The organism is Streptomyces sp. NPDC002935, from assembly GCF_040611295.1.
Taxonomy (GTDB): Bacteria; Actinomycetota; Actinomycetes; order Streptomycetales; family Streptomycetaceae; genus Streptomyces.
In genome coordinates, this window is the sequence record NZ_JBEXNW010000025.1 from 57672 (window position 1) to 115342 (window position 57671).

Sequence of the window (57671 nt, forward strand, 5' to 3'; positions counted from 1 at the left end):
GGGGTGGCGCGTTCCTACCTGACACCCGTCGTCCACTGGCACACCATCTGGCGCACCCTGGCGAACCCTGGCGAATAGTCGCTCAGCAACTGACAGGCGGTTACTGTCGAATCAGCCGAGAACCTGGGGGCTTGACGTGAACGGACAACCCAACTCCCGCCTTTCGGACCTGTTCGGCCTGGCCGGCTGGTCCAAGGGCGAACTCGCGAGAATGGTCAACCGGCAGGCGGCGGCCATGGGCCATCCCCAGCTGGCGACCGACACCTCGCGGGTGCGGCGGTGGATCGACATGGGAGAGATCCCGCGCGATCCGGTGCCGCGGGTGCTGGCGGCTCTGTTCACCGAGCGTCTCGGCCGTGTCGTGACCATCGAGGACCTCGGTCTGGTCAGGCACGGGCGCACGGGGAAACGGCAAGGCGGCGGGAGTGTGGAACATCCCGACGGAGTGCCGTGGGCGCCCGAGCGGACTGCCTTGGTCCTCACCGAATTCACGGGAATGGACCTCATGCTCAACCGACGCGGCTTGGTGGGCGCGGGTGCCGCGCTCGCCGCGGGATCCGCACTCAGCACTGCCATGCACGACTGGCTGCACACCGATCCGGCCCTGACGGCCGACGCTCCACAGTTCGAAGACCCCCTGCACGCCGACTCCGCCGGGTTCGACCGCTATGAGGCCGCCCCCATCGGGTCGCAGGAGATCGAGGAACTGGAGCGCTCCGTCGAGGTGTTCCGGGCCTGGGACGCGGCCCGCGGCGGCGGGCTGCAACGCAAGGCCGTGGTGGGCCAGCTCAACGAAGTGGGAGGCATGCTCTCCTACCGGCACCCCGACCATCTCCAGCGACGCCTGTGGGGCGTCGCCGCCAACCTCGCCGTCCTCGCGGGCTGGATGTCGCACGACGTCGGCCTGGAGCCCACGGCTCAGAAGTACTTCGTCATCGCCGCCCACGCGGCCCGAGAGGGCGGCGACCGGCCCCGTGCGGGGGAGGCGCTCTCCCGGGCGGCTCGCCAGATGGTGCACCTGGGCCGGCCCGACGACGCACTCGACCTGATGAAACTCGCCAAGTCCGGTTCCGGCGAGGAGGTGTTGCCCCGCACCCAGGCCATGCTCCACACCATCGAGGCCTGGGCGCAGGCGTCCATGGGCAAGGGCCAGGCCATGCGGCGCACCCTCGGTGTGGCGGAGGACCTGTTCGTCTCCGACCGCGGTGACGTACCTCCGCCCAGTTGGATGCAGTTGTTCGACGAGGCCGACATGCACGGAATGCAGGCTCTCGCCTACCGCACCCTCGCCGAGCACGAGCCGGCCGCGGCGGCCACCGCGCAGCGTCATGCCAAGGAGGCGCTGAAGCTACGGGAGTCGGGCCGGGACAGGTCGAAGATCTTCGACCACATCTCCCTCGCGTCGGCCTGCTTCATCGCCGACGACCCCGAGCAGGCCGACCGGTACGCGCGACTGGCCCTGACGTCGATGGGTACCAACTCCTCCCATCGCACCTGGGACCGGTTGCGCGAGATGTACCGGCTCACCGGGCAGTACTCCAGCTATCCGAAGATCAGCGATCTGCGTGAGGAGATCAAACTCGCGCTGCCGAAGGGTTCGTTGAAGCCCAGGGGCAGCAGCGCGCGGGCCTAGGAAGCCTGCGTCCTCTGCGCCGGTCGGTGTTCGGGTCGGAGCGGGTCGCGCCGCGACGTGCCGGCGCCGTTGGGCTGACAAAGGGGTCAGCCGTCATGGACCGATGCCGATCCTGATCGACTCGCCGATCCCTGGCCAACTCTCGGTACCGTCCGCCTCCGGCGTCATCGGCCTCCGACATCATGACCCGATCCGGGCGATGAGCACGCAGGCGTCGTCCTCGCGCTCGGTCTCGCCGAATTCCTCGACAACCATCCGTACACAGTCCTGGGCCGTTCGGGCCTCGCCGAAGCGCGGGGCCAGGTCGAGCAGACTCTGGACGGCCGCCGTTCCTCCCCGGCTCCCGGCTTCGCCCGGGTGGGGGGCTGACCCTGATCGCCGGGGCACCAGTCCCTCGGTGTGCAGGAGCAGCAGGTCGCCGACGTGGAGGGTCTCTTCGGCCTGCCCGTAGACGGCACCGGAAGTGGCTCCGAGCAGTACGCCGTCCGGTGCGGCCAGCGCACGCCCCGTCCCGCCTCGGAAGAGCAGCGGGGCGGGGTGTCCTGCCTGTGCCCAGCTCAGGGTGCGGGTCGCGGGACGGTAGCGGCAGCAGACGGCGCTGCCCAGGGCGGGCTGGACGGTGGCATCGAGCAATTGATTGAGCCAGGAAAGGAGCTGACCCGGCTGGGTGCCGGCCACGGCCATGCCACGCAGGGCGCCCAGCAGCATCGCCATCCCCGAGGTCACGGTGACCCCGTGGCCGGTGAGGTCGCCGACGCTCAACAGGGTTTCCCTGTCGGGTAGTTCGAGGGCGTCGTACCAGTTGCCGCCGATCAGCGCGCTGCTCGAGGACGGCAGATAGTGGGCGGCCACGTCCAGTGCGCGGGGTCCTTGGCGCGGGAACCGCAGGGAGCCACGCCAGGGCGGCAGTACGGCCTCCTGGAGTTCGACCGCGAGCCGGTGCTCGGTCTGTGCGACATGCTGCTGACGCCGGAGCGATTCACGGGTCTCGCCCACCGTCCGCTGGGTGCGGCGCAGTTCGCTGACATCACGGAGCACGGCCCACATCGAGGCGGTGCTGCCGTTGGTGTCGAGCACGGGCTCACCCATCATGTGCACGGTCCGCACTCCGCCGTCGGGGCGCACGATACGGAACTCCCCGTCGATGGGCTTGGCGTCGATGAGGCAGTCGGTGACCATCGCCGTCAGCATCGGCCGGTCCTCGTCGAGCACCAGCGAGGGCAGTTCGTCGAGCGTGAGCGGGGGAGCGGCGGCGTCACGGCCCAGGATCTGATAGAGCTCACCGGACCAACTGGCCGCGTCCGTCAGCAGGTTCCACTCGGCGCTGCCGACCCGGCTGAGCAGTGAGCCGTGCCGGGGTGCGGCCGGCACGGTCCGGGCCGCGGGGGCGGCGGTGGGCTGGACGGGCACGGCCTGCGGCCCGTCCCGCAACTGGGCCAAGTGCTCGTCCAGATCGTTCAGTTGATGCAGCGCCAGATTGCACAGCGCGCGCTGCCAGCGTCCCTGCGCGTCCTCGTCGTCGGCGGGTGCCTCACGCCGTACGGCGTCCACCTCACCGCGCAGACGGCGCGTCTGCGAGATGAGCGCGTCGACCGAGCCGCGCCGGGGCGGCTGAGCGGCGGGGCGGTCCGCAGAGAGATGGGAGGGCATGACGTACTCCGATGCGGGGACGGTTCGACCTAGGCTGACGGAAGGACCGTTACGACTGTCGCACAGCCCGCGAAGCCCTGTAAGGGATTTGGCAACACCCGATACGGTCGTGCTTCTGGTATATGCCGCAGTCCTCCCGGAGCGGGCGAGTGGTCCCGATGCGGTAGTCGTACCGCAGGAGCAAGTCGTAGGCGCGGTACGTGACTTGATGGTCCGTCGGCGGACTCGTCGAGGCTTTCATTCTCCTGTTCGAGGGGTGTTTGTGCGAGCCCTCGCGGCACCGAATCAGGAGCCGTCTCGGAGCGAGCGCACGAAGTCCGTCACCTCTGCCTCGTAGAGAAAGGGCGGATCGATGCCCATCGAGGTGAAGTTGCCCTCGATCTCCAGGCCGACCATGCCGTGCAGATGGGCCCACAACATCGTGGAGCGTACGGCGACCGCCTCCGACACGTCCTCGAAGCCGTGGCGCTCACTCCACTCCCGGAACTGCGCCGCCGCCTCCTCCGGGATCTGCCCCTTCGGCTCGGCCACGGCCCGCACCGCGTCCAGGAGTACGGTCATGGCGGGCTGCGAGGCCTCGACCAGGCTCGTGGACTGGGCGTCGTAGCCCTGAAGCGGGGCCCGGAAGAGCAGGCGGTAGCGGTGCGGCTCGGCCAGCGCCCAGGCCCGGTAGGCCCGGACCAGGTCGGTCAGCCGGGCGACCGCGTCCCCGGGCCAGGCCTCGGCGGTGCGGGAGAGGGTGGACGCGAGATCCCCGTAGGCGTCGATGACGAGCTCGGTGAGCAGGCTGTCGCGGCCGGCGAAGTAGCGGTAGAGCGCGGGTCCCGTCATGCCCAGCTGCTTGGCGATCGCGTTGAGCGACAGCGCTTCCGGGCCGCCCTCGGCCAGCTGGCGCAGTGCGGCGGTCTTCGCCTCCTGCCGTACCTGCGCGCGGAACCGGTCGCGCGGGCCCGTCCCGGTCGGACTGTCTGCGGCCACGTCATCGCCTCTTCGTCTCGGGGTGGGGGTTTTCGGGCGGGCTGCCCGGCTCCTCTGCTTCTCGCTGGACGGAGCACGGAGAAGTGCACTTCGTTAGATAGTATCACGGTCGCGATAAGGAGTAACGAAGCAACGGTGCGCAAGCGGTACCGAGCGGCCGCGGGCGAGCGCCAAGGGGCGGCCGCGGGATCCGGAAGGGCAGGTTCGACCGCTGTTCACCCGCCCTCACCGCACCGGTACGACCCCTGACGGTCGCCCCGGGCACGCTTTCCTGCGGCGTGCCGCAGGGGCACTCCAGTTGACCAGGGCGGGCGAATGACACCGATCAGCCGAAGAGGCTTCGTGGGGTTCGGCGCATCCGTGGCGGCGGGAGCCGCGCTGGGCGTCGGCTTGCGTCCAGCGGCTGCCGCGGCCACCGCGGCAACGGCGACCGGCACGATCTCGGACGTACAGCACGTCGTCATCCTCATGCAGGAGAACCGCAGTTTCGACCACTACTTCGGCCGCCTCAAGGGCGTCCGTGGCTTCGACGACCGCAGCGGTATCACGCTGTCCGGCGGGTACTCGGTCTTCAACCAGCCGAACGGCCTGGGCAGGCAGTACCCGTGGAAGCTCAGCTCCACGCCCGCGGCGGGCGGCAAGGACGGCGAGACCCTCGCGCAGTGCAGCGGCGACCTTCCGCACTCCTGGTCCTCGCAGCACTCCGCCTGGAACAAGGGGCGGCTCGACAACTGGGTCTCGGGCGTCGGCAACGCCCGGTCGCTCGGCTACCTCGACCGTTCCGACATCCCGTTCCACTACGCGCTCGCCGACAACTACACCATCTGCGACGCCTACTTCTGCTCCACACTCAGCGCAACCGGACCCAACCGCACCTTCCTGTGGAGCGGCAAGGTCGACGGCTCCAGCTACGACGGCGGCGACGAGTCCGGACTGACCTGGCAGAACTACGCCGAGGCGCTCCAGGCGGCCGGTGTGAGCTGGAAGGTCTACCAGAACGCCCAGGACAACTACGGCGACAACGGCTGCGCCTACTTCAAGAAGTTCGCCGCCGCCAAGGCCGGCGACCCGCTGTACGACCGCGGCATGGCCTCCGTCCCCAAGGTCACAGGCTCCACGCCCGACGACATCGCGGCTGCCATCAAGGCCGACGTCGTCGCCGGCACCCTGCCCCAGGTGTCCTGGGTGGTCGCCAACCAGGCCTTCTCGGAGCACCCGTACGCCCCACCCGGCGACGGCGCCCATTTCGTCGACCTGGTGTACAAGGCGCTCGCCGCCGACGCGAACGTCTTCGACTCCACCGTCCTGTTCCTCAACTACGACGAGAACGACGGCTTCTTCGACCACGTCCCGCCGCCCGCGCCGCCCGCCGGCACCGCGGGCGAGTACCTGAACGGCGTCCCGTACGGCTTCGGCTTCCGGGTTCCCATGCTGGTCGTCTCGCCCTGGACACGCGGCGGCTGGGTCTCCTCGGAGGTCTTCGACCACACCTCGGTCCTGCGCTTCCTGGAGACCTGGACCAACGCCCTCGGCAAGCCCGCGGCCTGCCCCAACATCAGTGCCTGGCGGCGCAGGGTCACCGGCGACCTGACCGGCGTCTTCGACTTCGCGCACCCCGTCCACGGCACCGCCGCGCTGCCCGCCACGAGCGTCATCGGGTACGCCATCTGCGGCCCGCTGCCCAACCCGGTGCCCACCACCAACGCGCTGCCCGTCCAGGAACCCGGCACCCGGCCCGCCCGCGCGCTGCCGTACCAGCCCAACGGCTACCTGGACCACCTGGAGTTCGGCGCGAGCGGCAAGATCCTCGCCTGGTTCACCGTGGCCAACCAGGGCGCCCCCGCCAAGAGCGCCGCGCACTTCTCCATCCACCCGAACGCCTACCGGGACACCGCGCCCTGGCAGTACACCGTCGACGCGGGCGGCACCGCCTCCGATTCCTTCAACATCGGCTCGGGCTACGGCGACGGAAAGTACGACTTCTCGATGACCGGCCCCAACCGCTTCCTGCGCCGCTTCAAGGGCGACGCGACGAAGGCGGGCAAGTCGGCCGAGGTCGGCGTGCGGTACGCGACCGAGCCCGGTACCGGAAAGACGGCCGTCTACTTCAGGATGACCAACTCCTCCGCCTCCGCGGTGACGTTCACCGTCACCTCGAACCACTACCGGACCGACGGCCCCTGGACGTACACCGTCGCCGCGGGCGGCGCGACGGAGGACTACTTCAACGCGGTGGCGTACCAGAACGGGTGGTACGACTTCACGATCACGGTCGGCTCCGACGCGAGCTGGTCGCGCCGCTTCACCGGGCACATCGAGACGGGCGCCGCGAGCGTCAGTGGCTGATCAGGCGTAGAGGTCCGGGCGCGGGGCGAGTTCGACGGTCACCCGGCCGCCGCTCTCCAGCGCCCGGACTCCCGCCTCGGCGACGGCGGACGCCGCGTACCCGTCCCAGACGCCGGGCCCGGTGACCCGGCCGGCCCGGGTGGCGTCCGCCCACGCCTGCACCTCACGGTCGTAGGCGTCGGCGAACCGTACGAGATAGTCCTGCGCCACCTCCTCGTGCGTGCCGCCCGCCGTCGTCACGACCATGGAGTGCCCGTCCCCGATCCGCGCGCTCCCCGACTCGCAGACCGCCTCGCACGCCACCTGGTATCCGAAGCCGGAGTTCACGAACACCTCGACGTCGACCAGGGCGCCGCCGGCCGTCTCGAACAGGACGAACTGGGGATCGATCAGCCCCTCGGGCGCGTTCGTGGAAGGCTCGGGGCGCAGCACGGTCACCGCCGTGAGCTCCTGGCCCAGCAGCCAGCGCGCCGCGTCGATCTCGTGCGAGACGGAGCTGTTCACCAGCATCGCCGAGGTGAAGCCGGGCGGCGAGGCGACATTGCGGTGCGTGCAGTGCAGCATCAGCGGCCGGCCCAGCCGGCCGCTGTCCAGCAGGGCCTTGAGCCGCTGGTACTCGGCGTCGTACCGGCGCATGAACCCGACCTGCGCCAGCCGCCGCCCGAGCCGCACCTCAGCCTCCATCACACGTAGCGCCCCGCCCGACTCCGGCACCAGCGGCTTCTCGCACAGCACCGGCAGACCGCGCGCGAAGGCCGCGAGCAGGGCCTCCTCGTGCGCGGGGCCCGGGGAGGCGATCAGTACGGCCCGTACGCCGGGCGCGTCGAGCGCGGCCTCCGTCTCGGCATGGACCGACACACCGTCGATGCCCGCCACCGCTTTCCCGGCGCGATCGGTGTCGGGATCCGCCACGGCGGCGACTCTGGCGCCGCTCACTACCTGGTCGATACGACGTATATGGTCCGCTCCCATGTGTCCGGCACCCAGTACCGCCACACCCAACAGCTCACTCACGCGGTGCGCACCCCTCCGACGACAGCTCGGACCGTTCCGTCCCTGTGATCCATTGTCCGCCGGAGAGATCGATAACGCAGTACCCCCGCGATGGATACCTTTCGCGGTCCTCCGAAACACGACCCGCGTCGCCGTTCCTCGGCGGGACCGCCCGGATTCACGTCTCGGGCTCAGAAGGAGTCCGGATCGGCGGCGGCCCAGTCCGCGCCCCACGACCGGGGCGGCTCGGCGAGCAGCACCCCGGGCGCGAGCCACTCGTAGAGTTCCGCGTACGACCGTACGGCCGTGGGCCCGACACGCCGCAGCAGACGGTGGGGCGTGAGGTCGCCCGGATCCCGTACGCCCATCGCGGCCATGATCCGGCTCGCGCTGCGTACGGTCGCCCGCTGATAGCGGTGCACCCGCTCGGACTTGTCGGCCACGTCCAGCGCGCGGACGCGCCGGGGGTCCTGGGTCGCCACGCCCACCGGACAGGTGTTGGTGTGGCAGCGCTGAGCCTGGAGACAGCCGACGGCGAACATCATCGCCCGGGCCGCGTTGGTGTAGTCGGCGCCCTGGAGGAGGCGTTTGACGATGTCCGAGCCGGTGGCGACCTTGCCGCTCGCCCCGATCCGGACATGGTCGCGCAGCCCGGTGCCGACCAGCGCGTTGTGCACCGTGATCAGGCCCTCGGTCAGAGGCGTGCCGAGGGTGCCGGCGAACTCCGGGGGCGCGGCCCCGGTGCCGCCCTCCGAACCGTCCACCACGATGAAGTCGGGCGTCACGCCCTCGGCGAGCATCGCCTTGCAGACGGCCAGGAACTGCCGCCGTGAGCCGACGCAGAGTTTGAAGCCGGTCGGCTTGCCGCCCGCCAGCTCCCGCATCCGCGCGATGAACCGCACCAGCTCCCGCGGGGTCGAGAAGACCCGGTGGTCCGGCGGCGACACCACGGTCTCGCCCTCGGGGACATCGCGCGCCCGGGCGATCTCGGCGCTCACCTTCGCCCCCGGCAGGACCCCGCCGATCCCTGGCTCCGCCCCCTGGGAGAGTTTCAGCGACACGCATTTCACCTCGGGCAGGGCGGCCTTGTCCGCGAACTCCCGCGCCTCGAAGTCCCCGTCGGGGGTGCGGCAGCCGAAGTACCCCGTGCCGATCTCCCAGACGAGGTCGCCGCCGCCCCGCAGATGGTGGTCCGACAGGCCGCCCTCGCCGGTGTCGTGGGCGAAACGCCCCAGCGCCGCGCCGCGGTTGAGTGCCATGATCGCGTTCGACGAGAGGGCTCCGAAGCTCAGCGCGGAGACGTTGAGCAGAGCCATGTCGTACGGCTGGGTGCAGTCGGGGCCGCCGACGCGGACGACGGGCGGCTCGTCCGGCACCTCGACCGGGCGCATCGACGGTTCCAGGAACTCATGGCCGTCCGCGTACACGTCACGCTCGGTTCCGAACGGCTCCTCCGCCTCGACGCCCTTGGCACGCTCGTACACGAGGGCGCGCACCCGGCGGTCGTAGGGCCGCCCGTCGTGGTTCCGCTCGACGACGTACGGCTGGAGCCTCGCCCGCAGCGCCTCCAGGAGGAAGCGGAGATGGCCGAGCAGGGGATGGTTGCGCAGCACGGAGTGACGTCGCTGCCCCAGGTCCCAGCCACCGAGCGCGGTCAGCGCCAGCAGCGGGCCCGCCGCGCACCACCACCACGCCGAGACACCGCGGACGAGGACCAGCGCCCCGGCCGCACCGAGGGCGACGAGCAGCAGCGAGAGCATCCGGCGCACAGCATGAGTCAAACCCATGGGGACGCATGCCGCCGATCGGAACAGCCCCGGATCATGGGGCCGGCGATCGGCGGCGACGGACGGCCCCGGGTCCCCGCGCCGCGCGAGCACGCGTACGCGTACCTCCCGGAGGGGTGCCGCTCAGCGGAGGCCGAGCACCCTGTCGGCGGCGGCCGCGGACGGCTTCCACCAGGTCGTGACCGGCTCCCACACCAGGACGGCCGAACCGGCGCCCAGCTCGCGCGCGGTGAAGGTACGCCCGAAGAGCGAGGGATCGGCCGAGGCGGTGATCGAACGGACCCGGCGGGCGTCCGGGTCGGACTGGTCGGCGATCGTCCGCACGGACGCGTACGCCGTCCTGCCCGCGGCGATCCGGTACGGAGCGCTCTGTCCGGCGGGCTTCGGCAGGGCCGCGCCGTCGAGGTCGCCGAAGGTGACGGTGGGGATGCGGTCGACGGTGCAGGCGCGGCTCGACCGGTTGGTCACGCGCAGGTGCACCACGCGCCGGTCGGAGGACTGCTCGGCCCGCAGCCTGACGGCGTTCGCCGAGCACTTTTTGGGCTGCGCGGCGGCCTTCGAGGCGTGTGAGCCGGACGGCGAGGCCGCCGCACCGCTCTGGGGTACCGCGAGGAGCAGCGCGGCGGCGACGGCGGAGAGGGTGAGGACGGGTCGGATACGCATCGGTGTTTTCCCCCTGCTGTGGTCATGTGCGGGTGCGGGTTCGGCGGGCCGGATGAAGGAGGCGCCTGCCCATAGTGACCTTCGGGGGGTACGAGAGGTTGTAACCGACTTGTCTGTGTTACTCATCCGCGCCTGTTCTGTCACCGTCCGGGGGGATGCCTCGGCCGTTCGGGGCAACCCGGCCCCACAGGGAGGGACGGCCGGCCGTGGGGTGGCCGGTGCAGCGCGCCGGAGCGGGCGGTCAGTCGGTGTTCCCGTCCTCCGGGCCGCAGGAGCTGCCGCTGGCCGGCAGTGACCCGTACAGCAGGAAGTCGTCGACCTTCCGGTGCACGCACTTCGAGGACGCGTACCCGGTGTGCCCCTCGCCCTTGTTGTCGAGCACCACCGCGGAGGAGCCGAGCCGCTTGGCGGTCTCCAGGGTCCAGCGGTAAGGGGTCGCCGGGTCGCCGCGGGTGCCGACGAGCAGCATCTTCGAACTCGGTACGTCGCGGACCTCGTCGCGGATGTAGTCGGTGCCCTTCGGGCGGCCGTAGCACATCAGCACCTGGGTGAGCCGGTACTGGCCGAAGACGGGCGACGCCTCCTCGTACGCGGCACGCAGCTTGTCGACCTGTCGGGTGACCTGGTCGGCGCTGGGCCGGTCGGGGTCGTCGGCGCAGTTGATGGCCATCAGGGCGGCGGGGAGGTTGTCGAGGGGGATGTCCTCGTCGTCGACGAGCCCGCCGTTCCGCTTCTGCGGCTCCCGGGCCCTCGCGGAGGTGTCGGGCAGGGAGGCGCCACCGGACAACTGCATGAGTCCATGGGTGTCGCCGTCCTGGACCAGCAGGTTGAGGGCCTGTTCGAGGAGGGGCCACGTCGCCTTGCTGTAGAGCGCCTCGCTGATCGCCCCCACCAGGTCCTGGCCGGAGAACTGCTGGCCGAAGTCCGACGGCACCGGTTCCTCGTCGAGCGAGTGGACGAGCTGGACCACCTGCTCGCGGGCGCTGCGCGGATCCTCTCCGAACGGGCAGGCCATGTCCTTCGCGCACCAGGTGATGAAGTCGTCGAGCGCGGTCTGCTGGCCCTCGGCGCCTGTCAGGCCCTGCTCGGTCATCGGCTCGGTGAGGGTGTCGACACCGTCGAGGACCATCCGCCCCGTCTTCTTGGGGAACTGGGCCGCGTACACCGCGCCGAGCCGCGTCCCGTAGGAGAAGCCGAGGTAGTTGAGTTTCTTGTCGCCGAGGGCCTGGCGCATCACGTCCAGGTCGCGGGCGGCGTTGACCGTGCCGATGTGGGGGAGCACGGCGCCGGAGTGCTCGGCGCAGGCGTCGGCGGCCTTCTTGACCACCTCGAGAGCCGCCTGCACATCCGTGCTGCCGGTGCTGTCGGCCGTCGCCTCGGAGATCTCGTCCATACCCTCGCCGCAGCTGACGGGCGAGGACCGGCCGACGCCGCGGGGGTCGAAGGTCACGACGTCGTAGCCGTTCGTCAGACCCATGAAGTCCTTGCCGTCCGCGGCGAGCTGGGGGACCCCCGCGCCGCCGGGACCGCCGAAGTTCAACAGCACCGAACCCCGTGAGTCGCCCGTCGCCCGGTAGCGGGCCAGCGCCAGGTCGAGTGTGCCGCGGTCGGGCCTCGCGTAGTCCAGCGGGACGGTGACCTTGCCGCACTGCAGATCGTCGGGCATACCGTCGCCCTTGCAGGCCGTCCAGGTGACCTTCTGGCCGTAGAAGCGGGACAGGCCGGGATCGCCGTCGGCGGTCGCCACGGCCGGCAGACCCGCCGCCAGCAGGGTCAGTGTCGCGGTCGCGGCTCCCACGACCGCGAAGCGTTGGCGCATGGACAGCATGCATGCCTCCAGGGTCGCGAGGCGGTGGACCGGCGATACCCCCCGGATCACGATAGACGCGGCCTCGGGGGCACGCCTCCGGGCGAGCGGAACCGGCCGGCGTGCCCTACCCTGCGCGCCGACATCGCTCGTGCGGGCCACGGCGGCAGTTCGAAATGCGTGACGCTCGATAGGGTGAAAGACGGATAAGCCATAACTCGGATGGTTCACACGCGTTCTAGGCAATGTGGGCGAGCGCCCGCGACGTTGTACGGAAGGCAGTGAACCTATGAAACGGGTGACCCGAAATGGTTTGATCGCCGCGGCCGCCGCCTCGGGCGCGCTGGCCGCGACCATGCCGGCCCACGCCGACTCCGCGGCGGACGGCACGGCGGCAGGCTCGCCCGGGCTGATCTCCGGCAACACCGTCCAGCTCCCGGTGCACGTTCCGGTGAACGTGTGCGGGAACACCCTGAACGTGACCGGGCTGCTCAACCCCGCCGCTGGCAACCGCTGCGCCCATCGGAGTGACGGCGACGGGGTCGCTCCGTCCGGCGGAGGAAGGCACGGCGGCGGCGTCGCGCACGGCGGCGGTACGCGCGGTGGTGGCGCACACGGCGGCGGCGCACACGACGGCGGCGGCGCGGTGGCGCACGGTGGCGGAAAGGATTCGCCGGGTGTGCTCTCGGGCAACGGCCTCCAACTTCCGGTGCAGCTCCCGGTCAACGTCAGCGGCAACTCCGTGACGGTGGTCGGCCTCGGCAACGCGTCCGTCGGAAACGCGGCCGCCAACGCCTCGGGCGGCAAGCCCCGGCAGCCGCACCACCCCGGGAACCCCACCCCGAGGCCGTCCGCCCCGCCCGCGGCGCACCCGAACCCCGGGGTGCCGGCGCAGATCCGCCCGCAGAGCGGGTCGGTGGCCTCTCTCGCCCACACCGGCGCGGATCAGACGGTTCCCGCCATCGCGGCGAGTGCGGCGCTGCTGCTGGGCGGCGCCCTCCTGTACCGCCGGTTCCGGCCCGCCGCGGTGCGCTGACGGCGGCGATCACGGACGGGAGGCCCCATCGGACGGGTGACCGGTGGGGCCTCCTCCCCGTCCTTCTTCTTCTTGGCTTCAGGGAGCGGCGTCCCAGGGAGCCTCAGGGAGCGGCGTCGAGCAGGTCGAGTGCGCTCTGCTGCCGGGCCGCGTCCGCGCGGTCCAGGGGGCCCGACCAGCGCAGACCGTACTGATCGAGTGCGTTGCGGTCCCCCGCGTGGGCGGCGTCGGCCTGCCGCCGCAGATAGACGGCGTAGGGATGGTCGGGCAGGGCGGCGTTCAGCCGGCCCAGCCCGCGCACATGGGCGCCCTTGAAGGACGGGCCGTCGGCCCCGCAGTCGCCGCTCTCGCACGGGTCCCGCAGAATCCCGTCCGCCGTGTTGAGCGCCGGGGACGTGATCGCGGCGTCGGCGATCTGCCGTGCCGTGTCGAGCTGCCCGCTGTCGCCGGTGGCGCGGTTCAGCTCGGTGAGCGCCCCGAGGAGCACACCCTGGTTGTACGACCACACGGTGCCGCCGTTGTTCCGGCACGTCGACAGGTCGATGCCGTCGTTCACCAGATGCGCCGGGTTCACCATGCCCGTCGACCGGAACCAGGTCCAGCCCGCCCGGGCCCGGGCGAGGTAGGCGCTGTCACCGGGCACGCGGTTGTGCAGGGCCGCGTTGAGCTGGATGTACAGCGAGTTGGCGATCGCGTTCTTGTACGTCTTCGCGGTGCTCCACCACACCCCGCCGCCGCACGTCGTGTCCCAGTACGCCGCCATGTGATCGGCGTCGGCCCGTGCCGTGCTCAGGTAGCGGCTGTCGCCGGTCAGGTCGTACGCGGCCACCCAGGCGAGTCCCCACCAGCCGGTGTCGTCGAGGTAGTCGTTGCGGAACTGCCCGCCCTGTGCGCCGAGTTGGCGGTCGTAGGTCCTGGCGATCGCGTACTTGTAGCTGCCCATGCCGGTCACCCGGATATTGTCGATGAGGGCAGTGAGCGCGTTCGCGGAGTTCCACCAGCCGGTCGTGGCGAAGAGCCCGGTGGAGTTGTCGTAGAACATCATCTGGGCGGTCGCGGCGGCCGTTCGCCGCTCGCCCGCGTTCCAGGTCGTACGCGCCCAGGCGGTGCACGCGATGTCGGTGCGGTCCCCGGCCCTGCCGCAGGCGCGCAGGGCGCCGACACCGAGGCCGCCCCAGTCGTCGACGTTGTACATGAGGGTGCGCCAACCGCGCTGCCCCGTGGGCACGGTGGTGTTCCCGAGCCGGCTGCCCGAACTCCACGTGCGGCCACCGTCGAAGGACCGGTCGAGCCACACCTCGTCGCCGGGGCTGCCGTTGTCGAGCGACGCCCAGCCCATCGCGTCCGTGTCGTCGAAGTGCAGGGCGATGGCACGTGAGAAGAGGGTGGCGGAGACCGGGGAGCGGTCCTGCGGTGAGAGGGCGGGGTCGCGGGCGTCGCAGTACTTGTTGCAGACGGACGCGGCGGCGGAGGCCGGGGCGGCGGGTTCGGCCCCGGCGGCGGGCCCGGGGAGTGCCAGGGCGGCGGAGAGCGCGAGGAGGACCGGAAGGGCTCTGCGCAGACCGTGGGACAACGTTGTCTTCATGGTCGACCTCTGTTCGGGGTGGGGGGTCGGTGGGGAGTGGGAGAGGGACCGGAGAGCGCTCCCGGAAGCTAGTCGCGTGACGCGAGCGCGTCAACGAAACGCGGGTGCCGCGCCCACCCGTCCTGGGCTCGCGTTCCGACGCCACGGCTTCGCGTCCGGACCGCGTACCGATGCCAAGGCTTCGCGTCAGGCGCGCGTGCCGAGCCAAACATCGCGTCAGGCGCGCATGCCGACGTGGCCGAATCCCTTCCCGTGCGGGGTGCTGGGCGCTGCGATCGGCACGGAGATCGGCAAGGATGCTGTGCGTGCGACCGGCCGGCGCACCTCGCGACCCGTACGCATTGGAGCGCCCCCATGACCTCTCCGGGACCCGACGGCCTCGTCGTCAGCCAGGCCACGCTCGACGACTGGAAGGTGGTCGGCGGCTGGGCGGCGGACGAGGGGTGGAACCCCGGGCTGTCCGACAGCGCGAGCTTCTTCGCCCAGGATCCCGAGGGCTTCTTCGTCGGACGCGTCGACGGGGAGCCGGTCTCGGCCATCTCGGTGGTCAACTACGGCGCGGACTACGCCTTCCTGGGTTTCTACCTCGTACGCCCCGATCTGCGCGGCAACGGCTATGGCGTCGCCACCTGGAGGACGGCCCTCGCCCACGCGGGGGGCCGGACTGTCGGCCTCGACGGAGTGGTCGCGCAGCAGCACAACTACCGCAAGTCGGGCTTCGAACTCGCCTACCGGACCGTCCGGTTCGGCGGCGTGGCCCCGGTCGGGGAGGAGCCGTCGGGAGTGCGGGCGGCCGAGCTCGCGGACCGCGCGGCGATCACGGCGTACGACAGCGCGTGCTACCCCGCCGACCGGCCGGCGTTCCTCGAGTCGTGGCTGACCGCCCCCGGGCACCGCACCTTCGTCCGGCACGCCGAAGACGGGCGCCTGAGCGGTTACGCGGTGATCCGTCCGGCGCGTGACTCCCTGCGCGTCGGGCCGCTGTTCGCCGACACCGCCGACGACGCCCGGGCCCTGTTCGCCGCGCTGGCCGCCGACGCGGACGGGAGGGCGGTCGCCATCGACGTGCCCGAGACGAACGCGGGGGCCGTCGCCCTCGTCGAGAAGCTCGGCCTCACACCCTCCTTCGAGACGGCCCGCATGTACACCGGGCCGGTCAGGACGTTCGCGGGGGAGCGGGTCCACGGGGTCACGTCGCTGGAACTGGGGTAGCGGGGGCGGGCGTTCAGCTCCGCCGGGAGTCCCGCAGGCGCGGTGTGCCGGAGGCACTCACACGGCGGGACGGGCCGCCGCCACCCCGGTGAGCACGACCATTCCGGAGTCGCCGTAGTCCGGCAGGGTCGGATCGGAGGGGATGTGGCCGACCGCCAGCCGGTCGGTGAGCGGCGTGAACACCTCGGTGATGATGTCCGTGTCCACGGGGCAGCCGGGCCAGCGTGACGCGGCGCCGATCCGGTAGGTGGGCAGGTTCTCCATGAAGGCGGCGACCAGATGCCCGTCCGGGACGACACAGCCGACGAACCGGCGGCAGAAGTCCTTGAACTCCTCGAAGTCCTCGGTGGCTCCCTCGGCCACGAAGTGCATGGAGGCGAGGTCGTAACCCCCGGGTGGGAGTGATCTGAGGTCGCCGTGCACGAGGTGCACCGAGGACAGCGATCCCTCCAGGGTCGCCGGCACGTCGGGATTGAGACGGTGGCACAGCGCGTGGAAGGGCAGCCAGCTCGGGTCGGGCGCGCGGTGCAACTGCCGGTCCAGGTAAGCCATGTTGGAGGCACCCGCCTCGACGGCGTCGATGTGGCGGCTCGCGGCGGCCGCGAGGATCAGCGGATAGAGGTTGGGTCCGGCCCCGATCTCCACGGAGCGCCCGACGCTGCCCGGCGCGAACCCGCGGTAGAAGGCGCAGTGGTGGGCAATGACCGCCGCGTCGGCGAGGTGCAGCTCGCGGTAGTTCTCCGCCAGGTAGTCCTCGACGGGCCAACTGTCCCAGTTGACGTCGTCATTGAGAATCGCCATCGCCGACTCCGTCCCTGGGCCGCAGCTGATAGCGCTCGGCGAGTCGGCTCAGGGTGTCGTTGAGCCGCTCGATGTCCTCGTCGGAGTTGAGTGCGGTGAGCTGGACCCGGAAGCCCACCCGGTCGCGGGGGACGAGCGGGTAGGCCGCCAGGGTCACATAGATGCCGTTGTCCCACAGGAAGCCTCCGACCGCGTCCAGGTCCGACGCGTGGGCCAGGGGAATCTCCACGATCGGCAGACGGTCCTTGTTGAGCGTGCCCGCGCCGAGTCCTTCCAGGTGGTCGAGCACGCGGACGGTCTTGCGGTACAGGTCGGCACGGATGGCGTCCCCCCGGCTGTCGTTGACGTCGAGGCCGGCCAGCGCCGTGGCGAGGGACGCGGTGGGTGACGGGCCCGAGTAGAGATAGGGCGCCGCGGCGGTCTTGAGGCGGTCCTTGAGCGAGGTGGGCAGGGCGAGAAAGGCAAGCAGCGAGGAGTACGCCTTGGAGAACCCGCCCACGAGCACGATCCCCTCGTACGACTCTCCCGTGTGCCGCACGATGCTGTTGCCGCGTGCCCCGTACGGACACGACTCGTGCGGGCCGCGCTCCCCGATGACGCCGAAGCCGTGCGCGTCGTCGATGTACATCGTGGCGTTCCGGGCCCGGCAGACCGCGGTCAGCCTCGGCATGTCGGGGATGTTCCCGCTCATGCTGTTGACGCCGTCCAGACAGACGAGCCGGGGCAGGCCGTCGGGCACCGCTGCCAGCAGGGCGTCCAGTTTGTCGGGGCGTTCCGCGTGGAACCGCCGCAGTGTCGCGCCCTGCCCGCGGGCCCCCACGCATCCGTCGAACACGGTCCGGTGCGCGGTGGCCTCGACGAAGACATGGCCCTGGCCCGCCAGGGCGGGGATCACCGAGGCGTGGATCAGGGTCAGCGTGGGGAGCAGCAGCGTGTCCGGCGCGCCGAGCAGGTCGGCGAGTCGTTCCTCGATGTCGGGGTACAGGCGCGGACTGCCGATCAGCCTGGACCAGCTCGGGTGGGTCCCCCACTGGCGTACGGCCGGCTCGATCGCCTGGATGATCTCCGGATCGCAGTCGAAGCCGAGGTAGTTGCAGGAGGCGAAGTCGATCAGCCAGTGGTCTCCGCTGCGGATGTGCCGGCCGCGCACCTCGTCCAGGACGGCGTCGCTCATGGGGCTGGTCTGCCGCAGGTGTTCGAGGTCGCGCCAGCGTCTGGAGCGACGGGTTCCGCCGGTCTCCGCCGTCCCGGACTGGGCGGACTGTTCCGTGGGTGGGGCGATGGCAGTCTGCGGTGTCGGAAGGATCTGCGGTCTCGGTTCCGCCGGCGCGTCGGCGAAACCCTCCGTGACCCGGGCCCCGTCCCGCTGCCGCAGCAGGAACTCGCTCTGCTCCACCGTCATCGGCCGTGCGAAGAGGAAGCCCTGCCCGAAGCGGCATCCCATGCCGGCCAGCAGATCCCGCTGCACCGGGTCCTCTATCCCCTCGGCGATCACCTGGATGCCAAGAGTGTCGGCGAGGCTGACGATTCCCTCGACGAGCGCGACCTGCCGGGTGTCCAGCGCGATGTCGTCGATGAACGTCTTGTCGATCTTCAGTACGTCGACGGGGAAGTCTCGCAGATACCGCAGTGAGGAGTAGCCGCTGCCGAAGTCGTCGACCGCGATGTGCACCCCGAGGTCCTTGAGCGCGTACAGCATCGCCTGGATCTGCGCGTCCCGGCGCATCAGCACCGTCTCGGTGAGCTCCAGCTGCAGCGACCCGGGGGCGAGTCCCGGCGTCTCCAGCGCCGTGCGGACCTTGGCCAGGAAACTGCTGTCCCGGAACTGGCGGGCGGACACATTGACGCTGACGTACGGCGGGTCCCGCTGGTCGGCCGTCCGCTGCAGACCGGCGATGTCGGTGGTGGCGTTCGTCAGGACCCAGGCGCCCAGCGTCGTGATGTGTCCCGTCTCCTCGGCGAGGGCGATGAACTGGTCCGGCGGAACCGGTTCGTGGTGGGGATGCGGCCAGCGGGCCAGCGCCTCGAATCCGACCACCTCGCCGGCGGTGATGTCGACGACAGGCTGGTAGCGCAGCGTGAACTCGGACCGCGCCACGGCCCCGTCGAGGCGTGCCTGCAGATCGTGCCGCTCCACCATCCGCACCCGCAGCCGCGGCTGGAAGCGACGCCACTGCCGTTTGCCCGCCGCCTTCGCCGCGTAGAGGGCCAGGTCGGCGTGACCGAGGAGTTCCTCGGCGTCCGTGCTGTCCCTGGCGGTGGCCACGCCCACGCTGGCGGACACGCTCACCGAGCCCTCCTGGAGGCTGAACGGCCTGCTCAGCGTCTGGATCACCTGCGCCGCCAGCAGCTCGGCGTCCAGCGGCTTCGTCGCGTCCTCCATCAGTACTGCGAACTCGTCACCCCCGAGGCGGGCCGCCGTGTCCGTGCGGCGCAGGGCTCCCGACAGCCGTTCGCCGACGGCGGTCAGCAGGTGGTCGCCGGTCGAGTGCCCCATCGTGTCGTTGACCATCTTGAAGTCGTCGAGGTCGATGAAGAGCAGACAGATGAGCGTCGCCCCGCGGCGGCTGCGCAGCAGCGCGCGGTCGATCCGCTCGAGGAGCAGGGTGCGGTTGGGGAGACCGGTCAGGGGATCGTGGAAGGCCCGCTCCGTCAGCTCGTGTTCGAGGCGTCGTTGCTCGGTCACGTCTCGCAGCGTGACGACCAGGCCGCCCACCGTGTGGTCCTCGCGCAGGTCGCTGCAGCGCACCTCGACCTCGATGCGGCCGCCGTCGCGCAGGACCCACCAGTGGTCGTGGGTCTCGGGCGCCCCCTGCTGCCGCATGGCGGTGAGCCCTTTGACGACGCGCTGCCGGTCGCCGGAATCCACCAGATCGGGCAGCGGCGCGCCGGTCAGTCTCGCCCCGCCGAAGACGGCTCGCGCGGACGGGCTCGCGTAGCGCACCGTGTTGTCCTCCTCGACGATGAGGATGACGTCCGAGGCGTTGCGCACCAGCGTGCGGAAGTACGCCTCGCTCTCCTTGCGGATGATCTCCTGGCGCAGCGCGATGCGCTCCACGGCCAGGCCGGAGTGGGAGGCCAGGATCTCCAACGAGCTCTGGATCTCGAGGAGTTGTTGCGCCGGTCCGGCCGCCATCAGTACACCCGGCAGCTCTCGGGCGGGCCCCTCGGGCGGGATCATGGGGCACACCAGCGTGGTCGGCAGGTCGTCGAGCCTGCTCGCGATGTCCTCCCCGAGCCCGGCCGTGGGCACCAGGTGCGAGTTGTGGTTCGCCAGCCCGCTCGCGTACTCGGCGGTCAGGAGAAGACTGCGGTGCCGGACTTTGGGCCCGAACAGCGTGCTGACCGTCCTGTCGCAGGTGGCCGCGACGTCCTGCGGCCGGGCCGCCGCGACCAGGGAGATGGCCGCCGTGTGCAGCGCAAGCTCCCGCGCCATGGCGTTGCGGTGGGCCACGACCATCCCGGACAGCCGGAGGATGACCAGGAGGAAGAGCGCGGCGGAGAAGACCGCGATCACGGCGGCGTCGTCGGCGGCTCTTTGTCGCCCCTCGTAAAGGAGGATTCCGGGCGCGACGAGGGTGGCCGCGGCGAGCATCACCAGCCGACGCGGTGTGGGGCGCAGGGACTCCTGCCGGTGGACGGGCTGTGTCAGTTCCACCATGGAGGGATGCAGTCCGGCGAGCCCCCAGGCCGTGTAGAAGATGATCCAGCCGGCGTCGAGCGCGGTCCCGGTCTGCCACAGCGTGTTGAGCTGAAGAATTCCGTACGCGATGTCGAAGACGAGCAGGGTCGTGGTTCCCACCACGAGGAGTTGGAGGGAGCGATTGCGGCCGGAGCCGGGGCTCGACGCCAGCAGGCGGAGCAGCATCGCCAGGACGAGGACGTCTCCCAACGGGTAGGCGATGCTGATGGCGCGCTGCTGCCAGGTCATGCCCTCGACGTGCGCGAGCGGCTGTACCAGGAAGACCCAGACAGGCAGCGCGAGAGCCAGGGCGAAGATCAGCGCGTCGAGCAGGCTCGGCAGGTCGTGTCCGGGCCAGCGGTACCGTACGAGGCCGTACAGCCCGGCGGCGAAGAGGGGATACACCGCGAGATAACAGGCGTCCGCGGGGGACGGGAACGGGTTGGAGAAGTCGAAGTACGCCTCCATCACGTTGTAGGAGGTGTCGCCCGCGGCGAAGGCCAGCAACCCCGCGGCGAGCAGCCACCACGGCCACCGGTGTGCGGGGTGGTGGACGTGGACTCCCGTGAGGACGGCCCCGACGCCGCCGAGTCCGATGAGTGCCCACAGGGGTGGCCGGGTTGCCGGAACGGTCATGTAGATGAGTGTTGCGACCGACACCAGCAGGGCGTACACGCCTGTGCGGCGCTGTGCCCGCGACAAGCCGAACCGCCTCCCTACGTCGGACAACACTGGACCGTTCGCCGGGTTCCGGGGCGCTCTTGATCGTAGGCACGGGCGGTGGCCCGGTGCATCTCCAGGTGGATACGACAGGGGCGGGCGCCGAGGCCCGGCGGACCCTGTCGACAGGGCTCGGGTGGCCGCTGAGGGCTCGCCCCGCGCGCTCGCTGCGCCGGGGGGCCGAAGGCCCCGTCGGCGAACCCCCTAGGGCCGTGTGAAGCGGTCCAGCAGGGCGTCCAGCCCGGCGGCCAGGCCGTCCGGCCCGCCCCGGTCGGCGAGGGTCGCGGCGATCTCGCGGAGCCTCGGCAGTTCCTGGGGCGGCATCCGGTGCAGCCCCAGCCGGAAGGCGGCGTCGGGCTCCTCGGGGTTGTCCACCATGGCGCGCAGCTCCACGGACACATAGCCGAGGACCCAGCCGGTGAAGGCGCGGAAGACGGCCGCGGTGCGGGCCCGGTCGAGCCCCGCGTCCTGGAGCAGGGCGAGGACCCGCTCGTGTTCCTTGAGCACGGCGAGCGGACGCCGGGCCAGCGGGACCGCGAGCATGCGGGTGGACAGCAGCGGCACGACCTGGGGATGGGCGAGGCAGACCTCGTACATCGCACGCGCGATCCGATGGAGTTCCGCGCGCCACGCGGCCGACCCGGACTCCGCGGACTCGGCATCCGGTTCGAGGCCGGCGGACAGGCGCTCCTCCAGTTCGAGGTAGAGGGCCTCGACGAGCCCGTCCAGCAGGGCGTCCTTGCCCTCCGCGTACCGGTACAGGGCCATCGCCTCGACGCCGAGCTGGGCGCCGAGCCGTCGCATGCTCAGCGCGGAAAGGCCCTCCTGGTCCACCAGTTCCAGGGCGGCGGCGAGCACCCGTTCCCGGCTCAGCCGGCCGTAGCGGCCCCGGTCGCTGGCGCGCCGCGCCGGCTTCGCGGTGGCTTCACTGTCCTTGCCCCGCGCCTGCTCCTTGGCCATGCCCTGCCTCCAGACGGTCCCGCCTGCTCCACGTCCCTGCTCGTGTTGACTCTATGCACCTACAGGGGCAAGGTGTACGTATACGGCGTAAATATACGCCATTCGGACGCGTGTGACGTCGCCATTCTTCCCCAAACGAAGTCATATCGGGGAGCAGGACATGACAGTGGATCGGAACAGCAAAGTGCGGATCCCGTCATGACCTCGACCCGCATCCTGGTCACCGGCGGAGCCGGATTCATCGGCTCCCACTACGTCCGTACCCTGCTCGGCCCGGACGGCCCGCCGGACGTGACGGTCACGGTCCTCGACAAGCTCACCTACGCCGGGAACCCCGCCAATCTGGAGGAGGTCCGGGGCGCGGACGGCTTCGCCTTCGTGCGGGGCGACATCTGCGACTCCGCACTCGTCGGCAATCTCGTCTCCGAGCACGACCAGGTCGTGCACTTCGCCGCGGAGTCCCATGTCGACCGGTCCATCCTGGGTGCGGACGCGTTCGTCCGCACGAACGTACTGGGCACCCAGACGCTCCTCGACGCCGCGCTGCGCCACCGGCTGGGAACCTTCGTGCACATCTCCTGCGACGACGTCTACGGATCGATCCCCGAGGGCTCCTGGTCGGAGACCGGCCCGGTGAGCCCCACCTCGCCCTACGCCGCGTCTAAGGCGGCGTCCGATCTGATCGCGCTGGCCCATCACCGCACGCACGGCCTCGACGTACGGGTGACCCGGTGCTCGAACAACTACGGACACCACCAGTTCCCCGAGAAGGTCATCCCGCTCTTCGTCACCCACCTGCTGGACGGCCGGCCCGTACCGCTCTACGGCGACGGCCTCAACGTCCGCGACTGGGTCCACATCGACGACCATGTCCGGGGCATCGAACTCGTCCGCACCGGCGGCCGGCCGGGCGAGATCTACAACATCGGCGGGGGCGACGAACTGTCCAACCGCGAACTGACCGGGCTGCTCCTGGACGAGTGCGGCGCCGACTGGGACATGGTGACCTACGTCGAAGACCGCAAGGGGCACGACCGCCGCTACTCGATCGACTTCTCGAAGATCCGCGACGAGCTCGGCTACGTACCCCGCAAGGAACTGACCGCGGGTCTCGCGGAGACCGTCGACTGGTACCGCACCCACCGTTCCTGGTGGGCACCGCTGCTGCCACGAGCCGAGAGCGCGGCGGCATGAAGGGCGACTGGCCGGTCACCGGAGCCGACGGCCGAGGCGTAGGTCGGCGGTCGGTGTCACGAGCGCGACGGCCGTCGAGGGTGCGATCCCCGAAGTGCCTGGTCAGGATGCGAATTCCGTCCCGGCGGCCGTATGCTGGAGGGGCGGCAATCTACACGACGGCGTGGCTTCGATCATGAACACACCCATCGAGGACTACGCCCTCATCAGCGATCTGGAAACGGCTGCCATGGTCGGCAGGGACGGGTCCATCGACTGGTTGTGCCTGCCCCGGTTCGATTCGCCGGCCTGTCTGGCCGCGCTGCTGGGCACGGAGGACAACGGATTCTGGCGGATCTCGCCCGTCTCACGGCTGGCGCGTGCTCCCTGCGTGAGCCGCTCGTACCGGCCCGACACCCTCGTCCTGGAGTCCCGCTGGGAGACCGTCACGGGCGCCGTGCGGGTCACCGACTTCATGCCGCCACGCAGTCAACTGCCCTGCATCGTGCGTGTGGTGGAAGGCCTGTGGGGTGTCGTGGCCATGCGCAGCGAACTGCGGCTGCGCTTCCACCAGGGCCGGGTCGTGCCATGGATCCAGGCCGGCGAAGGCTGCACCGTCGCGGTCGCCGGGCCGGACGCCGTCTGGCTGAACACCGAGGGCCCGGGGCGGGAGCTCGCCGGCGGGGACTCCACCGTCCAGGACTTCACCGTCCGGGCCGGGCGGAAGACGACGCTGACGTTCGTGTGGGCGCCCTCGTACGTGCCCGAGCCGCCCGCGCCGTTGTCCGTTCCGGCGGAGACGGTACTCAAGGAAACCTGTGACTTCTGGCGGCACTGGGCCGGAAAGTGCCGCTACGAGGGGCCGTGGCGTGATGCCGTGGTGCGGTCCCTGATCACCCTGAAGGCCCTCACCTACGCGCCCACCGGAGGCATCGTCGCCGCCCCGACCACCTCGCTGCCCGGCTGCATCGGGGGCGAACGCAACTGGGACTACCGCTTCTGCTGGTTGCGTGACTCCACCCTGACCCTGTCCTGTCTGCTGCGCAGCGGTTACCGGGACGAGGCGGCGGCATGGCTGGGCTGGCTGGTACGGGCCATCGCGGGGGAACCCGCCGATCTGCAGACCGTGTACGGCGTGGGCGGACAGCGACTGCTTCCGGAGACGGAGGCACCGTGGCTGACGGGCTACGAGGGGTCGCGGCCGGTCCGCTTCGGGAACTCCGCGATGAGCCAGTTCCAGCTCGACGTGTACGGCGAGGTTCTCGACACGCTTCTTCTCTCGCTGCGAGCGGGCATCCCCATGCCGAGCCATGTGTGGAGTCTGGTGGAAGCCATGATGGGCCACCTCCGCCGTCACTGGCGTGAGCCGGACCAGGGGTTGTGGCAAGTGCGCGGACCGGCACGGCAGTTCGTCCATTCCAAGGTCATGGCGTGGGTGGCGGCCGACCGTGCGCTGCGGATGGGCGAGCTGCTCGGCAGGAACGGGTCCTCGGACGTGTGGCGGACCATGCGGGACGAGGTGCACCAGCAGGTGTGCCACGAGGGATGGGACGCGCGACGGCGGTCCTTCGTCCAGTCCTACGGTTCGTCGGCGCTGGACGCCTCGGCGCTGCTGATTCCCCGGCTGGGTTTCCTGCCGGCCGGGGACGACAGGGTTCTCGGTACCGTGCACGCGATGCGGGAGCTGACCCATGGCGGGTTCGTGCGGCGGTACGCGCACAACGGCCAGGGCGTGCACAGTGTGGACGGCCTGCACGGTACCGAGGGCGCGTTCGTGGCGTGTTCCCTCTGGTACGCGGACGCTCTCGCCTCGACCGGACACAGGGAGGAGGCCCGGGAGGCCTTCGAGCGTGTTCTGGCGATCCGCAACGACATCGGACTGCTCTCGGAGCAGTGGGACCCGGGCACCGGCCGCCAACTGGGCAACGCACCGCAGGCGTTCAGCCATATCGCGCTGGTGGAGACGGCGTTCCTGCTGTCGGAGCCGCAGTCGCCCGGCGCATGACACGGACTCGGCGCATGACACGGAGGGGGCGCCGAGGCGCCGTCTGTTCCTTGGCTGGAGGCAGTCTGTCGATCCGTCAGTGGCTGGAGGCAGCCAGCCTGTAGATCCGTTGGCCGGTCGGAGGCCCGTCCGTCCCCCGGTCGGTGGTCAGGCGGTCGGTGGTGAGGCCGTCAGTCCTTGGCGTTCGGCCGCCGGGCGGAGCCCGCGTAGCCGTGGGGGTTCAGCTGCTGGAACCGCCACGCGTCCTGGCACATCTCGGCGAGGCCCCGTGACGGGTGCCAACCCCAGGCGCGTGCCACGGCGCCGGCGTCCGCCACGAGTTCGGCCACATCGCCGGGGCGGCGCGGGACGACCTCGTAGGGAACGGGCCGGCCGCACGCCGCGGAGAAGGCGGCGATCACGTCGAGGACGGAACTCCCCTTGCCTATGCCGAGGTTGTACACCCGCATGCCCCGCTCGTCCGCGAGGTGGTCGAGGGCGACACGGTGGGCTTCGACGGTGTCCATGACGTGCAGGTAGTCGCGGATCGCGGTGCCGTCCGTCGTCGGGTAGTCGTCGCCGAAGACGCTGAGGCGTTCCCGTCGCCCGATGGCCACCTGGGCCACGTTCGGCAGCAGGTTCTCCGGTGAGCCGCGGGGGTCCTCGCCCAGCAGTCCGCTGGGGTGGGCGCCCGCCGGGTTGAAGTACCGCAGACACAGCACGGTGTACTCCGGCCGGCGCCGGCAGACGTCGGCGAGGATCTGCTCGCAGGTGAGCTTGGAGGCCGCGTACGGATTGGTGGGCCGGGCCGGGGTGGATTCGTCGAGCGGTCCGTGACCGGCATCGCCGTAGACGGAGCAGGAGGAGGAGAAGACGAGCTGGTGCACCCCGTGTTCGTGCATGGTGTTCAGCAGTGCGGTCGTTCCGCCGACGTTGGTGTCGTAGTACTCGATGGGCATCCGTGTCGACGTTCCCACGGCCTTGTGCGCGGCAAAGTGCACGACGGCGTCGATGGGGTGTCGGTCGAAGACGGCCGACAGGGCACGCCGATCACGGATGTCCAGTTCATAGACGGTGCCGAGGAAACGGCCCGCGATGCGCTCCACGCGGGCGAAGACCTGTGGTGTGCTGTTGGAGTAGTCGTCGACCACGATCAACTCGTAACCGTGGTCGAGCAGTTCGACACAGGCGTGACTTCCGATGAATCCTGCGCCGCCCGTGATGAGAAGGGTTGAGGGGGCACTCATGGGCCCGGCTCCTTCGTGTGCGCGGGCGGCGGTGCGGAGGTGAGTGCCGCGTCGGCACGGCGGACCGGGTGACGGTACCCGGGGGCGGGCCGGGTGACCTGTATGTCCGGGACCCCCACCGAAGCGGACTTCGTTCCGGAGGGTTCCGTGCGACTCGGCTCGCTGGGCGCCATGGCGTGACGCTCCTGAGGGAGATGCGAATAACGACGTATGTTTACGACATATACGTACAGCTTTGCACCGTTCTGCCCCGTGCGTCAAGCGGCGGCGGTGGTCCGTCGGCCGCCGACCGCCCGGGTCCGCAAGCCGGTCCCGGTTGCGGACCCGGGCGGCGATGGATCGGCCGGACCCCGTCAGCCGGCCAGCTCCCGGGCGCGCTGAGCCGCCTCGCGTACCGAAGCGCGGTGCACGGGTCCGTGCCCGGGCAGCAGCGTGTCGGCGCCGAGGGCCTCGATGCGGTCGAGCGAGGCGAGCGCCCTGGCGCGCTCGGTGTCGAACATCTCGGGCAGCAGCTGCGGACCCCGTAGCCGTGACGTGGGGTGACCGCTGACCAGCGCGTCACCGGAGATCAGTACGCCGGCGTCCGGCAGGTGGTAGACGCAGTGGCCGAGCGTGTGGCCGGGGGTGTGCACCGGGACCGGCCGGCCGGGCAGATCGAGTGGGCCTCCGTGCGGGAAGGCCTCGGGCTTCGTCATGCGCACATCCGTCGTGCCGCCGGAGCGGATGGCGTGCACCGCCCAGGGCAGTACCCCGGGACGCCACGCCTGCCGCATCACCTGTCCGACGCTGACCTGATGGAGGAAATCACGGCGCGCGTGCGGCACTTCGGCCTCGTGCAGCTGGACCGGGGTGCCGTAGGTGCTGTTCAGGAACTCGGCGGAACCGAGGTGGTCGTTGTGCGCGTGCGTGATGAGCACGGCTGTCACGGCCTCGGGCGCGTGGCCGAGGGTCTTGAGCGACGCCAGGAGTTGCTCGCGGTCTCCGGGGTACCCCGTGTCGATCAGGGTGACGGAGTCGCCCTCGGTCAGCACCACCCAGTTCGTGTTGCTGCCGTGCACCAGATGAACTCCGGCGGCTGCCTCGACGATTGCTTCCTCGCGCATGACCATCCCGACGTTGAAGACCTGCTGGTGGAGCCGTGGGGCTCTGACACGGCGAAAGGTATCGCGAGCGCGGGCCCGGCGGGGTGCGGCCGTCGCCCCCACCCCGTTCGTCCTCGCACGTCACCGGCGCACGATCTCCCGGGACAGGCACTCCCGTGACGGGATGAACGGGGCGTGTCTCCCGCCCGGACGTCCGCCCCGTCGGTGAAGGGTGGTGCGAAGGTGAACGGCCCTTTGTGACAAGGGACTTGACGCGGCTCGGCCAAGGCGCTGCCATATGGCGAGTCGCGTTGACTTTTGTTCGAGTCTGCGAACAAACCCCCCAAGGGAGAGCCGCATGTCCCCTCTTTCGAACACGCCGCCCCGTCTCGTGCACCTCCTCAGACGCGTGGGCGTCCACTGCGCCGTCCTGCTGCTCGCCGTCGCCGGACTGACCGGTCTCGGCCGTTCGGCCGCGCCGCTCAGGGCCGAGCCGACCGCGGTCTCCACCAGCCAGATCGGGGTCACCCCGGCTCCGATGGGCTGGGCGTCCTGGAACAGCTTCGCCAGCGCCATCGACTACGCCACCATCAAGGCCCAGGCGGACGCCCTCGTCTCCTCCGGCATGGCCGCCGCCGGATACAAGTACGTCAACATCGACGAGGGCTGGTGGCAGGGCGCCCGCGACAGCGGCGGCAACATCAGCGTCGACACCGCCCAGTGGCCGGGCGGCATGAAGGCCATCGCCGACTACATCCACGGCAAGGGTCTCAAGGCCGGTATCTACACCGACGCGGGGAAGAACGGCTGCGGCTACTACTACCCGACACCCTCCACCACGCCGGCCACCCCCGGCACCGGCCTGGAGGGCCACAACCAGCAGGACCTCCAGGCCTTCCAGAACTGGGGCTTCGACTTCGTCAAGGTCGACTGGTGCGGCGGGGACGCCGAGGGCCTCGACCAGGAGACGACGTACAAGGCGATCCGCGACGCGAACGCCGCCGCCACCGCGGTCACCGGACGCCCGCTCGTCCTGTCGCTGTGCGAATGGGGCACGGGCAACCCGTGGAACTGGGCCGCCGGCACCGGTGACCTCTGGCGCACCAGCACCGACATCGTCTACTGGCCCGACAACCCCTCGATGGCGAGCGTCCTCGCGAACTTCGACAAGTCGCTGCACCCCGCCGCACAGCACACCGGCTTCTACAACGACCCCGACATGATGACCGTCGGCATGACGGGACTGAGCGCCGCCCAGAACCGTACCCACATGGGCCTGTGGGCCATCTCCGGCGCGCCCCTGCTCGCGGGCAACAACCTGGCCACCATGAGCGCCTCGACCACGTCGCTCCTCACCAACTCCGAGGTCATCGCCATCGACCAGGACCCGCGAGGTCTCCAGGGCGTCAAGGTCGCCGAGGACACGTCGGGCCTTCAGGTCTACAGCAAGGTCCTCGCCGGGACCGGCAAGCGCGCGGTCCTGCTGCTGAACCGCACGTCCGCCGCCGCCAACATCACCGCCCGCTGGGCGGATATGGGCCTGACCACGGCCTCCGCCACCGTCCGCAACGTGTGGTCGGCCACCAACGCCGGTTCCTACGCGACGAGTTACACCACCAGTGTCCCCGCGGGGGAGGCCGTCCTGCTCACCGTCGGCGGCACCGAGGGCTCGGGCACGACGTACGAGGACACCACCTCGGCGACGACACCGACCTTCACCGGCGTGAGCGCGGCCGCCGCCGGCACGAAGCTCGTCGACATCAGCTACGCCAACGGCGGCTCCACGGCCCGCCGGGCGACCCTCCAGGTCGACGGCCAGTACGCGCAGACCCTCGCCTTCCCGCCCACCGGGTCGTCCAGCACGTACCGCACCGTCTCCGTCCTCGCCTCCCTGGCCAAGGGCTCCAACACCCTGGCCTTCGCGGCCTCGGGCACCGCGCCCGACATCGACGCCGTCGCGGTCCGGGCCCTTCCGGGAACCAACGGCACCGCGATCGTCGGCACCGGCTCCGGACGCTGCCTCGACTTCTTCAAGAGCGCCATCACCAACAACACCCAGGCCGAACTCTGGGACTGCGGCGGTGGCCAGAACCAGACGTTCACCGCCACCTCGCGCGGCGAACTCGTCGTCTACGGCAACAAGTGCCTGGACGACTACAACAGCGGGACCGCGAACGGCGCTCGGGTCGTCCTGTGGGACTGCAACGGCGGCACCAACCAGAAGTGGACCCTCAACACCAACGGCACCATCACCAGCAATGTCTCCGGCCTGTGCCTCGACGCGTCGGGCAACGGCACGGCGAACGGAACACCGATCGTCCTGTGGTCGTGCAACGGGGGAACGAACCAGCAGTGGAGCCGCAACTGAGCCGACCGGCCCAGGGTGAGGACGGCAGCCCGAGCGGACCTCGGAAAACCCGGTGCGCCGTCCGTGCCCGGTTCCCTACACTCGCCACGGAATCACACGCCACCCCTTCCGGTGCCGCGTGTGTCGTGACGAACGAGGGGAGCCGGGCCGTGCGTTACCGCACCGCTGTCGTCGTTCCCCGGTCACAGCACGAGGTGATCCTCGTGTCTCCGTGGGCCCGGTACCGGCTGCGCGGCCGGAACCGGATGCCCGTGACGACGACTCTCTGACCTCCGCCCGCACGCCCGGTCGTTCCGCGTCCTGCCTGCCGGAGGCCCGCCACCGCCTGATCACAGGTGTGTCGTCCGGGAATCGCGCCGACCCGTTCCGATCGTCCGAAAGGCCCTGGGCCGTGCGTACCGACCTGCACCGTCACCTCATCGACCCCGTCACCAACCCCCTCGCCGCCGTCCGCAACCTGGGCATCCTCGCCCATGTCGACGCGGGGAAGACCACCGTCACCGAACGGATCCTGTACCTCACCGGCACCACCCACAAACGGGGCGAGGTCCACGACGGCACCACCGTCACCGACTTCGACCCCCAGGAACGCGACCGCGGCATCACCATCTTCGCCGCGGCCGTCAGCTGCGCCTGGGACGGCCACCGGATCAACCTGATCGACACCCCGGGCCACGTCGACTTCTCCGACGAGGTGGAGCGCTCGCTCCGTGTCCTCGACGGCGCCGTCGCCGTGTTCGACGCCGTGGCGGGCGTAGAACCGCAGAGCGAGTCGGTGTGGCGGCGGGCCGACCGGCACGGCGTCCCGCGGATCGCCTTCGTGAACAAGCTGGACCGAGCCGGCGCCGACCTCGACACCGCGGTCGCGTCGATCCGGGAACGGCTGCATCCGGCGCCGCTGGTCGTCCAGTTGCCGATCGGTACGGAGGAGTCCTTCACCGGTGTGGTGGATCTCCTGCGGATGCGCGCTCTGGTGTGGGCCGACGGTGCCGAGTCGGCCGACGAAGTCCCGGTGCCGCAGGGCCTGCTGGAGGAGGCCCGACGGCGACGACGGCTGCTGGAGGAGGCGGTGGCGGAGCTCCACCCGGTGGCCCTGGAGGAGTTCTGCGCCCGCTTCACCCTCTCGGCACAGACCCTTTCGACGGCGCTGCGCGACCTGACCAGTACCGGCGAGGGCGTGGTGGTGCTGTGCGGTTCGGCCTACCGCAACCGGGGGATCGAACCGCTGCTGGAGGCCGTGGTGGCCTACCTGCCCTCGCCGCTCGACGTGCCCGCCGTCCGTGGCACGCACGGCGGAGCGGAGCAGGAACGGGCGGCGGACCCCGAAGCGCCGTTCGCGGGGCTGGTGTTCAAGGTGAACGCCACCGCCACCGGACGGATGACGTATCTGCGTGTCTACGCGGGCACGGTGGAGAAGGGACAGGCGGTGATGGACGTGGGCACGGGACGCACCGAACGGATCGGACGCATTCTGCGGGTCCGGGCCGACCGCCACGCGGAGCTGGAGCGCGCGGTGGCCGGTGACATCGTCGCCGTGATCGGGCCGAAGACCGCCCGGGCCGGGGCGACGCTGTGCGCCCCCGCGGCGCCCCTGCTCCTCGAACCGCCGGTCGTCGCCGATCCGGTGGTGTCCGTGGCGGTCGAGGCACGCAGGAGCACCGAGACCGACCGCCTGGTGTCGGCGCTGACGCGTCTGGTCGAGGAGGACCCCTCGCTGGTCGTCCGCACCGACTCCGAGACCGGGCAGACGGTGCTGTCGGGCATGGGGGAACTGCATCTGGAGGTGGCGGTGGAGAAGATCCGGCGCTCCCACGGGCTCGACGTCGCCGTCGGGCGGCCGAGGGTGGCCTACCGGGAGACGGTGGCCCGCGGGGTGTCGGGTCTGGTGTACCGGCATGTCAAACAGGACGGCGGCGCCGGGCAGTTCGCCCATGTCGTCCTCGACGTGCAGCCGCTGGGGACCGACCCGGACGGCGCCGAGGGGAGTCCGGCGGGCTTCACGTTCCGATCGGCTGTCGTCGGTGGCCGGGTGCCGCAGGAGTACGTCCGTGCCGTGGAGGCCGGCTGCCGGGACGCGCTCGCCGAGGGTCCCCTCGGCGGTCACCCGGTGACCGGGCTGAGCGTCACCCTCACGGATGGGGCGACCCATGCGAAGGACTCCTCGGAGATGGCGTTCCGCACGGCCGGCCGGCTCGGGCTCCGTGAGGCGCTGCGCGCCAGCGCCATGCTCCTGCTGGAACCGGTGGTCGAGGTCACGGTCACCGTGCCCGAGGACGCCGTGGGCGGGGTGCTCGGCGACCTCGCGGCCCGGCGCGGCCGGGTCTCGGGCTCGCTCGCCCGTGGGAGCACGGCGGTGATCACCGCCACCGTGCCGCTGGTCGAACTCTTCGGCTACGCGACCCGGTTGCGCAGCCGGACGCAGGGCCGGGGTGTCTTCACCACCCGGCCCACCGGCCTCGCGCCGGCCCCGGCGCCCTCGCAGGGGGCACCGGCCCGCTAGCCGCGTGCCGGCCCGCACCTGAAGACGGCCCCGCCCTCATGAGGGCGGGGCCGTCCTCCCCCCGGCGGGGGTCGGGACCGTACTCGCCGAGGAGAGAGCCGCCGCCTCGTCCCCCGGCCTCGTGCGCCGAGCGCTCAGCCCATCTGGTCCTCGTCCGAGAGGTGTTCGACCGTCTTGCCGGTCGCGGTGAACGTCCGGGTCACATGGCCCGAGGAGTAGACCCACAGGATGCGCAGCGGGCCGTCGCCGATGTTCCTGAAGAGATGGGGGACGGGGGAGGGCACGTAGGTGGTGTCGAACCGCTCCAGCTTCGTCACCTCGCCGTCGACGACCCCGGCCACCGTGGCCGCCGTCACCGCGCGGCGCGCGGCGCACGAGGAGCGGCACGCGGACGAAGAGGCCGCGATCGCGGCGGCCGAGGCGAAGGCGGCACAGGCCGAGGGCATCGACCCGGTGCACGTGGCCGCCACGCTGCGGAGGCTGCTCGACGGGCAGGACGCCGTCGTCGTCGACGAGACCATCACGCACAGCCGCGTCGTCAAACGCCATACGCAGACCGCCGACCCCGACTCGTACTTCTATGTGCAGGGCGGACTCGGCCAGGGCATCGCGGTCGCGCTCGGCGTCAAACTCGCCGCGCAGGAGCGTCCGGTGGTCCTCACGATCGGCGACGGGGCCTTCGCGTACAACCCGGTCATCCCGTCGTACGACGCCTCGAACGCCTACGGCCTGACGCTGCTGATCGTGGTCTTCAACAACCGCGTCTACAAGTCGATGAACCTCAACCACCGCAGGTTCTACCCCGAGGGCGCGGCGGCCGACACCGGCGAGTGGCTGGGCACCGACCTGCGCCGACTCCCCCGACTCGCGCAGTTCGCCGAGCCGTTCGGCATGCACACCGAGACCGTCGACGCGCCGGACGCGCTCGCCCCCGCCCTGGAGCGCGCGCTCAAGGCCGTGGCGGAGGGCACCACCGCCGTCGTCGACGTTCTCGTCACCCGCTGATCCAGGAGGCACCCGCCACCATGACCGACACCCCAACGCCCGGGCCGGGCAAGGTACTCGTCCCCGCCGAGGAGCTGCGCGGCTTCGCCGCCGCCCTCCTGGAGAAGGGCGGCCTGCGCCCCGAGCATGCCCGTACGACCGCCGAGGTGTTCGTCTGGGCCGCGCTGCGCGGCGTCGACTCCCACGGCACCGCGCGCGTCCCCGCCTACCTGGAACTGCTCGCCAAGGGGGTGGCCAACGCCCGTCCCGAGATCACGGTCGAGTCGAGTACCGGGGCCGTCGCCGTCCTCGACGCCGACCGCGCGCCCGGCCCGGTGGCCCTCACCGCCGCCGCCGAGGAGGCGGTCACCCGGGCCAGGGCGAGCGGCATCGCGGCCGTCGGGGTGCGCCGCACCGTGCACACCGGCGCGATCGGCTACTACGTCTCGAAGATCGCCGAACAGGGCCTGATCGGCATCGCGTTCGTCGCCGGCATGCCCAACATGGGCTACACCGGGGTCAAGGGCGCGGCCGTCGCGACCAGCCCGCTCGCCGTCGCCGTACCCGCCGAGAGCCATGCACCACTGCTCCTCGACATGGCCACCGCCACCATCGCCCTGGGCAGGATCCGGCAGGCCAGGGCGAGCGGAACCCCGCTGCCCGAGGGGGCCGCCGCCACCGAGGACGGCACCCCCACCACGGACCCGGACAAGGCCGTCATGCTGCTGCCGCTGGGCGGCGCCAAGGGGTCCGGCATGTCGCTCGCCTTCGAGTTGCTCACCAGCGTGCTCGTTGGCGCGCCGATCTTCGCCGCCTTCCACTCCGACGATCCCGAGGGCCGCAAACACCGCCAGAACGCCCTGCTCGTCGCCATCGACCCGGCGGCCTGCGGCGACGCGGACGACTTCACCGCGGCGGTCGACGCCACGCTCGCCACGCTCAAGGCACTGACCCCGGCGGACGGGGCAGGGCGTGTTCTACCCGGGCGAGTGCAGCGCGGCGGTGGCCGCTCGGCGCGCGGGCGAGGGGGTGCCCGTGGCGGCCAAGGTGTGGCGCGAACTCACGGAGAGCGCCGCCAGGTTCGGCATCGCACCGCCCGAGGTCCAGGGGTAGGACCCCAGCACAGCACAGGCCCTCCACCACGGGGGATGGAGGGCCGGCAACCCGGCGTGCGACGCGGCGGCGGAGCCGCGTCCGGCCGACCCGCCGTTCGCCGGGCGTCCTCGGACGCTACTGGAAGGGGCAGCCGGGGTTCGGGGCGTCCTCGGAGAGGGGTGCGCCGTGCGGCAGTACATAGAGGACGTCCAGGACCAGCGGCTTCGTGCCGAGGTTGCGTCCGATGTGGACGTTCGTGGGGCCGGGCGGCTCGGTGAGCGAGTCGCCGGTCCGGTAGAGGCCGTCCTTCGCGCACGTCGAGTCGAAGTGGCTGAGGGTGCCCTGCTTGACGTAGCCGTACAGCGGGCCGTCGTGGTAGTGCCAGCCGGTCGCCTGGCCGGCCGGAATGGTGATCTCCCGGAGGATGTAGTCCGTGCCGCCGACGGTCCTCTGCGCGATGACCCTGCCACTGACCCCGGGGCCCGGGGGAGTCGCGTGCGCGGGAACGGCGACGAGGGACAGGCACAGGGCCGCGACCCCTGCCGACCCGGTGCGGAGCGAGGCGCGCATTCGGTAAGTCCCTTCGCTCGAAGGTGAGTTGGCGTTCCGCTGTGGACTGTGACGCAGATGCGCCCGGGACTCCCGGCGTTCGGGCGATCGGTGCGCGGAGAGGGGCGGGCCGCCGCAAGCCCCTCGGGCCGCGGCGGTCGCAGTTCATGGTGGGGCCGCCACCCACGCGCCACAACCCGGTGGACGTGGAGGACGGAGCGCCCGACCGGTCGCGCTCGGGTACGAGTGGAGCCGCCGAAGTGTGTCGGCAACATACCGAACAAAATTGTTGACAATCTTGTTGGTCTAGATTTACGTTCGACAGGCACTCACTCAGGGAGGGCAGCAATGCAGACGGAAGCCCGTCCAGGCACCGGCGAGCAGGCCAAGCAGCACGCGTTGGTGCAGCTGCGGCAGGCGATTCTGCGCGGAGAGATGGCACCGGCCCAGCGGCTGGTGGAGAACGAACTCGCCGAACAGTTCGGTGTCACCCGGGCCAGCGCCCGGGCGGCGCTGATCGAGCTGGAATCGGAGGGACTGGTCGAGCGGATCCGTAACCGCGGGTCACGCGTCCGGGTGGTCACCGTGGAGGAAGCGGTCGCCATCACCGAGTGCCGTATGGCGCTCGAAGGCCTCTGCGCCGCCAAGGCGGCCGCCCTGGCCACGGACGACCAGCTCGCCGAACTGGCCGACCTGGGCGCCGCCATGACCAAAGCGGTCGCCGACGGCGAACCGGTGACCTACTCCGAGCTCAACCACGAAGTACACGCCCGGATCAGGGAGTTCTCCGGCCAGCGGACGGCCGTGGGACTCCTGGAACGGCTCAACGCCCAACTGGTGCGCCACCGGTTCCAGTTGGCGCTGCGTCCCGGTCGTGCGCAGCAGTCCCTGAGTGAACACCTGGCCATGATCGAGGCGATCGCGGCCAGGGACCCGCAGGCGGCCGAAGCGGCCGTCCGCGCTCACCTCGGCAGTGTGATCGAAGCGCTGCGCGACTGACGTGTCGCGCGGCGACGCGCGGTACGACGGACAGCCGAGGCGGGCGCCCACCTGTCCACCAAGGAGATTGCTGCAATGACGCACGGCAACGCGCCCGCCGCCCCCGAGCCCTCGGCCCCACCCGGCCAAGGGGGACGCCCCGCACGGTCGACCCTGGTCGTCACCGCGCACGCCGGAGACTTCGTGTGGCGGGCCGGGGGAGCCATCGCCCTGGCCGCCTCCCGGGGGGAAAAGGTCACCATCGCGTGCCTGACCTTCGGCGAGCGCGGCGAGTCCGCCAAGGCCTGGCGTGCGGGCAAGAAGCTCGACGAGATCAAGGCGATACGCCGCGAGGAGGCCGAGAAGGCCGCCGCCACCCTCGGTGCCGAGGTCCGCTTCTTCGACGCGGGCGACTACCCGCTGACCGCCACCGCCGAGCTCACCGACCGCCTGGTGACGGTCTACCGCGAGACCCAGCCGGACGTCGTGCTCACCCACCCGGCCGAGGACCCGTACAACGGCGACCACCCGGCCGCCAACCGTATGGCGCTGGAGGCCCGTGTCCTCGCCCAGGCCATCGGCTACCCCGGCGAGGGCGAGATCATCGGCGCCCCGCCCGTTTTCTACTTCGAGCCCCACCAGCCGGAGATGAGCGGCTTCAGGCCCGAAGTGCTCCTCGACATCACCGAGGTGTGGGAGACCAAGCGCAAGGCGATGGAATGCCTCGGCGCCCAGCAGCACCTGTGGGACTACTACACCGACCTCGCCGTACGCCGCGGGGTCCAGCTCAAGCGCAACGCCGGCCCCAACCTGGGCCTGGCCCACAAGACCATGGCCGAGGCGTACATGCGTCCCTACCCGCAGATCGCGAAGGAACTGGCATGAGCGGCGTGATCGTCACCGGCCCGCCGAAGCCGGACGCGAAGGACGTCGAGGCGATCGCCGGATACGGCACCGCGACGGTGCACGAGGCGATGGGCCGCACCGGTCTGCTCGGCACCCGTCTGCGCCCCATCCAGCAGGACGTCCGCGTCGCGGGCACCGCGGTCACCGTGCTGTCCTGGCCCGGCGACAACCTCATGATCCATGCCGCCGTCGAGCAGTGCGGCGAGGGCGACATCCTGGTCGTCACCACCACCTCGCCCTCCACCGACGGCATGTTCGGCGAGCTGTTCGCCACCGCGCTCCACCGGCGCGGTGTACGCGGCCTGGTCATCAACGCCGGCATCCGGGACACCGCCGAACTGCGCGAGATGGGCTTCCCCGCCTGGTCCGCCGCGGTCAGCCCGCAGGGCACCGTGAAGGCGACCGGCGGCTCCGTCAACGTTCCGGTGGCCCTCGGCGGGCAGATCGTCCGGCCCGGAGACGTGATCCTCGCCGACGACGACGGTGTGGTGTGCGTGCCCCGCGAGGACGCCCGCCGGGTCGCCGAGGCGTCCGAGGCCCGCGAGCGGAAAGAAGCGCTGGCCCGCGCCGCCTTCCTCGAAGGCGAACTCGGCCTGGACCGCTACGGGTTGCGCGAGACCCTCGTACGCCTGGGCGTGACGTACACGTCCTACGACGAGTACGTGCGGGACGGAGCCGCGCCGTGAGCGGGCCCGAAGGAGTGCGCTGCATGCTCCTGCGCGGCGGCACCTCCAAGGGTGCCTACTTCCTGGCCGGGGACCTGCCCGCCGACACCGCCGAACGCGACGACCTGCTGCTGCGTGTGATGGGGAGCCCCGACCCGCGCCAGATCGACGGCCTGGGAGGTGCCCACCCGCTGACCAGCAAGGTGGCCGTGGTCTCGGTCTCCGCCGACCCCGCCGCGGATGTCGACTACCTGTTCCTCCAAGTCGCCGTCGAGAAGGCGGAGGTGTCGGACCGTCAGAACTGTGGCAACATCCTCGCCGGGCTCGGCCCGTTCGCCGTCGAGCGCGGGCTGGTCGAGCCGGGGGAGGGCCGTACCTCGGTACGTATCCGCATGGTCAACTCGGGGGACCTGGCGGTCGCGAGCTTCCCCACCGAGGGCGGGCGCGTGGTCTACACGGGCTCCGCCGAGATCTCCGGGGTGCCGGGGACGGCGGCGCCGGTGGTGATCGAATTCCCGCAGGGGAGCAGCCCGTTGCTGCCCACCGGCCGCGCCCGGGACCTCGTCGCCGACACCCCGGTGACCTGCGTGGACAACGGCATGCCGACCGTGCTGATCGCCGCGTCCTCGCTGGGCGTCACCGGGTACGAGTCTCCCAGGGACCTGGAGGAGGATCTGGCGCTGGCCGACCGGCTCCGCGAGATCCGGCTGGAGGCGGGCAAGTTGATGGGTCTCGGCGACGTCGAGCACGCCACCGTACCCAAGCTGACCCTGCTCGCTCCGCCGCGCGACGGCGGTGCCGTCATGACCCGCACCTTCATCCCGGTGCGCTGCCACACCTCCATCGGCGTCCTCGGCGCCGCGAGCGTCGCCGCGGGGCTGCGCGTGGAAGGCGGCGTCGGGCACGCCGTGGCACACCCGCCGGAACGGGGCGACCGGCTGCGTATCGAACACCCCACCGGATTCCTCGACATCGAAGCAGCTGTCGAGTACGGCCCCGGGGCCGCCGCACCCGTGGCCCGGCGCACCGCCGTCGTCCGCACCGCACGCAAGATCTTCGACGGCACGGTCTTCCCCCGGCCGGCCGGAGCCGCACATCACCCTTAAGGAGGCCCCATGGCCCCGCCGCTCGGCGACATCGCCCACCTCGGGCACGTCGAACTGCTCACCCCCGACCTGGACGCCAGCGTCCGCTTCTTCACGGACTACCTCGGCCTGACCGAGAACGGCCGCTCCCAAGACTCCGTCTATCTGCGGACCTGGGACGACTACGAGCACCACAGCCTCACCCTCACCGCCCACACGACCTCGGGCATCCGCCGCACCGCCCTGCGCGCCTCCAGCGAGGAGGCCCTCCAGCGCCGGGTCAAGGAGATCGAGAGCGCGGGCCGCGCGGGCCGCTGGGCGGACGACGAGCCGGGTCTCGGCCCGGTCTACGTCACCACCGATCCCGACGGCCACGAACTCGCCCTGTACTGGGAGAGCGAGTGGTACCAGGCGCCCGACCATCTGAAGCCCGGTCTGAAGAACCAGCCGCAGGCCAAGCCCGGCCACGGGGTCGGTGTGCGACGCCTGGACCACGTGAACTTCCTCGCCTCCGACGTCGCCTCCAACGGGGACTTCGTCCGTGACGCGCTCGGGGCCCGCCCGACCGAGCAGATCCAGCTCGACAGCGGCAGGATCGCCGCCCAGTGGCTGACGTTCAGCAACAAGTCGTACGACGTCGTCTACACGGAGGACTGGACGGGTTCGAGCGGGCGCCTGCACCACATCGCGTTCGCCACGGACACCCGTGAGGACATCCTGCGCGCCGCCGACCTCGCCATCGACACCGGTGTGTTCATCGAGACGGGCCCGCACAAGCACGCCATCCAGCAGACGTTCTTCCTGTACGTCTACGAACCCGGCGGCAACCGCATCGAGCTGTGCAACCCGCTCACCCGCCTCGTCCTCGCCCCCGACTGGCCCCTGGTCACCTGGACCGAGAACGAGCGGAAGAAGGGCCAGGCCTGGGGCCTGAAGACCATCGAGTCCTTCCACACCCATGGCACGCCGCCCATCGGCTGATCGGCACCCGGGGAAGCCGCCCACCGGCCCGACGGCCGTTGGGGCTGCTTGTCGGCTGAAACACGCTCGGCGGCTGTCCGCCGGGTGATGGACTGAGCGACCAATTCCGGCCAGAACAGGCATGCGGGCGGCACCGGACTGGGTGCCGCCCGCACCCGCTTCACCTGGTTCTCAGCTTCCGGTGCGACGGTCGCGGAGGGTGGCCGGATTGTTTCCTGGATTGTTGACAAAAGCGTTGACACTCTGGGAGTTCACTCCTTAGCGTCTGTCGCACCATCGGGTCAGCCGCACGAGCCGCGTCGACCCGCATCCCCGATCCCCTTCCAGGGCCCACGCCTCCTGGACGAGAGGAAACAACGATGTCCTCCTCCCTCGCCCTGCCCGCTCGCGGCGGCGGCAGACTGGCCGCGATCGTCGTCGGCCTCTGCTGGCTGGTCGTCCTGTTCGACGGCCTCGACATGTTCATCTACGGCTCCGTGCTGCCGCACATGCTGGAGACCAAGGCCCTCGGCATCGACCCGGGCAAGGCCGGCGACGTCGGCTCCTACGCCACCTTCGGCATGCTGATCGGCGCCCTGTCCTCCGGCACCGTCAGCGACTGGGTCGGCCGCAAGAAGACGATCGTCGTGTCGACCGCCGTGTTCTCCCTGGCGTCCGCGGTCTGCGCCTCCGCTTCCAGCCTGGACGTCTTCAGCCTCGGCCGCTTCCTGGCCGGCCTCGGCCTCGGCGGCCTGCTGCCGAGCGCGATCACCATGGTCACCGAGTACGCCCCGCGGGGCCGCCGCGCCCTGATCGTGGGCTCGCTGATGACCGCCCATCAGGCCGGCGGCATCGTCGCCGGATTCGTGGCGCTCGGGACGGGCGACTGGCGCGTCTCCTTCTGGATCTGCGTGATACCGCTGTTCATCGGGGTGCCGCTGGCGGCCGTGTTCCTGCCCGAGTCGATGGCCTTCCTCCAGGCCAAGGGCCGCACCGACGAGGCCCGCGCGCTCGCCGACCGCTACGGCGTCGACCTGGCCGCCCGCGCAGAGGAGCGCCAGGCCGCGGTCGACCGCTTCAGCGCCCTCACCGCCCTGTTCCGCGGCGGCCGGGGGGCCCAGACCCTGCTGTTCTGGATCGCGTCCTTCGGCGGTCTCCTTCTCGTCTACGGCGTCTCGCAGTGGCTGCCCTCGCTGATGAAGGCCAACGGCTACAACCTCGGCTCCTCGATCGGCTTCGTCATCGTCATCAACCTCGGCGGCATCGTCGGCATGCTGATCGGCGGACGCCTCACCGACAAGTTCGGCGGCTCGATCATCTCCGCGATCTGGTTCGGCGCCACCGCCATCGGCATCTACTCCCTCAGCTTCAAGATGGCGCTGCCCCTCACCTACACCGTCGTCTTCCTGACCGGCATGTTCCTCTTCAGCGCCCAGGCGATGATCTACGCCACGGTGGCGCACCGCTCCGAGGACGACAACCGTGCCACCGCGGTCGGCTGGACCTCCGGCATGGGCCGCTTCGGCGCCGTCTTCGGCCCCTGGCTCGGCGGTCAGCTGCTCGCCACCGGCTCGACCACCGCGGGCTTCACCGCCTTCGCCCTCGCGGGCGTCTTCTCCCTGGTGTTCGTCAGCCTGACCGGCCTGCGCCGCGTCCAGGTGACGCCCCCGAGCCCCGCGCGGCCCCAGGAACTGGCCGCCGCCGGCTGATCGGGACGGCGTGGGACCAGCGCCCGGGCGGGGCCTGACGAAGGGTCCGCCCGGGCGCTTCCGTGTCCCGGGGCCGCGGCGGCTGCGAGGGGTCGCGCACCACGGCGTGCTTCCCGACGGCCGGGCCACCGTGTCCTTCCCGACCACCGGTGGACCACTTATTCCCGTTGCCCCGTTCGTCCCGGGATGCTGGAGTGACCCCATGGATCACGTTGCGGTACTGGCCCTGTTCGACCGGGACATGCGGGAAGGCGCGCGGCCCGACGCGCCGGGCGCCCGGGTGGAGCGCGTCGACAAGGTGGTGCGCCAGGTCGGCGCCGACAAGGGCTGGAACGGCGTGCTCTGGTCCGACCTCGACGAGACGAGCGCCGACGCGGCCATCGCCGGGCAGGTGCGGTTCTTCTCCGGACTCGGGGGAGGGTTCGAGTGGAAGCTGTACGGGCACGACCGGCCGGAGGACCTGGGGCAGCGGCTGCGGGCCGCGGGATTCACCGCCCAGCCCGAGGAGACACTGATGATCGCCGAGCTGGCCGACCTGGCCCTCGACGTCGAACCGCCCGAGGGCGTACGGCTGCTGCCGGTCACCGACCGCGCGGGCGTCGACCTCGTCGCCGACGTCCACGAGCAGGCCTTCGGCGCGGACAGCACGCTCCTGCGGCACCAACTGCTCGCCCAGCTCACGGGTGACGCGGACACGGTCGTCGCCGTCGTGGCCCTCGCCGGCGACGTCCCCGTCAGCGCGGCCCGTATGGAACTCCCGCCGGGGGCCCGGTTCGCCGGGCTGTGGGGCGGCGGCACCGTCGAGGCCTGGCGGGGCCGCGGCATCTACCGTGCCCTCGTCGCCCATCGCGCCCGTGTCGCGGCGGAACGCGGCTACCGCTACGTCCAGGTCGACGCCTCCAGCCAGAGCCGCCCCGTCCTCGCCCGGCTGGGCTTCCAGCCGCTCACCACGACGACACCGTACGTCTACGAAGCGTGACGCGCCGGCGGCGGTTCGGCGGAGCGGCCGGGCCGATGTCACATCCCCGCCTCAGCGATCCGTCGCATCGGCATGACGACGAACCAGAGCATCCTCCTGGCCGGTGCGAGCGGCGTTCTCGGCCGGCACATCACCGCGGCCCTGACGGAAGCGGGCCACCAGGTCACCGGCCTCGGCCGTGGCCCCGCCAACGGCGTCCGGGCGGATCTGACGGACCGCGACGCACTGCTGCGCGCCGTCGACGGACAGCACTACGACACGGTCGTCCTGGCCGCGACAGCGCTGCGCAAGCCGCCGTTGCGCCACCGCGACATGCACGCGACCGATGTCCTGCGCGTCGACGGCACCGCCCACCTCATCGAGGCCGCGCGGGCCACCGGCGCACGCCGGCTGGTCGCCGAGTCGATGGTCTTCGGGTACGGATTCGGCGACCACGGGGACCAGGTCGTCACCGAGGCCGACGCCTTCGGGCCCGAGGGGGCCACGCCCGGACTGGAACGGCACATCGCGGCCATGCGCATCAAGGAACGGCTCACCTTCGAGGCCGCCGGACTGGACGGGATCGCGCTGCGTTTCGGCCTCTTCTACGGCGCGGGCGGCACCGACGCCCTGCTGCCCCTGCTGCGCAGGCGGCAGCTCCCCGTGGCCGACGACCACGGCCGGGTCCTGCCCTGGGTCGATCTCGCCGACGCGGCGCGCGCGGTGGCGGCCGCGGTGGAACGCGGACGCCCGGGGGAGGCGTACAACATCGCCGACCGCGCCCCGCTGGGCTTCGCGAGCCATGTCCGGGCCGTGGCCGAGGAGTTCGGCCTGCCGAAGCCGATGACCGTACCGCTGTGGATGATGAAGCCCATGGCGTACGCGCACGTGGTGATGCGGACGACGCTGCGGGTGTCGTCGGCGAAGGCGGAGCGGGAACTGGGCTGGACGCCCGCGTACCCGTCCACCTACGACGGTCTCGCCGCGCTCAGGGCGGCCGCCTGACCTGAAGCCTCTCGGTGGCGGCGACACCCTGAACGCGGCCTCTCGCCAACGGCACCGAGACGAGAAGCACGCCACCCGCCGCGCCTCGGACTCCATGCCCCCTTGGGCGCACACCTCGGGCGCCTCAGAGGTCCAGTCGGTACTCCAGCGTCCGGTGGGTGGGCCGGTAGCCGAGCGTGTCGTTGATGCCGATCATGGGCGCGTTGCTGTCGGCCGTGTCCGTCAGCAGGCCGGTCAGCTCCGGGTAGCGCAGACGGGCCAGACGGATCGACTCCGCCTTCATCCACAACCCGAGACCGTGGCCGCGGTGCTCGGGCAGGACGCCCGTTCCGTAGTGCTGGGCGTCGCCCCGGCCGTCACCCGGCACGACGAGTTCCGAGAACCCGGCGATCGAGCCGTCCGAGCGGTCCACCACGGCCACCGTGTGGAGCGCGTCGCCCCGTTCGCTGACGACCTCGGCCACCGCCACGACCCGCTCCACGTCCCAGACGTCGATTCCCTGGTCGCTGTCCTCCATCGGCATGTCGTCCATGGCCCGCCGGGAGTCGGCGTAGGTGGGCGCCAACTCGGTCGGCACGACGCCGTCCCAGTGCGTCAACTCGTAGCCGGAATGCGGGCGTTCGGTGATCCCGGTCACGGCCCGGAGGTCCAGTTCCGGCAGCGGGAGGCGTGCGAACGTCAGGGCCAGCACCCGGCGGAACCCGCGCGCAGCGAGAAACCGGTCGCCGGGAGAGTCGGCCCTGGCCTCGGAGACCAGTGACCGCCGCCCGTCGCCGCGCGCGGCGACCACGGCGGCGTCCAGGAGAGCGCCGCCCACTCCCTTTCGCCGTTCGGCGGGGTGTACGGCGATCTCCAACTCGGCGCGATGGTCCTGCCCCTCCTTGGTGAACAGCCGGAGGTACGCCGAGCCCACCGGGGCCCCTTCGGCGTCCGAGGCCAGCCAGGCCAGACGTCGGCTCGACGCGGTGGGCTCGGGATCGGTCAACGGCGTGATGCGTGGCGGCAAGGTCTCTCCGTGGCGTCGGACGTACGGGTGCGAAGCCCGCAGAACCTAGCCGCACGGGAACGCGCTCCGCAACGGAATTCGACCGCCGCCGCACAGCGCACCCGGCGATCCCCGTCGTGAGCCCGAACGGTCAGCCCCGAACGGTCAGCCCCGAACGGTCAGCCCCGAACGGTCAGCCCCGAGCGGTCAGCCCCGACTGTTCGGCCCCGCCCCGTCACCGTCCGCCGATCAGCGCCGCCCCCTCGTCCGGTCCAGTGCCGCGACGCCCAGTGCCGCCAGGCCGATCTGGATGAGCCACTCGATCCAGTCGACGCCCTTGGTGTCGGCGACGCCGAACGCGGCGGCGACCCCCGACCCGATGAACGCGGCCACGATGCCGACCGCGATCGTCCACAGGATGCCGATGCGCTGGCGCCCCGGCACGGCGAGCCGGCCCAGTACACCGATGATGATGCCGATGAGGATGGCACTGATGATGCCCGAGATCTCCATCTCCGCCCCTCTTGGTCGGTCCCCCGATGTTATGTATCTGCCCCCTTCCGGCGGAGCCAGTCCGCTCCCGGGCACGCACCCCGTGACGGCCAGGTCCGGACTCTGGGCAGCCGCCATTTGGTCATGTACCGTTCAAGAATCTGTCGTGCGGAGGACGGCCAACTTCCGTTCTACGCGCGCAGACTTGGCGCCCGCACCGCCTCTCCCCACCCTGACGGAGGTTCGCCGGATGCTCGGATTCAGGAAGTCCCGCCACAGACTCACCACGGCGCTGGCCGTGTTCGGACTGCTCGTCACGGCCGCCGCCCTCCAGGCGGCCACCGTCACCCCCGCCCACGCGGCCACCCCCCACCGCGTCCTGTTCGACAACGGCCACGCCGAGACCGCGGGCAACGCCGACTGGATCGTCTCCACCAGCCAGCCCGACCCACTCGGCCAGGACTCCACCCCGTCCGCCGAGACCGACTGGACCGGCGCGCTGTCCTCGTGGGGCGTCGCCCTGCAGAAGACGGGCAACTACAGCCTCAAGACGCTGCCTTCGGGCTCCAGCCTCACCTACGGCGGTACGGCCGCGACCGACCTGTCGAACTTCGACGAGCTGGTGCTGCCCGAGCCCAACACGCTGTTCACGACCGCCGAGAAGACCGCCATCATGACGTTCGTCAAGAACGGCGGCGGCCTCTTCATGATCTCCGACCACACCGGCGCCGACCGCAACAGCGACGGCTATGACGCGGTCGAGATCTTCAACGACCTGATGACCAACAACAGCGTCGACAGCACCGACCCGTTCGGCTTCTCCATCGACTCGCTGAGCATCAGCTCCGACTACCCGAGCGCCATCAGCGACAGCACCAACACGATCCTGCACGGCTCCTTCGGCACCGTCACCAAGAGCCTGATCGCCAGCGGGACGACGGCCACGCTCAAGCCGGCCGACAACGCGGCCGTCAAGGGTCTGCTCTACCGGACCGGCTACTCCGGGAACACCGGCGCGTTCTTCGCGACGAGCACCTTCGGCAGCGGCAAGGTCGCCTTCTGGGGCGACAGCTCACCGATCGACGACGGCACCGGCCAGTCCGGCAACACGCTGTACGACGGCTGGAACGACACCGGCGCCACCAACGCGGCGCTCGCCCTCAACGCCACCGACTGGCTCGCGGGCACCAGCAGCGGTGGAGGCGGCGGTGGCGGCACGTGCACGGCCGCGCAGCTGCTCGCCAACCCCGGCTTCGAGTCCGGCGCCACGTCATGGACCGCCACCAGCGGTGTGATCACCAACAGCTCCAGTGAGGCGGCGCGCACCGGCTCGTACAAGGCATGGCTCAACGGCTACGGCTCGGCCAACACCGACACGCTGTCCCAGGCGGTGACCATCCCCTCCGGCTGCTCGGCCACCGTGAGCTTCTATCTGCACGTGGACACGGCCGAGACGACCACCAGCACCGCGTACGACACGCTCAAGGCCCAGGTCGTCAACAGCAGCGGCACCGTGCTGTCGACCCTGGCCACCTACTCGAACCTGAACGCCGCGTCCGGGTACACGCAGCGCACGTTCAGCCTCGGCACCACCTATGCCGGGCAGACGGTCACGATCAAGTTCACCGGCGTCGAGGGCTCCACGCTCCAGACGTCCTTCGTCGTCGACGACACGGCGCTCAACGTGAGCTGATCACGACCAGAACGAGGGGCGGGCCCGGGACCGGGCCCGCCCCTCGTTCTGCGGGGACCGCGCCGCTCTACCGGGCCCGGACCGTCCGCTCCGGCGTGTTCCACCCGGAGATCCGTACCCCGGGGGTGGCTCCGTGCAGATCGGCCGTCCGGTAGGTCGCCGTCAGCGTCGCCGACTCGCCCGGCCACAGGCTCACCTGGTTGTCGGACCACCGCACTGGCAGCACCGGCCTGCCCTTGGCGTCCACGAGATGCGCGTCGGTGAGGAGCGACGGTGTCCTCCCGGTCCCGTCGTTCCGCAGGGTGACCTTCGTCGTGGAGGTCCCGTCAGGCCCGGAGGAGGTCGACACCGAGGCCGAAACCGGCACACGCGTCATGGAGTTGAGCCCCTTGAGGTCCGCGTAGCTCGTCGTCGGTGTGTAGTACCAGTCGGTGTTCGCCCAGTCGATGGTGTCCGGCCGGGTCGACAGCCAGTAGACGTTGCGGCTGACCTCCTTGCCCCCGGCGTCGCTCAGGACCAGCCGCGCCAGATACGTCGTCGAGAGGCCGCTCACCGAGGACGGCACCGTGAGCGCGGTGGTGCGCGCCCCGTCGCCGCCCACGGCCACGCCGGTCGCCGTCCTGTCGTACTTCTGTGTTCCGTCGGTGTTGAACAGCGTGACGCGCGCGGTGAGACCGGTCGCGGCCGCGTGCCGGTTGTTCACCACGACGACGGACCGGTTGTCGTACGAGTACTGGACGTGCAGGGGCTCGTTGGCCTTCTTCGCTCCGAAGTAGGCCCCGCCCTGGTCGAGGTAACGGTCCATCAACTGCCAGTGCAGCGAGGTCCATCCGCTGTTGAGCATCCAGTGCACGACTCCGGTCGACGGCTTGGAGGAGTCGGTGGCGTTGCGCCCGTAGGCCTCGAACTGCGCCCGCACGCTCTCGTACTGGGCGAGCTGCGCCTTGCGCACGTAGTCGGTGAGGCCGGTCGGGGCGCCGTAGCGGCCCGCCAGGGCGGCGTCGTAGATCTTGAGGGTGCCGAAGACCGGGGACGGTGAGCGGTGGTACTGCCTGGCGTCCGGGTTCTTCCAGAGGGTGTCCAGCTCGGCGGGCGACATCATGCGGTGCAGCGTGTCGAGGGTGGGGATGTCGGGTCCCGCGCCGGTCTCGGAGTTGAAGCCGGTGGCGCCGCCCTCCCGCTTGGCGTACCAGTAGCCCGGCGGGATCCAGTCGTAGGGCCCGGTCATCTTCATGCCCGAACTGCCGGACACGGGGGAGGACTTGTCGGAGGCCGCGGCGACCACCGGGGTCGGCCAGTCGGCGGCCTTCAGCGCGTCGAGGTAGTTCTTCTCGATCCTGGCGTCCGGCGCGAAGTCGCTGCCGATGAGGAAGGAGATGACGCTCGGGTGGTCGCGCAGCCGGGCGGCCTCGGCGGCCATCGACGCCTTGGCGACCGGGTAGTCGGCGGCGCTCCACGGGTCGCCGGTCTCGCTGCCGTTGACCTGTCCCTCCCACTTGTCGCAGCACTCCCAGCCGGGCAGGGTGAGCATGCCGTAGCGGTCGGCGAGGTCGAAGAACTCGTCCGGCTCGATGTGTCCTTCGAGGCGGACGGTGTTGAGGCCCAGATCGAGGGCGTACTTCAGCCGGTCCTCGACGTAGGTGCGGTCCCAGCGCAGGAACTCGTCCGGCGACCAGCCGGCGCCCTTGATGAGCAGCCTGCGGCCGTTGACGCTGTACTGCCGGGCGCCGGCGGAGTTCAGGGGCGCCTTCACCTCGCGGACGCCGAAGTCCTCGTGTGCGGTGTCGGAGGGGGTGCCGGCGACGGAGGCAGTCAGATCGAGGCCGTACAAAGGCTGCCCGCCCATGCCCGCCGGCCACCACACCTTCGGTTCCGTCAGGTGCAGTCCGGGAACGTCCGACGGGGTGAAAGTGACGGCTCTCGTCTCGTGGGCCGCGAGCGGGACGCTCTTCGAGAAGGACACCGAGCCGATGCGGCCGGACACCGTGGCGGTGACGGCCGAGCCGGTCTCGTTGCGTGCCCGTGCCTTGACGGTGAGGTCCGCGGAGCCGAGCGAGGGGACGTCGAGGGCGGTCACCACATGCGCGTCGCGCAGCGCGACCGGGCCGCCTCGGCGGACGAGGACGTCACGGACGATGCCCATGTTCTGGTCGGGCGGCGGCTGGAGCCAGTCGATCCAGCCCATGGTCAGGTTCTTGTTCGGGTCGTTGGGCCGGATACGGAAGGCGACCGTGTTGGTGCCCGCGCGCACCAGCGAGGTGATGTCCAGCTCGTGGTGCGTGTAGGCGCCGGCCACCTCGGCGGCGTCGGCGACCTGGCGGCCGTTGACGTAGACGTCCGCCGCCGAGATCACGCCGCTGAAGTCCAGCTGGCTGCGCTCGGAGGTGTCGGCGACGGTGAAGTCCGAGCGGTACCACCACGGCACGGCGAAGTCGGCCTTCGGGATCTTCTGCAGGTTCGTCGAGTAGAACGGATCCGCGTAGGTCCCGTTCGCGAGGAGCGCCGCGAGAACCGTGGAGCGGGAGCCGGCCGGGTACCAGCCGCTCGCCGGATAGCCGGGGCTGGAGATGTCGGCCGCCGCGTCGGGGACCTCGGCGCTGGACTGGATCGCGTACCCCGACAGAGCCGTGGCGCTGCCCGGGGCGGAGGCCACCGGCGTGACGCGGACGTGTGGCGCGGCGGCCGTTCGGGGGTCGGGCCCGTCGGCCCAAGCACTCGCGGAGAGGGTGCACAGGAGGCCCAGGGCGACGGCGGCCGTGCCGAGGTGCCGTCGGGAGGCAGGGCGGTGGAACACGGTGGTCTCCTTGGGAGGTGGGGGAGCATCCGCGCTTCGACACTGCAAGTTAGGAAACTTTACTAACTCGGCCCACAAGCTAGGCCGCTGAGTAAGTCATGTCAATCACCGACGGGCCGGGCCGACCCTGTTCGGCCCCCGGAACCGGGCGTCCTACTCGGCCACCACGACCCACCTCACGCCGAAACGATGCTCCTCGCGCCGACCGAAACGATGCTCCTCGCGCCGACCGAAACGACGGTCCTCGCGCCGACCGACCCGAAGGTGCTTGGGTCGGCCGTGCCGACCGTGCCCGCGCCGACCCTCCTGGCGCCGACAGGGACAACCCGCGCCGGCCGTGCCAACCGCGTCGGCCCTGCCTACCGTGCCGGGCGCCGCCCTGGTTCAGGAGGCCGACCTGCGCTCGAACACCACATCGCGCGCCGTCCCCAGCGCGGTAGCCACCGCGCCGAGCAGTACCGCGTCCTCGCCCAGTCGTCCGGGCGCGATCCTCGGGCGCAGGGGCGTGAGGGTGCGCAGGGTCTCGCGGACGGGCCGCAGCAGCAGGTCGACGCTGTGGCCGACCCCGCCGCCCAGAACCACCAGATCGGGATCGAGTACCGCCGCCGCGGCCGCCACCGTGTGCGCGATCCTCTCGCCCTCCAGCCGGACCGCCTCGACCGCGGGTCCGTGCCCCTCCCGCGCCGCGTCGAAGACGGCCTTCGCGGTGAGCTGCCCGGTCATGCCGAAGTGCCGGGCCGCTTCGACGACGGCCACGCCGGACACCGCGTCCTCCAGGGTCTCCGGCTTGTGCTGCCCCGGCCACGGCAGGAAACCGATCTCGCCGGCCCCGCCGTGCGCCCCCGTGAACAGCCGTCCCTCGCTGACGACCCCCATGCCGAGGCCGGTGCCGATCATGATGTACGCGAACAGCCGGCTGCCCGCGCCGACCCCGTAGGTGTACTCGCCGAGCGCCGCGAGGTTCGCGTCGTTGTGCACCTCCAGCGGGATGCCCAGCTCCTCCCGCATCCGGTCGAACAGACCCGCCCGCCCCCACCCGGGCAGGTGCATCGCGTACCGCACCCGGCGCTGCTTCTCGTCGTACACGCCCGGCGTGCCCACGACGGCGTGGGCCACCTCGTGCGCGTCGACGCCGGAGTTGGCGACGACCTGGTGGGCGGTGGAGACCACGAGGTCGGCCATGGCCCCGGAGGTGCGGGCACGGTTGCGGACGTCGGCGCGCGCGACCACCGCGCCGTCCAGATCGGCGACCGCCACGCGCAGCCAGCTGCGGCCGATGTCGATGCCGAGCGCGTACCCGGCGGCGGGGTCGGGGGCGTACAGGACGGCGACGCGGCCGCGCTCGGGCGTGTGCGTGCCGACCTCGTGGACCAGTCCCGCCCCCTCGAGCGCGGCGAGCGCGCTGGAGACCGTCGGCTTGGACAGACCCGTCTCGCGGGCGAGCTGGGCGCGCGAGGCGGCACCCCCGGTGCGCAGCCGGTCGAGGAGCAGTCGCTCGTTGGTGCTGCGCAGCCGCCGACGGTTCCAGGGCTGTTCGGGCTGCTCTGCGGCGTCGCTGGCGGGCATCGCACCATTCTCACTCATTCGTGACACCCCCTTGACGCATCTAGTAAGGCTCCTTAACTTTATCGCCCAGTCAGCCTCGCCGGGCGAGCCGAGGGGAGCCCAGCGCCGGCCGGTCACCCGCCGCCCTTGATTCCGTCGGCCGCCGCCCAGGCCGGTCGTCACCTCGTACCTCTCCCCGCGTCCTGTCCTGAGGAGGACCCATGTCCGGTAGCCCGCCACCCACCGGCGGTTTCGTCCGCCGCGTCGGCCTGTTCCAGGCCACCGCCATCAACATGAGCCAGATGTGCGGCATCGGGCCGTTCGTGACGATCCCGCTGATGGTCGCCGCGTTCGGCGGTCCGCAGGCGGTCATCGGCTTCGTCGCGGGCGCCGTCCTGGCGCTCGCCGACGGGCTGATATGGGCCGAACTGGGCGCGGCGATGCCCGGCTCCGGCGGCAGTTACGTCTATCTGCGCCAGGCCTTCCAATACCGCACCGGACGCCTGATGCCGTTCCTGTTCGTGTGGACGGCGATGCTCTTCATCCCGCTGATCATGTCCACCGGCGTGGTCGGCTTCGTCCAGTACCTGGGCTATCTGGCCCCCGACATGGGGAAGACCACCGGCGACCTCGTCGGACTCGGCATCGTCGCCCTGGTCGTCCTCCTGCTGTGGCGGGGGATCGAGCACATCGCGCGGATCACCGCCGTCATGTGGGCCGTGATGATCACCTCGGTCCTCCTGGTGATCGTCGCCGCGGCCACCGACTTCAGCGCCGACCTCGCCTTCAGCTACCCGGCAGGGGCCTTCGAGCTGTCCGGCAGCCACTTCTGGGTCGGCTTCGCCGCGGGCCTGACCATCGGCATCTACGACTACCTCGGCTACAACACCACCGCGTACATGGGTGCCGAGATCAAGGACCCCGGCCGCACCCTGCCCCGCTCGATCATCTACTCGATCCTCGGCATCATGGCGATCTACCTGCTGCTCCAGATCGGCACGCTCGGCGTCATCGACTGGCACCGGATGACGGACCCCGGCGACATCGCCTCCACCTCCGTGGCCTCGGCCGTCCTGGAGGAGACCTGGGGCAAGGGCGCCGCCGACACGGTCACCGTCCTCATCCTCATCACCGCGTTCGCCTCGGTCTTCACCGGCCTGCTCGGCGGCTCACGGGTGCCCTACGACGCCGCCCGCGAACGCGTCTTCTTCCGCCCCTACGCCAAACTGCACCCCAAGCACCGCTTCCCGATGCTGGGCCTGGCCACCATGGGCGTCATCACGGCGATCGGCTTCCTGATCGGCCGTCACACCGACCTCGCCACCCTCATCCTGCTGCTGACCACGGTCATGGTGATCGTCCAGGCGCTGGCCCAGGTCGTCGCCCTGTCGGTGCTGCGCAAGCGGCAGCCGGGTCTGCGCCGCCCGTACCGGATGTGGCTCTACCCCGTGCCGAGCTTCCTCGCCCTCGCCGGCTGGCTCACCATCTACGGATACGCGGACAAGAACTCCCCGGGCCGTCACCCCATCGAGTGGTCGCTGGCCTGGCTCGCCCTCGGTCTCGTCGCCTTCTTCGTCTGGGCACGTCTGGAGAAGGTGTGGCCCTTCGGCCCGAAGGAGGTCACCGAGGAGTACCTGACGGCACCGGCTCCGGAGGCGGAGCCCGCCGGGGCGTGAGAGCACGGGAGCCCCTGGACACCTGACGCCCGGGGCGGGAGCCCCTGGACAACTGACGCCGGGGGCGCCCGCCGGGATCCGACGCCGCGCGCGGGGTCGCCGGAACCCGCCGGCCCCCCGCCGACGGCCACTCGGCGGCGGCGGGGGGCCGCGCGCACCAGGTCGGTCATCGCCGGGCCGCCGGAGCGTGCCCTCACCCGCCGTGCGGGCCGTCGTCTCCGAGATGGCTCCAGGTCCGCAGGACGACATCGCGGCCCTTCGTCGTACGGACGACGGGCTCGTCGGCGGCTAGTACGAAGCCCGTCGCCTGCGCGACTCCCTCGCTCGCGGTGTTCCCGTCCTCGATGCACAGCACGACGCGCCGCCCGCCGACGTGGCGGTGCGCGAAGTGCACGACGAGCCGGACCGCACGGGTCGCGAGCCCCCGGCCCCGGTAGGCGGCCCCCACGCCGTACGCGAGCTCGACGTCCCGCTCGTCGGCCGAGCCGGGGAACAGCAGGATCTCGCCCCGAGGCCGCTCACCGTCCGTGGTGATGGCCAGTTGTACGGCCCGCCCCTCGGTGCACTTCTGCTCGGCCGCCGCGAGGTAGGCGAGTGCCGCCTCGGTGTCGAAGGGCGAGGCGACCGGCGTCCACCGGTCGATCTCGGGATCGTCGTAGAGCGCGACGAGATCCGCGACATCGTCGTCGGACCACTCACGCAGGTGCAGCCCCAGCCCCTCGATACGCAGCGGCCCGGGGAAGTCGAACGTCGGTCGGCTGTCCATCGGACGATCGTGACGCGTCGAGCGGGCGACGGCCAAGGAGGCCGGGACACGCACATGGATACGGACACGGCGGTCCGGGACCACTTGGAGGTTGTCCGGATACACGGAGGCGTGGCCAGGATAGAACTGGGACATCGTCCGATCGTCGGGAGGCCGTGATGCTCGTCCCCTTCGGGGCCCGTGATTTCCTGGACCGCGCCGTCACCGTGTACGGCGACCGCGTCGGCGTCGTCGACGAACCGGACCAGCCCGCCGAGCCCTGGGAGGGGCTGACGTACCGGCGCGTCGGGGAGCTGGCCAGAGCCCAGGCCGCCGGGCTCGACGCGCTGGACGTCCCGCACGGCGCGCGCGTGGCCGTCGCCTCGCCCAACAGCGCCAGGCTGCTCACCTCGTTCTTCGGGGTCAGCGGCCACGGCCGGGTCCTCGTGCCCGTCAACTTCCGTCTGACGGCCGACGAGGTGAGCTACATCGTCGAGCACTCGGGCGCGAGCGTCCTGCTCGTCGACCCCGAGCTGACCGACCGCCTCGCGGGAGTGAGCTGCAAGCACCGCTTCACGCTCGGTGCCGCGGCGGACGCCGAGCTGTACCGCTTCGACACCGAACCCCGTCCCTGGCAGGCGGACGAGAACGCCACCGCGACGATCAACTACACCAGCGGAACGACGGCCCGGCCCAAGGGTGTGCAGATCACGCACCGCAACATCTGGGTCAACGCCACGACCTTCGCCCTGCACGCGGGTGTCACCGACCGCGATGTGTATCTCCACACCCTGCCCATGTTTCACGCGAACGGGTGGGGGATGCCCTTCGCGATGGCGGGCCTCGGCGTACGGCAGATCGCGCTGCGCAAGGTCGACGGGGCGGAGATCCTGCGCCGGGTGGCCGAGCACGGGGTGACCGTGATGTGCGCGGCGCCGGCCGTCGTCAACGCCGTGCTGGCCGCCGCCGAGTCCTGGGACGGCGAGATCCCCGGCCGTGACCGGGTGCGCATCATCGTCGCCGGAGCGCCGCCGCCCACCAAGACCGTCGCACGGGTCGAGTCCCTGCTGGGCTGGGAGTTCATCCAGATCTACGGCCTCACCGAGACCTCACCCCTGCTCACCGTCAACCGCACCCGTTCCGAATGGGACGACCTCGACGCGCAGGCCCGCGCCGAGAAGCTGGTCCGCGCCGGCGTCCCCGCGCTGGGCGTGACCCTGCGCACCGCCGCCGACGGCGAGATCCTCACGCGCTCCAACGTCGTCCTGGAGGGGTACTGGGAGCAGCCGGCGGAGACCGAACGGGCGCTGGCCGACGGCTGGTTCCACACCGGCGACGGCGGATCGATCGGCGAGGACGGCTATCTGACGATCAGCGACCGGAAGAAGGACGTGATCATCACGGGCGGTGAGAACGTGTCCTCGATCGAGGTGGAGGACACGCTCTTCAGCCATCCGGCGGTCGCCGAGGTCGCGGTGATCGGCGTGCCGCACGAGAAGTGGGGCGAGACCGTCAAGGCGCTGGTGGTCCTCGCGGCGGGCGCGGAGGCGACGGAGAGCGAGCTGATCCAGTACTGCAAGGAGCGCCTCGCCGGGTACAAGGCACCGACCTCGGTCGAGGTCCGCAGCGAGCTGGCCCGGACGGCCACCGGCAAGCTCCAGAAGTACAAGCTGCGCGAGCCGTACTGGGAGGGACGCGACCGAGGCGTCAACTGACCCTTTCCCCTGGTCACCGATCACCGATCATCGGCCGCCCGGACGGCCGGCTCACCCGGCGTACCGCCGAAGGCCTGGCTCGTAGGCCAGCCATCGCCTCCACCGAGACTCACCACCGACCCCCGACCGAACCCGGGGCCGCCGGTGACGGCAGGCCCTCGGGTCCTCGGTGTTTGACATGCAAGTGATTGCCTGCATAACGTTGGGTGTGCGATCAGAGAGCGACTCCGGAATGGACCAGGTCTTCAAGGCGCTCGCCGACGGGACCCGGCGAAGACTCCTCGACCGGCTTCACGGGCACAGCGGGCAGACACTCGGCGATCTGTGCGAACACATCGACATGACACGCCAGTCGGTGACGCAGCACCTGGCCGTTCTGGAGGCCGCCAACCTCGTCAGCACCGTGCGGCGGGGGCGGGAGAAGCTGCACTACTTGAATCCGGTGCCGCTCCACGAGATCCAGGAGCGGTGGATCGACAAGTTCGAGCGCCCGCGGCTGCGCGCGCTCAGCGCTCTCAAGGAACGAGCCGAGGAAGCCATGACCGACAAGCCGAACTTCGTCTACGTCACCTACATCCGGAGCACACCCGAGAAGGTCTGGGACGCGCTCACCGACGCCGATCTCACCGCCGCCTACTGGGGCCACAGCAACGTCTCGGACTGGCGGGCCGGATCCCGCTGGGAGCACCGGCGTACGGACGGCTCCGGCATCGCCGACGTGGTCGGGACCGTGGTGGAGAGCGAGCGCCCGACCCGCCTGGTGACCACCTGGGCGGCTCCCGAGGGCGACACGGACACGTACTCCCGCGTCACCTTCGACATCCAGCGGCACGCCGACATCGTGCGGCTGACGGTGACGCACGACGATCTGCCCGACGAGGGCGCGCTGCGTGACGCCGCCTCCGGCTGGGCCGCGGTGCTGTCGAACCTGAAGTCCCTGCTGGAGACCGGCAGTCCGTTGCCCCAGGAGCCGTGGCTCATGCCGGGCCACTGAAGCGGGCGCGGGCGCGGGGGACGGATGCCGGGCGCCCGCACCCGGCCCTGGGCTACATCCGGCGACCGCTTCTGTCCGCCGTGAGCGCGCACAGCGCACCGAGTGCCACGGCCAGGGCGCCGATGATGATGCTGTTGAGCGCTACTCCGGTGTCCGGGCTGGTGCCGACGATCCACGGCGAGATGATCATCCATGTGCCCATCGCGCAGATCGCCCAGCTCAGGCCGTACATCCTCCCTGGTGTGACGGTGAATCCAAGAGCCAGAACGCCGATCGCGATCCCCATGATCAGGTTGTGCGTGGTCAGGTCGGGCTGGCTCGTCGTGTAGTGGAGTATCCACGGGGACGCGGCGCAGTACAGGCCGAGCAGGAACACCGGCCCGTCCACGAGCGCCACATCGCGACCACCGATCACGCGCTCGTACCGGGCGCGCATTTCGGACACATCAGGGTGGCTGGTGATGTCGCCACCGGTATGTGAGACGTTGGCCATGACTCGTCTCCTTCGATCGGTTCCGATCTCCACGGCCCGACCGCGCCCGAAGTGGTTGGCGGTCGCTGCCGCGCATCACCATTCTGCGCTTATTTCATCCTTATGTGTAGGGATGTCGCGTTCGTTCTGATCAGGGGTGGCGCGCTCGGCGAAGCGTCCCCCGGCTCGTCGTTCCGCCGGTCCTGTGGGGCGTGTCAGGGGGCGATGAGCAGGCGGGCGATGGCGCGGCGCGCCCGGGTCGGTGCCAGTGGGTCGCGGTGCAGCTGGATCGACTGGTCGGCCGCCAGGATCACGCCGCCGAGCTCGAAGACGAGCTGGTCCACATCGGTGCGTTCGGGGAGTTGGCGGGTCTCGACCGCCGTGTTCAGTTCCGCCGTGACGTACGCCGTCCACGCGTCCAGCGCGTCCAGGACCGCGTCGCGGACCGCGCCGGGGCGGCCGTCGAACTCGCTCGCCACCGAGGTGAGGAAGCAGCCCCCGTGCCCCTCGCCCTCGGCCATGAAGGCGATCCATTCGTCGAAGGCGCGGGTCAGTCGCTCGGTGCCGGGTCTGGCCCCGAGGGCCCGTGCCGGCACCCGCCGTATGAACCGCTCGACCGCCGCTTCCAGTACCGCGAGTTGGAGTGCTTCCTTGCTGCCGAAGTGGCCGATCACGCCGGCCTTGCTCATCGCCAGGTCGGTGGCGAGGCGCCCGATGGTGACGCCTTCGAGGCCGTCGGTGGAGGCCAGTGTGAGGGCGCTCCCGATGATCCGGTCGCGGGTGGCGGCGGTCTCGGCGACGGACTTGCGCGGGCTCATGCGACCAGCTTAACCTAACGACCGTTCGCTATTAGATTACGAACGTTCGTTATCTATGTGGGCGGTACAGGTCCGTGCCGGTGCCAGGGGGGCATCCACGGGCGTCTGAAGGGACTCATCGTGAAGATCCACCACCTGAACTGCGGCTCCCTGCGCATCATCGACAGCGCGGAGGGAAGCCTGCCCGCGGTGTGCCACTGCCTGCTCGTCGAGACCGACCGCGACGGCCTCGTCCTGGTCGAGAGCGGCATCGGTACGGCCGATGTGGCGCGGCCCGAGGAGAGCCTCGGCGCGGATTTCCTCGGCCGCGCCCAGCCGGTCCTGGACCTCGGCGAGACCGCGTCGCACCAGGTCACGGCCCTCGGTTTCCGGCCCGAGGACGTACGGCACATCGTGCTCAGCCATCTCGACCTCGACCACGCGGGCGGCCTTCCCGACTTTCCGTGGGCCAAGGTCCATCTGAACGAGGCCGAGCTCCGGGCGGCCATGGCGGCACCCGGTGCCCACCCCGAGGACCGCGTCCGCTACCGCCCGGCCCAGTGGGCGCACCGGCCGCACTGGGTCCCGTACGCGGAACCCGCCGGGGACCCCTGGTTCGGGTTCGACGCGGTCCGCCCGCTGGAGGGCCTGGACGCGGAGAT

43 protein-coding genes and 1 pseudogene (1 of these 44 only partly in view) are annotated in these 57671 nt (G+C 71.0%); 23 read left to right on the plus strand and 21 right to left on the minus strand.

What is annotated here, in order from left to right; all coding sequences use genetic code 11:
• Positions 1–136: 136 nt before the first annotated feature.
• Positions 137–1633, plus strand: a complete 1497-nt coding sequence (locus ABZX90_RS29245; RefSeq protein WP_351122895.1) for a hypothetical protein — start codon at positions 137–139, stop codon at positions 1631–1633.
• Positions 1634–1813: 180 nt separating this feature from the next.
• Here ABZX90_RS29245 and ABZX90_RS29250 read toward each other — a convergent pair whose 3' ends face one another.
• Complete coding sequence (locus ABZX90_RS29250) at positions 1814–3283, minus strand: SpoIIE family protein phosphatase (RefSeq protein ID WP_351122897.1); 1470 nt, start codon at positions 3281–3283, stop codon at positions 1814–1816.
• A gap of 285 nt (positions 3284–3568) precedes the next feature.
• The gene (locus ABZX90_RS29255) at positions 3569–4261 is read right to left on the minus strand and encodes a TetR/AcrR family transcriptional regulator (RefSeq protein WP_355209652.1); all 693 of its coding nucleotides are present in this window, start codon (positions 4259–4261) and stop codon (positions 3569–3571) included.
• A gap of 315 nt (positions 4262–4576) precedes the next feature.
• Here ABZX90_RS29255 and ABZX90_RS29260 point away from each other — a divergent pair, with 315 nt between their 5' ends.
• Positions 4577–6607 (plus strand): phosphocholine-specific phospholipase C, encoded by a 2031-nt coding sequence (locus ABZX90_RS29260; protein WP_355209655.1) that lies wholly within the window; start codon positions 4577–4579, stop codon positions 6605–6607.
• On the opposite strand, the gene ABZX90_RS29265 is transcribed toward ABZX90_RS29260, so the two are convergent.
• The 4 genes from ABZX90_RS29265 to ABZX90_RS29280 form a co-directional block, all read right to left on the minus strand.
• Positions 6608–7621, minus strand: coding sequence for a Gfo/Idh/MocA family oxidoreductase (locus ABZX90_RS29265; protein ID WP_355209658.1), 1014 nt, complete (start codon positions 7619–7621; stop codon positions 6608–6610). It abuts the gene before it with no gap.
• A 170-nt stretch (positions 7622–7791) separates the two neighbouring features.
• Positions 7792–9360, minus strand: coding sequence for an FMN-binding glutamate synthase family protein (locus ABZX90_RS29270; protein WP_351123337.1), 1569 nt, complete (start codon positions 9358–9360; stop codon positions 7792–7794).
• Positions 9361–9510: 150 nt separating this feature from the next.
• Positions 9511–10050, minus strand: coding sequence for a DUF4232 domain-containing protein (locus tag ABZX90_RS29275; RefSeq protein ID WP_355209661.1), 540 nt, complete (start codon positions 10048–10050; stop codon positions 9511–9513).
• A gap of 241 nt (positions 10051–10291) precedes the next feature.
• Positions 10292–11878, minus strand: coding sequence for an alpha/beta hydrolase (locus tag ABZX90_RS29280; protein ID WP_355209664.1), 1587 nt, complete (start codon positions 11876–11878; stop codon positions 10292–10294).
• 268 nt (positions 11879–12146) lie between these two features.
• On the opposite strand from ABZX90_RS29280, the gene ABZX90_RS29285 reads away from it, so the two are divergent.
• A complete protein-coding gene (locus ABZX90_RS29285; protein WP_355209667.1) occupies positions 12147–12893 on the plus strand; it encodes a chaplin in 747 nt (248 codons plus the stop codon).
• Between the two features lie 103 nt (positions 12894–12996).
• Here the strand turns inward: ABZX90_RS29285 and ABZX90_RS29290 are convergent, their stop codons facing one another.
• A complete protein-coding gene (locus ABZX90_RS29290) occupies positions 12997–14478 on the minus strand; it encodes a glycoside hydrolase family 76 protein (protein ID WP_355209669.1) in 1482 nt (493 codons plus the stop codon).
• A gap of 354 nt (positions 14479–14832) precedes the next feature.
• Between ABZX90_RS29290 and ABZX90_RS29295 the strand changes: the two genes are divergently transcribed.
• On the plus strand, positions 14833–15690 hold the full coding sequence (locus ABZX90_RS29295; RefSeq protein ID WP_355209672.1) for a GNAT family N-acetyltransferase: 858 nt from the start codon (positions 14833–14835) through the stop codon (positions 15688–15690).
• Between the two features lie 57 nt (positions 15691–15747).
• Here the strand turns inward: ABZX90_RS29295 and ABZX90_RS29300 are convergent, their stop codons facing one another.
• From ABZX90_RS29300 to ABZX90_RS29310, 3 genes are all read right to left on the minus strand, one after another.
• A complete protein-coding gene (locus ABZX90_RS29300; protein WP_355209675.1) occupies positions 15748–16491 on the minus strand; it encodes a class I SAM-dependent methyltransferase in 744 nt (247 codons plus the stop codon).
• Entirely contained in the window at positions 16475–20809 is a 4335-nt protein-coding gene (locus ABZX90_RS29305) for an aminotransferase class I/II-fold pyridoxal phosphate-dependent enzyme (protein ID WP_355209678.1), read from the minus strand. Before ABZX90_RS29305 ends, ABZX90_RS29300 begins: the two co-directional genes overlap by 17 nt.
• A 288-nt stretch (positions 20810–21097) precedes the next feature.
• On the minus strand, positions 21098–21853 hold the full coding sequence (locus ABZX90_RS29310) for a TetR/AcrR family transcriptional regulator C-terminal domain-containing protein (RefSeq protein WP_355209681.1): 756 nt from the start codon (positions 21851–21853) through the stop codon (positions 21098–21100).
• Between the two features lie 198 nt (positions 21854–22051).
• Here ABZX90_RS29310 and rfbB point away from each other — a divergent pair, with 198 nt between their 5' ends.
• On the plus strand, positions 22052–23047 hold the full coding sequence (gene rfbB, locus ABZX90_RS29315; protein WP_351122929.1) for a dTDP-glucose 4,6-dehydratase: 996 nt from the start codon (positions 22052–22054) through the stop codon (positions 23045–23047).
• A 175-nt stretch (positions 23048–23222) separates the two neighbouring features.
• The gene (locus tag ABZX90_RS29320) at positions 23223–25031 is read left to right on the plus strand and encodes a glycoside hydrolase family 15 protein (protein WP_351122932.1); all 1809 of its coding nucleotides are present in this window, start codon (positions 23223–23225) and stop codon (positions 25029–25031) included.
• Positions 25032–25201: 170 nt separating this feature from the next.
• Here the strand turns inward: ABZX90_RS29320 and galE are convergent, their stop codons facing one another.
• Positions 25202–26257: a UDP-glucose 4-epimerase GalE gene (gene galE, locus ABZX90_RS29325; protein ID WP_351122934.1), complete on the minus strand. Its 1056-nt coding sequence runs from the start codon at positions 26255–26257 to the stop codon at positions 25202–25204.
• Positions 26258–26610: 353 nt separating this feature from the next.
• A complete protein-coding gene (locus tag ABZX90_RS29330) occupies positions 26611–27360 on the minus strand; it encodes an MBL fold metallo-hydrolase (RefSeq protein ID WP_351122936.1) in 750 nt (249 codons plus the stop codon).
• A 337-nt stretch (positions 27361–27697) separates the two neighbouring features.
• Here ABZX90_RS29330 and ABZX90_RS29335 point away from each other — a divergent pair, with 337 nt between their 5' ends.
• Together ABZX90_RS29335 and fusA are read left to right on the plus strand one after the other, a co-directional pair.
• Entirely contained in the window at positions 27698–29707 is a 2010-nt protein-coding gene (locus tag ABZX90_RS29335; RefSeq protein ID WP_355209685.1) for a lectin, read from the plus strand.
• 391 nt (positions 29708–30098) lie between these two features.
• Positions 30099–32207, plus strand: a complete 2109-nt coding sequence (gene fusA / locus ABZX90_RS29340) for an elongation factor G (protein WP_355209688.1) — start codon at positions 30099–30101, stop codon at positions 32205–32207.
• 134 nt (positions 32208–32341) lie between these two features.
• On the opposite strand, the gene ABZX90_RS29345 is transcribed toward fusA, so the two are convergent.
• Entirely contained in the window at positions 32342–32548 is a 207-nt protein-coding gene (locus ABZX90_RS29345; protein WP_351122943.1) for a cupin domain-containing protein, read from the minus strand.
• 1 nt (position 32549) lies between these two features.
• Between ABZX90_RS29345 and ABZX90_RS29350 the strand changes: the two genes are divergently transcribed.
• Together ABZX90_RS29350 and ABZX90_RS29355 are read left to right on the plus strand one after the other, a co-directional pair.
• On the plus strand, positions 32550–33212 hold the full coding sequence (locus ABZX90_RS29350) for a thiamine pyrophosphate-dependent enzyme (RefSeq protein WP_355209692.1): 663 nt from the start codon (positions 32550–32552) through the stop codon (positions 33210–33212).
• A 20-nt stretch (positions 33213–33232) separates the two neighbouring features.
• Positions 33233–34120: pseudogene (locus ABZX90_RS29355) on the plus strand (Ldh family oxidoreductase); the annotation flags it as partial.
• Between the two features lie 301 nt (positions 34121–34421).
• Here the strand turns inward: ABZX90_RS29355 and ABZX90_RS29360 are convergent.
• Positions 34422–34856 carry a cupin domain-containing protein gene (locus ABZX90_RS29360; protein WP_351122952.1) on the minus strand — a complete coding sequence of 145 codons (435 nt, stop codon included), beginning with the start codon at positions 34854–34856 and terminating at the stop codon, positions 34422–34424.
• Positions 34857–35183: 327 nt separating this feature from the next.
• On the opposite strand from ABZX90_RS29360, the gene ABZX90_RS29365 reads away from it, so the two are divergent.
• From ABZX90_RS29365 to ABZX90_RS29400, 8 genes are all read left to right on the plus strand, one after another.
• Complete coding sequence (locus ABZX90_RS29365; RefSeq protein WP_351122955.1) at positions 35184–35834, plus strand: GntR family transcriptional regulator; 651 nt, start codon at positions 35184–35186, stop codon at positions 35832–35834.
• Between the two features lie 75 nt (positions 35835–35909).
• Complete coding sequence (locus ABZX90_RS29370) at positions 35910–36698, plus strand: PIG-L deacetylase family protein (RefSeq protein WP_351122958.1); 789 nt, start codon at positions 35910–35912, stop codon at positions 36696–36698.
• Positions 36695–37405: a 4-carboxy-4-hydroxy-2-oxoadipate aldolase/oxaloacetate decarboxylase gene (locus tag ABZX90_RS29375; protein WP_355209697.1), complete on the plus strand. Its 711-nt coding sequence runs from the start codon at positions 36695–36697 to the stop codon at positions 37403–37405. The genes ABZX90_RS29370 and ABZX90_RS29375 overlap by 4 nt, the downstream gene beginning before the upstream one ends.
• Positions 37402–38490: a 4-oxalomesaconate tautomerase gene (locus ABZX90_RS29380; protein WP_355209700.1), complete on the plus strand. Its 1089-nt coding sequence runs from the start codon at positions 37402–37404 to the stop codon at positions 38488–38490. Before ABZX90_RS29375 ends, ABZX90_RS29380 begins: the two co-directional genes overlap by 4 nt.
• Positions 38491–38499: 9 nt before the next feature.
• Complete coding sequence (locus ABZX90_RS29385; RefSeq protein WP_351122964.1) at positions 38500–39450, plus strand: catechol 2,3-dioxygenase; 951 nt, start codon at positions 38500–38502, stop codon at positions 39448–39450.
• A 359-nt stretch (positions 39451–39809) separates the two neighbouring features.
• A complete protein-coding gene (locus ABZX90_RS29390) occupies positions 39810–41138 on the plus strand; it encodes an MFS transporter (protein WP_355209703.1) in 1329 nt (442 codons plus the stop codon).
• Positions 41139–41340: 202 nt separating this feature from the next.
• Positions 41341–42117 (plus strand): GNAT family N-acetyltransferase, encoded by a 777-nt coding sequence (locus tag ABZX90_RS29395; protein ID WP_355209706.1) that lies wholly within the window; start codon positions 41341–41343, stop codon positions 42115–42117.
• 72 nt (positions 42118–42189) lie between these two features.
• On the plus strand, positions 42190–43101 hold the full coding sequence (locus ABZX90_RS29400; protein ID WP_351122972.1) for an NAD(P)-dependent oxidoreductase: 912 nt from the start codon (positions 42190–42192) through the stop codon (positions 43099–43101).
• Positions 43102–43225: 124 nt separating this feature from the next.
• Here the strand turns inward: ABZX90_RS29400 and ABZX90_RS29405 are convergent, their stop codons facing one another.
• A complete protein-coding gene (locus tag ABZX90_RS29405; RefSeq protein ID WP_355209709.1) occupies positions 43226–44107 on the minus strand; it encodes a GNAT family N-acetyltransferase in 882 nt (293 codons plus the stop codon).
• A gap of 228 nt (positions 44108–44335) precedes the next feature.
• Positions 44336–44599, minus strand: coding sequence for a GlsB/YeaQ/YmgE family stress response membrane protein (locus tag ABZX90_RS29410; RefSeq protein ID WP_351122977.1), 264 nt, complete (start codon positions 44597–44599; stop codon positions 44336–44338).
• Between the two features lie 229 nt (positions 44600–44828).
• Between ABZX90_RS29410 and ABZX90_RS29415 the strand changes: the two genes are divergently transcribed.
• Entirely contained in the window at positions 44829–46271 is a 1443-nt protein-coding gene (locus tag ABZX90_RS29415; protein ID WP_355209712.1) for a hydrolase, read from the plus strand.
• Positions 46272–46338: 67 nt separating this feature from the next.
• On the opposite strand, the gene ABZX90_RS29420 is transcribed toward ABZX90_RS29415, so the two are convergent.
• Both ABZX90_RS29420 and ABZX90_RS29425 read right to left on the minus strand, forming a co-directional pair.
• On the minus strand, positions 46339–49065 hold the full coding sequence (locus ABZX90_RS29420) for a sugar-binding domain-containing protein (RefSeq protein ID WP_355209715.1): 2727 nt from the start codon (positions 49063–49065) through the stop codon (positions 46339–46341).
• A gap of 384 nt (positions 49066–49449) precedes the next feature.
• Entirely contained in the window at positions 49450–50631 is a 1182-nt protein-coding gene (locus ABZX90_RS29425; protein WP_351122986.1) for an ROK family transcriptional regulator, read from the minus strand.
• 200 nt (positions 50632–50831) lie between these two features.
• On the opposite strand from ABZX90_RS29425, the gene ABZX90_RS29430 reads away from it, so the two are divergent.
• Positions 50832–52286: an APC family permease gene (locus ABZX90_RS29430; RefSeq protein WP_351122989.1), complete on the plus strand. Its 1455-nt coding sequence runs from the start codon at positions 50832–50834 to the stop codon at positions 52284–52286.
• A 193-nt stretch (positions 52287–52479) separates the two neighbouring features.
• Here the strand turns inward: ABZX90_RS29430 and ABZX90_RS29435 are convergent, their stop codons facing one another.
• Positions 52480–53187, minus strand: coding sequence for a GNAT family N-acetyltransferase (locus ABZX90_RS29435; RefSeq protein ID WP_355209720.1), 708 nt, complete (start codon positions 53185–53187; stop codon positions 52480–52482).
• Positions 53188–53210: 23 nt separating this feature from the next.
• On the opposite strand from ABZX90_RS29435, the gene ABZX90_RS29440 reads away from it, so the two are divergent.
• Together ABZX90_RS29440 and ABZX90_RS29445 are read left to right on the plus strand one after the other, a co-directional pair.
• Complete coding sequence (locus ABZX90_RS29440) at positions 53211–54746, plus strand: AMP-binding protein (RefSeq protein ID WP_355209723.1); 1536 nt, start codon at positions 53211–53213, stop codon at positions 54744–54746.
• A 232-nt stretch (positions 54747–54978) separates the two neighbouring features.
• Entirely contained in the window at positions 54979–55740 is a 762-nt protein-coding gene (locus ABZX90_RS29445; protein ID WP_351123340.1) for a metalloregulator ArsR/SmtB family transcription factor, read from the plus strand.
• Between the two features lie 52 nt (positions 55741–55792).
• Here the strand turns inward: ABZX90_RS29445 and ABZX90_RS29450 are convergent, their stop codons facing one another.
• Together ABZX90_RS29450 and ABZX90_RS29455 are read right to left on the minus strand one after the other, a co-directional pair.
• Positions 55793–56233 (minus strand): SPW repeat protein, encoded by a 441-nt coding sequence (locus ABZX90_RS29450; RefSeq protein WP_351122998.1) that lies wholly within the window; start codon positions 56231–56233, stop codon positions 55793–55795.
• Between the two features lie 194 nt (positions 56234–56427).
• Positions 56428–57030 (minus strand): TetR/AcrR family transcriptional regulator, encoded by a 603-nt coding sequence (locus ABZX90_RS29455; protein WP_355209726.1) that lies wholly within the window; start codon positions 57028–57030, stop codon positions 56428–56430.
• A gap of 120 nt (positions 57031–57150) precedes the next feature.
• Here ABZX90_RS29455 and ABZX90_RS29460 point away from each other — a divergent pair, with 120 nt between their 5' ends.
• Positions 57151–57671 carry the 5' portion of an MBL fold metallo-hydrolase gene (locus tag ABZX90_RS29460; protein ID WP_351123004.1) on the plus strand. The gene runs 316 nt beyond the window's last position, so only the first 521 of its 837 coding nucleotides appear in the window; it begins with the start codon at positions 57151–57153; its stop codon lies off the right edge, out of view.

What these genes read in the sequence shown, in the direction of transcription:
- rfbB (WP_351122929.1), top strand. Translation starts at nt 22,052, where the DNA reads ATGACCTCGACCCGCATCCTGGTCACCGGCGGAGCCGGATTCATCGGC.
- ABZX90_RS29330 (WP_351122936.1), bottom strand. Translation starts at nt 27,360, where the DNA reads ATGCGCGAGGAAGCAATCGTCGAGGCAGCCGCCGGAGTTCATCTGGTG.
- ABZX90_RS29280 (WP_355209664.1), bottom strand. Translation starts at nt 11,878, where the DNA reads ATGCTGTCCATGCGCCAACGCTTCGCGGTCGTGGGAGCCGCGACCGCG.
- ABZX90_RS29375 (WP_355209697.1), top strand. Translation starts at nt 36,695, where the DNA reads ATGAGCGGCGTGATCGTCACCGGCCCGCCGAAGCCGGACGCGAAGGAC.
- ABZX90_RS29290 (WP_355209669.1), bottom strand. Translation starts at nt 14,478, where the DNA reads ATGAAGACAACGTTGTCCCACGGTCTGCGCAGAGCCCTTCCGGTCCTC.
- ABZX90_RS29320 (WP_351122932.1), top strand. Translation starts at nt 23,223, where the DNA reads ATGAACACACCCATCGAGGACTACGCCCTCATCAGCGATCTGGAAACG.
- ABZX90_RS29455 (WP_355209726.1), bottom strand. Translation starts at nt 57,030, where the DNA reads ATGAGCCCGCGCAAGTCCGTCGCCGAGACCGCCGCCACCCGCGACCGG.
- ABZX90_RS29400 (WP_351122972.1), top strand. Translation starts at nt 42,190, where the DNA reads ATGACGACGAACCAGAGCATCCTCCTGGCCGGTGCGAGCGGCGTTCTC.
- ABZX90_RS29310 (WP_355209681.1), bottom strand. Translation starts at nt 21,853, where the DNA reads ATGGCCAAGGAGCAGGCGCGGGGCAAGGACAGTGAAGCCACCGCGAAG.
- ABZX90_RS29415 (WP_355209712.1), top strand. Translation starts at nt 44,829, where the DNA reads ATGCTCGGATTCAGGAAGTCCCGCCACAGACTCACCACGGCGCTGGCC.
- ABZX90_RS29250 (WP_351122897.1), bottom strand. Translation starts at nt 3,283, where the DNA reads ATGCCCTCCCATCTCTCTGCGGACCGCCCCGCCGCTCAGCCGCCCCGG.
- ABZX90_RS29445 (WP_351123340.1), top strand. Translation starts at nt 54,979, where the DNA reads ATGGACCAGGTCTTCAAGGCGCTCGCCGACGGGACCCGGCGAAGACTC.
- ABZX90_RS29450 (WP_351122998.1), bottom strand. Translation starts at nt 56,233, where the DNA reads ATGGCCAACGTCTCACATACCGGTGGCGACATCACCAGCCACCCTGAT.
- ABZX90_RS29270 (WP_351123337.1), bottom strand. Translation starts at nt 9,360, where the DNA reads ATGCTCTCGCTGCTGCTCGTCGCCCTCGGTGCGGCCGGGGCGCTGGTC.
- ABZX90_RS29385 (WP_351122964.1), top strand. Translation starts at nt 38,500, where the DNA reads ATGGCCCCGCCGCTCGGCGACATCGCCCACCTCGGGCACGTCGAACTG.
- ABZX90_RS29305 (WP_355209678.1), bottom strand. Translation starts at nt 20,809, where the DNA reads ATGACCGTTCCGGCAACCCGGCCACCCCTGTGGGCACTCATCGGACTC.
- ABZX90_RS29425 (WP_351122986.1), bottom strand. Translation starts at nt 50,631, where the DNA reads ATGCCCGCCAGCGACGCCGCAGAGCAGCCCGAACAGCCCTGGAACCGT.
- ABZX90_RS29390 (WP_355209703.1), top strand. Translation starts at nt 39,810, where the DNA reads ATGTCCTCCTCCCTCGCCCTGCCCGCTCGCGGCGGCGGCAGACTGGCC.
- galE (WP_351122934.1), bottom strand. Translation starts at nt 26,257, where the DNA reads ATGAGTGCCCCCTCAACCCTTCTCATCACGGGCGGCGCAGGATTCATC.
- ABZX90_RS29370 (WP_351122958.1), top strand. Translation starts at nt 35,910, where the DNA reads ATGACGCACGGCAACGCGCCCGCCGCCCCCGAGCCCTCGGCCCCACCC.
- ABZX90_RS29335 (WP_355209685.1), top strand. Translation starts at nt 27,698, where the DNA reads ATGTCCCCTCTTTCGAACACGCCGCCCCGTCTCGTGCACCTCCTCAGA.
- ABZX90_RS29300 (WP_355209675.1), bottom strand. Translation starts at nt 16,491, where the DNA reads ATGGCGATTCTCAATGACGACGTCAACTGGGACAGTTGGCCCGTCGAG.
- ABZX90_RS29275 (WP_355209661.1), bottom strand. Translation starts at nt 10,050, where the DNA reads ATGCGTATCCGACCCGTCCTCACCCTCTCCGCCGTCGCCGCCGCGCTG.
- ABZX90_RS29440 (WP_355209723.1), top strand. Translation starts at nt 53,211, where the DNA reads ATGCTCGTCCCCTTCGGGGCCCGTGATTTCCTGGACCGCGCCGTCACC.
- ABZX90_RS29285 (WP_355209667.1), top strand. Translation starts at nt 12,147, where the DNA reads ATGAAACGGGTGACCCGAAATGGTTTGATCGCCGCGGCCGCCGCCTCG.
- ABZX90_RS29435 (WP_355209720.1), bottom strand. Translation starts at nt 53,187, where the DNA reads ATGTCCCAGTTCTATCCTGGCCACGCCTCCGTGTATCCGGACAACCTC.
- ABZX90_RS29365 (WP_351122955.1), top strand. Translation starts at nt 35,184, where the DNA reads ATGCAGACGGAAGCCCGTCCAGGCACCGGCGAGCAGGCCAAGCAGCAC.
- ABZX90_RS29260 (WP_355209655.1), top strand. Translation starts at nt 4,577, where the DNA reads ATGACACCGATCAGCCGAAGAGGCTTCGTGGGGTTCGGCGCATCCGTG.
- ABZX90_RS29395 (WP_355209706.1), top strand. Translation starts at nt 41,341, where the DNA reads ATGGATCACGTTGCGGTACTGGCCCTGTTCGACCGGGACATGCGGGAA.
- ABZX90_RS29295 (WP_355209672.1), top strand. Translation starts at nt 14,833, where the DNA reads ATGACCTCTCCGGGACCCGACGGCCTCGTCGTCAGCCAGGCCACGCTC.
- ABZX90_RS29430 (WP_351122989.1), top strand. Translation starts at nt 50,832, where the DNA reads ATGTCCGGTAGCCCGCCACCCACCGGCGGTTTCGTCCGCCGCGTCGGC.
- ABZX90_RS29360 (WP_351122952.1), bottom strand. Translation starts at nt 34,856, where the DNA reads ATGCGCGCCTCGCTCCGCACCGGGTCGGCAGGGGTCGCGGCCCTGTGC.
- ABZX90_RS29410 (WP_351122977.1), bottom strand. Translation starts at nt 44,599, where the DNA reads ATGGAGATCTCGGGCATCATCAGTGCCATCCTCATCGGCATCATCATC.